Annotated in this window: 51 protein-coding genes (2 of these 51 only partly in view); 32 read left to right on the plus strand and 19 right to left on the minus strand. The window is 69.0% G+C overall.

Features of this window, described 5'->3' with window-relative positions:
- Positions 1-769, minus strand: the 5' portion of a protein-coding gene (locus ACO073_RS15455) for an NCS2 family permease (RefSeq protein ID WP_421998479.1). 524 nt of this gene lie to the left of the window's left edge; only the first 769 of its 1,293 coding nucleotides appear in the window; the start codon lies at positions 767-769; the stop codon falls past the left edge of the window.
- 166 nt (positions 770-935) lie between these two features.
- Here ACO073_RS15455 and proS point away from each other — a divergent pair, with 166 nt between their 5' ends.
- The 17 genes from proS to gloA all read left to right on the plus strand — a co-directional run bounded on the left by proS (position 936) and on the right by gloA (position 20,772).
- Positions 936-2,249, plus strand: coding sequence for a proline--tRNA ligase (gene proS, locus ACO073_RS15460; RefSeq protein ID WP_421998480.1), 1,314 nt, complete (start codon positions 936-938; stop codon positions 2,247-2,249).
- A gap of 62 nt (positions 2,250-2,311) precedes the next feature.
- Positions 2,312-3,625, plus strand: a complete 1,314-nt coding sequence (locus ACO073_RS15465) for an FtsX-like permease family protein (protein WP_421998481.1) — start codon at positions 2,312-2,314, stop codon at positions 3,623-3,625.
- Positions 3,618-4,886 carry an ABC transporter permease gene (locus ACO073_RS15470; RefSeq protein WP_421998482.1) on the plus strand — a complete coding sequence of 423 codons (1,269 nt, stop codon included), beginning with the start codon at positions 3,618-3,620 and terminating at the stop codon, positions 4,884-4,886. The genes ACO073_RS15465 and ACO073_RS15470 overlap by 8 nt, the downstream gene beginning before the upstream one ends.
- Positions 4,879-5,562, plus strand: a complete 684-nt coding sequence (locus tag ACO073_RS15475) for an ABC transporter ATP-binding protein (protein WP_421998483.1) — start codon at positions 4,879-4,881, stop codon at positions 5,560-5,562. Before ACO073_RS15470 ends, ACO073_RS15475 begins: the two co-directional genes overlap by 8 nt.
- A 70-nt stretch (positions 5,563-5,632) precedes the next feature.
- The gene (gene dnaE / locus ACO073_RS15480) at positions 5,633-9,079 is read left to right on the plus strand and encodes a DNA polymerase III subunit alpha (RefSeq protein ID WP_421998485.1); all 3,447 of its coding nucleotides are present in this window, start codon (positions 5,633-5,635) and stop codon (positions 9,077-9,079) included.
- The gene (locus ACO073_RS15485) at positions 9,076-10,086 is read left to right on the plus strand and encodes a DUF72 domain-containing protein (RefSeq protein ID WP_421998486.1); all 1,011 of its coding nucleotides are present in this window, start codon (positions 9,076-9,078) and stop codon (positions 10,084-10,086) included. Before dnaE ends, ACO073_RS15485 begins: the two co-directional genes overlap by 4 nt.
- 176 nt (positions 10,087-10,262) lie before the next feature.
- Positions 10,263-11,054: a 30S ribosomal protein S2 gene (gene rpsB / locus ACO073_RS15490; RefSeq protein WP_421998487.1), complete on the plus strand. Its 792-nt coding sequence runs from the start codon at positions 10,263-10,265 to the stop codon at positions 11,052-11,054.
- A 90-nt stretch (positions 11,055-11,144) separates the two neighbouring features.
- Complete coding sequence (gene tsf / locus ACO073_RS15495; RefSeq protein ID WP_421998488.1) at positions 11,145-12,071, plus strand: translation elongation factor Ts; 927 nt, start codon at positions 11,145-11,147, stop codon at positions 12,069-12,071.
- Positions 12,072-12,143: 72 nt separating this feature from the next.
- The gene (pyrH, locus tag ACO073_RS15500) at positions 12,144-12,869 is read left to right on the plus strand and encodes a UMP kinase (protein ID WP_421998489.1); all 726 of its coding nucleotides are present in this window, start codon (positions 12,144-12,146) and stop codon (positions 12,867-12,869) included.
- A gap of 2 nt (positions 12,870-12,871) precedes the next feature.
- Positions 12,872-13,426 (plus strand): ribosome recycling factor, encoded by a 555-nt coding sequence (frr, locus tag ACO073_RS15505; RefSeq protein ID WP_421998490.1) that lies wholly within the window; start codon positions 12,872-12,874, stop codon positions 13,424-13,426.
- Positions 13,426-14,163 (plus strand): isoprenyl transferase, encoded by a 738-nt coding sequence (locus tag ACO073_RS15510; protein ID WP_421998491.1) that lies wholly within the window; start codon positions 13,426-13,428, stop codon positions 14,161-14,163. Before frr ends, ACO073_RS15510 begins: the two co-directional genes overlap by 1 nt.
- Positions 14,147-14,839 (plus strand): phosphatidate cytidylyltransferase, encoded by a 693-nt coding sequence (locus tag ACO073_RS15515; RefSeq protein ID WP_421998492.1) that lies wholly within the window; start codon positions 14,147-14,149, stop codon positions 14,837-14,839. Before ACO073_RS15510 ends, ACO073_RS15515 begins: the two co-directional genes overlap by 17 nt.
- The gene (dxr, locus tag ACO073_RS15520) at positions 14,836-16,041 is read left to right on the plus strand and encodes a 1-deoxy-D-xylulose-5-phosphate reductoisomerase (protein WP_421998493.1); all 1,206 of its coding nucleotides are present in this window, start codon (positions 14,836-14,838) and stop codon (positions 16,039-16,041) included. Before ACO073_RS15515 ends, dxr begins: the two co-directional genes overlap by 4 nt.
- Before the next feature lie 30 nt (positions 16,042-16,071).
- Positions 16,072-17,448, plus strand: a complete 1,377-nt coding sequence (gene rseP, locus ACO073_RS15525; RefSeq protein WP_421998494.1) for an RIP metalloprotease RseP — start codon at positions 16,072-16,074, stop codon at positions 17,446-17,448.
- Between the two features lie 103 nt (positions 17,449-17,551).
- Positions 17,552-19,855, plus strand: a complete 2,304-nt coding sequence (gene bamA / locus ACO073_RS15530; protein WP_421998495.1) for an outer membrane protein assembly factor BamA — start codon at positions 17,552-17,554, stop codon at positions 19,853-19,855.
- A gap of 18 nt (positions 19,856-19,873) precedes the next feature.
- The gene (fabZ, locus tag ACO073_RS15535; protein ID WP_422002151.1) at positions 19,874-20,356 is read left to right on the plus strand and encodes a 3-hydroxyacyl-ACP dehydratase FabZ; all 483 of its coding nucleotides are present in this window, start codon (positions 19,874-19,876) and stop codon (positions 20,354-20,356) included.
- A gap of 11 nt (positions 20,357-20,367) precedes the next feature.
- Positions 20,368-20,772 carry a lactoylglutathione lyase gene (gene gloA / locus ACO073_RS15540; RefSeq protein WP_421998496.1) on the plus strand — a complete coding sequence of 135 codons (405 nt, stop codon included), beginning with the start codon at positions 20,368-20,370 and terminating at the stop codon, positions 20,770-20,772.
- 96 nt (positions 20,773-20,868) lie between these two features.
- Here the strand turns inward: gloA and ACO073_RS15545 are convergent, their stop codons facing one another.
- The 4 genes from ACO073_RS15545 to gltX all read right to left on the minus strand — a co-directional run bounded on the left by ACO073_RS15545 (position 20,869) and on the right by gltX (position 24,809).
- On the minus strand, positions 20,869-21,066 hold the full coding sequence (locus tag ACO073_RS15545) for a hypothetical protein (protein ID WP_421998497.1): 198 nt from the start codon (positions 21,064-21,066) through the stop codon (positions 20,869-20,871).
- A gap of 26 nt (positions 21,067-21,092) precedes the next feature.
- Positions 21,093-22,391, minus strand: coding sequence for a citrate synthase (gltA, locus tag ACO073_RS15550; RefSeq protein WP_421998498.1), 1,299 nt, complete (start codon positions 22,389-22,391; stop codon positions 21,093-21,095).
- Between the two features lie 82 nt (positions 22,392-22,473).
- Positions 22,474-23,370: a DMT family transporter gene (locus tag ACO073_RS15555; protein WP_421998500.1), complete on the minus strand. Its 897-nt coding sequence runs from the start codon at positions 23,368-23,370 to the stop codon at positions 22,474-22,476.
- 32 nt (positions 23,371-23,402) lie between these two features.
- Positions 23,403-24,809, minus strand: a complete 1,407-nt coding sequence (gene gltX / locus ACO073_RS15560) for a glutamate--tRNA ligase (protein WP_421998501.1) — start codon at positions 24,807-24,809, stop codon at positions 23,403-23,405.
- A gap of 106 nt (positions 24,810-24,915) precedes the next feature.
- Here gltX and ACO073_RS15565 point away from each other — a divergent pair, with 106 nt between their 5' ends.
- Positions 24,916-27,045: a ComEC/Rec2 family competence protein gene (locus ACO073_RS15565; RefSeq protein WP_421998502.1), complete on the plus strand. Its 2,130-nt coding sequence runs from the start codon at positions 24,916-24,918 to the stop codon at positions 27,043-27,045.
- A 21-nt stretch (positions 27,046-27,066) separates the two neighbouring features.
- On the opposite strand, the gene lexA is transcribed toward ACO073_RS15565, so the two are convergent.
- From lexA to trpD, 5 genes are all read right to left on the minus strand, one after another.
- The gene (lexA, locus tag ACO073_RS15570; protein WP_421998504.1) at positions 27,067-27,807 is read right to left on the minus strand and encodes a transcriptional repressor LexA; all 741 of its coding nucleotides are present in this window, start codon (positions 27,805-27,807) and stop codon (positions 27,067-27,069) included.
- Positions 27,808-27,947: 140 nt separating this feature from the next.
- A complete protein-coding gene (glp, locus tag ACO073_RS15575) occupies positions 27,948-29,174 on the minus strand; it encodes a gephyrin-like molybdotransferase Glp (RefSeq protein WP_421998505.1) in 1,227 nt (408 codons plus the stop codon).
- 87 nt (positions 29,175-29,261) lie between these two features.
- Complete coding sequence (gene moaC / locus ACO073_RS15580) at positions 29,262-29,741, minus strand: cyclic pyranopterin monophosphate synthase MoaC (RefSeq protein ID WP_421998506.1); 480 nt, start codon at positions 29,739-29,741, stop codon at positions 29,262-29,264.
- Complete coding sequence (trpC, locus tag ACO073_RS15585) at positions 29,738-30,538, minus strand: indole-3-glycerol phosphate synthase TrpC (protein ID WP_421998508.1); 801 nt, start codon at positions 30,536-30,538, stop codon at positions 29,738-29,740. Before trpC ends, moaC begins: the two co-directional genes overlap by 4 nt.
- Positions 30,535-31,548 (minus strand): anthranilate phosphoribosyltransferase, encoded by a 1,014-nt coding sequence (trpD, locus tag ACO073_RS15590; protein WP_422002153.1) that lies wholly within the window; start codon positions 31,546-31,548, stop codon positions 30,535-30,537. The genes trpC and trpD overlap by 4 nt, the downstream gene beginning before the upstream one ends.
- 66 nt (positions 31,549-31,614) lie before the next feature.
- Here trpD and ACO073_RS15595 point away from each other — a divergent pair, with 66 nt between their 5' ends.
- The 4 genes from ACO073_RS15595 to ACO073_RS15610 all read left to right on the plus strand — a co-directional run bounded on the left by ACO073_RS15595 (position 31,615) and on the right by ACO073_RS15610 (position 35,203).
- On the plus strand, positions 31,615-31,818 hold the full coding sequence (locus ACO073_RS15595) for a heavy-metal-associated domain-containing protein (protein WP_421998510.1): 204 nt from the start codon (positions 31,615-31,617) through the stop codon (positions 31,816-31,818).
- A gap of 210 nt (positions 31,819-32,028) precedes the next feature.
- Positions 32,029-32,496 (plus strand): MarR family winged helix-turn-helix transcriptional regulator, encoded by a 468-nt coding sequence (locus ACO073_RS15600; protein WP_421998511.1) that lies wholly within the window; start codon positions 32,029-32,031, stop codon positions 32,494-32,496.
- Positions 32,489-33,613 carry an HlyD family secretion protein gene (locus ACO073_RS15605; RefSeq protein WP_421998513.1) on the plus strand — a complete coding sequence of 375 codons (1,125 nt, stop codon included), beginning with the start codon at positions 32,489-32,491 and terminating at the stop codon, positions 33,611-33,613. The genes ACO073_RS15600 and ACO073_RS15605 overlap by 8 nt, the downstream gene beginning before the upstream one ends.
- Before the next feature lie 66 nt (positions 33,614-33,679).
- Entirely contained in the window at positions 33,680-35,203 is a 1,524-nt protein-coding gene (locus ACO073_RS15610; RefSeq protein WP_421998514.1) for a DHA2 family efflux MFS transporter permease subunit, read from the plus strand.
- A 45-nt stretch (positions 35,204-35,248) separates the two neighbouring features.
- Here ACO073_RS15610 and ACO073_RS15615 read toward each other — a convergent pair whose 3' ends face one another.
- Complete coding sequence (locus tag ACO073_RS15615) at positions 35,249-35,995, minus strand: Bax inhibitor-1/YccA family protein (RefSeq protein WP_421998515.1); 747 nt, start codon at positions 35,993-35,995, stop codon at positions 35,249-35,251.
- A gap of 192 nt (positions 35,996-36,187) precedes the next feature.
- Between ACO073_RS15615 and ACO073_RS15620 the strand changes: the two genes are divergently transcribed.
- A complete protein-coding gene (locus ACO073_RS15620; protein ID WP_421998516.1) occupies positions 36,188-37,246 on the plus strand; it encodes a zinc-binding metallopeptidase family protein in 1,059 nt (352 codons plus the stop codon).
- Between the two features lie 12 nt (positions 37,247-37,258).
- Positions 37,259-39,055 carry an AI-2E family transporter gene (locus tag ACO073_RS15625; protein ID WP_421998517.1) on the plus strand — a complete coding sequence of 599 codons (1,797 nt, stop codon included), beginning with the start codon at positions 37,259-37,261 and terminating at the stop codon, positions 39,053-39,055.
- A gap of 85 nt (positions 39,056-39,140) precedes the next feature.
- Here the strand turns inward: ACO073_RS15625 and ACO073_RS15630 are convergent, their stop codons facing one another.
- The 3 genes from ACO073_RS15630 to ACO073_RS15640 form a co-directional block, all read right to left on the minus strand.
- Positions 39,141-40,112 carry a tripartite tricarboxylate transporter substrate binding protein gene (locus tag ACO073_RS15630; protein WP_421998518.1) on the minus strand — a complete coding sequence of 324 codons (972 nt, stop codon included), beginning with the start codon at positions 40,110-40,112 and terminating at the stop codon, positions 39,141-39,143.
- Positions 40,113-40,132: 20 nt separating this feature from the next.
- On the minus strand, positions 40,133-40,999 hold the full coding sequence (locus ACO073_RS15635) for a 3-keto-5-aminohexanoate cleavage protein (RefSeq protein WP_421998519.1): 867 nt from the start codon (positions 40,997-40,999) through the stop codon (positions 40,133-40,135).
- Between the two features lie 67 nt (positions 41,000-41,066).
- On the minus strand, positions 41,067-41,960 hold the full coding sequence (locus ACO073_RS15640; protein WP_421998520.1) for an HpcH/HpaI aldolase/citrate lyase family protein: 894 nt from the start codon (positions 41,958-41,960) through the stop codon (positions 41,067-41,069).
- 206 nt (positions 41,961-42,166) lie between these two features.
- On the opposite strand from ACO073_RS15640, the gene ACO073_RS15645 reads away from it, so the two are divergent.
- Entirely contained in the window at positions 42,167-43,066 is a 900-nt protein-coding gene (locus ACO073_RS15645) for a 3-keto-5-aminohexanoate cleavage protein (protein WP_421998521.1), read from the plus strand.
- An 18-nt stretch (positions 43,067-43,084) separates the two neighbouring features.
- On the plus strand, positions 43,085-43,960 hold the full coding sequence (locus tag ACO073_RS15650; protein WP_421998522.1) for a GntR family transcriptional regulator: 876 nt from the start codon (positions 43,085-43,087) through the stop codon (positions 43,958-43,960).
- On the opposite strand, the gene ACO073_RS15655 is transcribed toward ACO073_RS15650, so the two are convergent.
- The 3 genes from ACO073_RS15655 to ACO073_RS15665 all read right to left on the minus strand — a co-directional run bounded on the left by ACO073_RS15655 (position 43,941) and on the right by ACO073_RS15665 (position 47,628).
- Positions 43,941-45,593, minus strand: coding sequence for a flavin-containing monooxygenase (locus ACO073_RS15655; protein ID WP_421998523.1), 1,653 nt, complete (start codon positions 45,591-45,593; stop codon positions 43,941-43,943). The genes ACO073_RS15650 and ACO073_RS15655 overlap by 20 nt on opposite strands.
- A gap of 116 nt (positions 45,594-45,709) precedes the next feature.
- On the minus strand, positions 45,710-46,183 hold the full coding sequence (locus ACO073_RS15660; RefSeq protein WP_421998524.1) for a VOC family protein: 474 nt from the start codon (positions 46,181-46,183) through the stop codon (positions 45,710-45,712).
- A gap of 155 nt (positions 46,184-46,338) precedes the next feature.
- Entirely contained in the window at positions 46,339-47,628 is a 1,290-nt protein-coding gene (locus ACO073_RS15665) for a M23 family metallopeptidase (RefSeq protein ID WP_421998525.1), read from the minus strand.
- Positions 47,629-47,862: 234 nt separating this feature from the next.
- Between ACO073_RS15665 and ACO073_RS15670 the strand changes: the two genes are divergently transcribed.
- The 4 genes from ACO073_RS15670 to ACO073_RS15685 all read left to right on the plus strand — a co-directional run bounded on the left by ACO073_RS15670 (position 47,863) and on the right by ACO073_RS15685 (position 52,941).
- Positions 47,863-49,572 carry an N-acyl-D-amino-acid deacylase family protein gene (locus tag ACO073_RS15670; RefSeq protein ID WP_421998527.1) on the plus strand — a complete coding sequence of 570 codons (1,710 nt, stop codon included), beginning with the start codon at positions 47,863-47,865 and terminating at the stop codon, positions 49,570-49,572.
- Between the two features lie 112 nt (positions 49,573-49,684).
- Complete coding sequence (locus ACO073_RS15675; RefSeq protein ID WP_421998528.1) at positions 49,685-50,914, plus strand: sensor histidine kinase; 1,230 nt, start codon at positions 49,685-49,687, stop codon at positions 50,912-50,914.
- A gap of 124 nt (positions 50,915-51,038) precedes the next feature.
- Positions 51,039-51,959 (plus strand): NADP-dependent oxidoreductase, encoded by a 921-nt coding sequence (locus ACO073_RS15680; protein ID WP_421998530.1) that lies wholly within the window; start codon positions 51,039-51,041, stop codon positions 51,957-51,959.
- A 91-nt stretch (positions 51,960-52,050) separates the two neighbouring features.
- A complete protein-coding gene (locus ACO073_RS15685) occupies positions 52,051-52,941 on the plus strand; it encodes an NAD(P)-dependent oxidoreductase (RefSeq protein ID WP_421998531.1) in 891 nt (296 codons plus the stop codon).
- Between the two features lie 13 nt (positions 52,942-52,954).
- On the opposite strand, the gene ACO073_RS15690 is transcribed toward ACO073_RS15685, so the two are convergent.
- A complete protein-coding gene (locus ACO073_RS15690; protein ID WP_421998533.1) occupies positions 52,955-54,013 on the minus strand; it encodes an enolase C-terminal domain-like protein in 1,059 nt (352 codons plus the stop codon).
- Positions 54,014-54,098: 85 nt separating this feature from the next.
- On the opposite strand from ACO073_RS15690, the gene ACO073_RS15695 reads away from it, so the two are divergent.
- Both ACO073_RS15695 and ACO073_RS15700 read left to right on the plus strand, forming a co-directional pair.
- On the plus strand, positions 54,099-54,302 hold the full coding sequence (locus tag ACO073_RS15695) for a hypothetical protein (protein WP_421998534.1): 204 nt from the start codon (positions 54,099-54,101) through the stop codon (positions 54,300-54,302).
- A complete protein-coding gene (locus tag ACO073_RS15700; protein WP_421998535.1) occupies positions 54,302-55,693 on the plus strand; it encodes an amidase in 1,392 nt (463 codons plus the stop codon). Before ACO073_RS15695 ends, ACO073_RS15700 begins: the two co-directional genes overlap by 1 nt.
- Here the strand turns inward: ACO073_RS15700 and ACO073_RS15705 are convergent.
- Positions 55,608-56,096 carry the final stretch of a LysR family transcriptional regulator gene (locus ACO073_RS15705; protein WP_421998536.1) on the minus strand. Its footprint extends 513 nt past the window's final position, so only the last 489 of its 1,002 coding nucleotides appear in the window; the start codon falls outside the window, past its right edge; the stop codon is at positions 55,608-55,610. The genes ACO073_RS15700 and ACO073_RS15705 overlap by 86 nt on opposite strands.

Below are 56,096 nucleotides of genomic sequence, written 5' to 3' on the forward strand. Positions count from 1 at the left end.
CCGTATTGTCGAACAGGTCCACGAAGAGGAAGGCGAAGACCACGGTGACCAGGCCGACGCCGAGGGCGCCGCCGAGGTCCATCTGCAGCAGCACGGGCGCGATCGAGGGCGGCATGTCGAAGATGCCGCCGAACTTCTGGTGGCCGGTGGCGATGGCGATCACCGTGACGGCCAGGATGCCGATGATGACCCCGCCCATGACGCGTCGATACTCGAGGGCCACGATGAGGAAGAAGCCCAGCGCCGCCATGACGACCGGGAAGCTGCTGAGCTTGCCATGCGACACCAGCGTGGCGGGATGGCCGACGACGATGCCGGCGTTCTTGAGCGCGATCAGCGCCAGGAAGAGGCCGATGCCGGCGGCGATGGCCATCTTGAGGGAGGTGGGGATGGCATTGACGATCCATTCCCGGATCGGCAGCACGCTGATGATGAAGAACAGGATGCCGGAGATGAACACGCAGCCCAGCGCGACCTGCCAGCTGTAGCCCATGCCGCCGACGACCCCGAAGGTGAAGTAGGCGTTGAGGCCCATCCCCGGCGCCAGGGCGATCGGGTAGTTGGCCAGGAACGCCATCAGGAAGCAGCCGATGGCGGCGGCGACGCAGGTCGCGGCGAACACCGCGCCGAACGGCATCTTGGCCTCGGCCAAGATCGCCGGGTTGACGAAGATGATGTAGGCCATGGTGAGGAAGGTCGTGAGACCCGCCACCAGCTCGGTCCGGACCGTCGTCCGGTTCTCGCTGAGCTTGAAAAGCCGCTCGAGCATGCTCGCTCTCCCCCTGTTGTCGCGGGCAGTGTGCGGGCATCCCCCTGTGCAAAGCCACCGGAGGGTCCGGCTCCGCCGGCCGGCGCGGCGGGGGCGGTTTGCCTTTGGAGGCCCCGTTCCATACAGTCCGCGGCCACTTCCGGGAGCCAGCAGGGACCGAACCAGAATGCGGATGAGCCAGTACTTTCTGCCGACGATGAAGGAGAATCCGGCAGAGGCCCAGATCGTCTCGCACCGGCTGATGCTGCGCGCCGGCCTCGTACGCCAGACCGCCGCCGGCATCTATGCCTGGCTGCCGCTGGGCTTCCGGGTACTGAAGAACATCGAACGGATCGTGCGCGAGGAGCAGGACGCGTCGGGCGCCCAGGAGGTGCTGATGCCGACCATCCAGTCGGCCGACCTGTGGCGGGAGAGCGGACGCTACGACGCCTACGGTCCCGAGATGCTCCGCTTCAAGGACCGCCACGACCGCGAGATGCTCTACGGGCCGACCAACGAGGAAGTGATCACCTTACTCTTCCGCGACGGCGTGAAGAGCTATCGCGACCTGCCGCGGAACCTCTATCACATCCAGTGGAAGTTCCGTGACGAGGTGCGGCCCCGGTTCGGCGTGATGCGCGGCCGCGAGTTCCTGATGAAGGACAACTATTCCTTCGACATCGACAAGAAGGGCGCCACCCACTCCTACAACAAGATGTTCGTGACCTACCTGCGGACCTTCGCGCGCATGGGGCTGAAGGCGATCCCGATGCGCGCCGACACCGGCCCGATCGGCGGAGACCTCAGCCACGAGTTCATCGTGCTGGCCGACACCGGCGAGAGCGCCGTGTTCTGCCACAAGGGACTGGTCGACAAGGACATCCTCAGCCGCACCATCGACTACGACAGCGACCTGCAGCCGATCGTCAACGAATGGACGTCGCTCTACGCTGCCACCGACGAGATGCACGACAAGGCCGCCTTCGAGAAGATTCCCGAGGCCGAGCGCGTGGCGGCGCGCGGGATCGAGGTCGGGCATATCTTCTACTTCGGCACCCGCTATTCGGAGCCGCTGAAGGCGGCGGTGGCCGGTCCGGGCGGCGAGCAGATCACGGTCGAGATGGGCTCCTACGGCATCGGCGTGTCGCGCCTGGTGGGCGGCATCATCGAGGCCAGCCACGACGACGCCGGGATCGTCTGGCCGGAATCGGTCGCGCCCTTCAAGGTGGCGATCGTCGACCTCAAGCCCGACGACGGTGCGGTGTCGGGCGCCTGCCGCAAGCTCTACGACGGGCTGGCGGCCAGGGGCATCCAGGTGCTGCACGACGACCGCGACCTCCGTCCGGGGGCCAAGTTCGCCGACATGGACCTGATCGGCATCCCCTGGCAGGTGATCGTCGGGCCCAAGGGCGTCGCCGCCGGCAAGGCCGAGGTGAAGAACCGCCGGACCGGCGAGCGCGAGGAAGTGCCGTTCGACCAGGTCGCGCAGCGCTTCGCCTGAGACCGGAAAGACGAATGCCCGACGCGCCCGCGATGTCGTCCGGCGTCAGACGGTCCTAGGCCATGGCCTTCGCCGCCGTCGAACGCCTCATCGCCTTCCGCTACCTGCGGGCCCGGCGGGAGGAAGGGTTCATCTCGGTCATCGCCGGCTTCTCGCTGATCGGGATCACCCTCGGCGTCGGCACGCTGATCGTGGTCATGGCGGTGATGAACGGCTTTCGCTTCGAGCTGTTGCGCCAGATGTCGAGCATCAGCGGCCAGCTCGGCGTGCAGGGAACGCGTGGCGGCCTCGATGCCACGCCCGACCTGCTCGGCCGGATGAAGGCGGTGCCCGGCGTGGTGAGCGTGTCTCCCACGGCGGAAGGCCAGGTGATGGCGGTGGCGGGCGACAAGGTGCGGGGCGTCGTGCTGCGCGGCGTGCGGCCGGACGACCTGCGGGCGCGCACGCCGCTTTCCGCCGCGATCGACGGACCGGAGGCGGTGCGCGACCGCTATCGCGCCCTCTGCCGCAGCGAGGACGGGAAGGAAATCGACTGGGGCACGCTGAAGGGGTTCGGCGACAGCTTCTCCGTGGTGATCGGCCGTCGCCTGGCCGACCTGCTGGGGCTGAAAGTGGGCGATGCGCTGCAGCTCGTGTCGCCGGTCGAGATCGCGACGCCGTTCGGCGTCATGCCGCGATCGGCCCAGGCCCGCGTCTCGGCGATCTTCTGCGCGGGCATGTACGACTACGATTCGAACTTCGTCTACGCGCCGATCGCCGACGTCCAGCGGCTGCTCGACTACCGCGGCATGGCCACCGGGATCGAGGTCTTCCTGGCCGACGATGCGCCGCCGGGCCCGACGAGGCAGGCGGTTGCCGGGGTGGTCGGCCCGCAAGGCTGGGTGTTCGACTGGCGCCAGGCGAACTACGGTTTCTTCCAGGCCATCCAGGGCCAGACCAACGTCATGTTCATCGTGCTGACGATGATCGTGCTGGTCGCCGCCTTCAACATCGTGTCGAGCCTGGTGATGCTGGTCCGGACCAAGACGGCCGACATCGCCATCCTGCGCACCATGGGCGCGACGCGGGGCGCCATCATGCGCATCTTCCTGCTCGACGGGTTGGCGATCGGCGGCGTCGGAACGCTGCTCGGCGTGGTCCTGGGCCTGGCGTTCGCGCGCAACATCGAGGCGATCCGCCAGTGGCTGCAGCACACCTTCGACATCGTGCTGTTCGACGAGACGCTCTATCTGCTGGCGGAGCTGCCGTCGCGCATCGAATGGGGCGAGATCGCCGTCATCGCCGGCCTGGCACTGGCCTTCGCGCTGCTCGCTTCCCTCTATCCGGCGGCGCGGGCGGCCCGGCTCGATCCGGTCGAGGGGCTGCACCGTGAGTAGCGCGGTGCGGACCGTCGAGCGCTGGCTCGCCTGGCGCTATCTCGCGACACGCCAGCGCGAGGGCTTCGTGTCCTTCATCGCCGTCTTCTCGCTGATCGGCGTGGCGCTGGGGGTGGCCACCCTGATCGTCGTGCTGTCGGTGATGGGCGGTTTCCGCCAGCAGCTGCTCGGGCGCATCATCGGGCTGAACGGCCACGTCGTCGTCACGGCGCGCGACGGCATGCTGCAGGCCACGCCGGACCTGCTGGCGAAGCTCCAGGCCTTTCCGGGTGTGCGGTCCGTCCATCTCACCCTCGAGCGGCAGGCGCTGGTCAGGGCGGGCGGCAACGTGACCCGGGGGGCGATCCTGCGCGGCGTGCGGCCGGACGACCTGCGGGGGCGGGAGATGATCGCCCGCAACATGGTGGGCGGCGACCTCGCGGCCTTCGGCGCGACGCCCGGCATCGTGCTGGGCGACCGGCTGCGCCAGTCGCTGAACGTGCGCGACGGCGACAAGGTCACCCTGGTCACGCACCGGCTGAACGACAATGGAACGATCGCGCCGCGCTACAGCGACTACGAGGTCCTGGGCAGCTTCATGACCCGGCGCTACGAGTTCGACAACGGGCTGGTCTTCGTGCCGCTGGCGGCTTTGCAGGACGAGCTCGAATACGGCCACGAGACGGTGAGCTCGATCGACCTCGATGTCGCCGATCCTCAAGCGGCGCCGCGCATCGCCGAAGAGCTTCGCCGCACGCTGGGGCGCGACGACCTCAGGGTGGCCGACTGGCGCGGCCTCAACGCCCGTTTCGTCGGCGCCCTGCAGGTCGAGCGGGTGATGATGTTCATCATCCTCACCCTGATCGTCGTGGTGGCCGCCATGAACGTCGTGGCGAGCTTCACCATGCTGGTGCGCGTGAAGCGCGGCAGCATCGCCATCCTGCGCACCATGGGCGCGACGCCGGGAACCATCGTGCGCGCCTTCTTCATGGCGGCGGCAGCGGTCGGCGTGGTCGGCACCGCGGTCGGCACCGGCCTCGGTCTCCTGGTCTGCGCCAACATGAAGGGCATCGCCCATCTGTTCGCCGTGATCCTGGATGCGGGCGGCACGGGCGCGGGCTGGAGCGAGATCGAGTTCATCACCTCCGCGCCGGTCAGGGTGCAGGTGGGCGAGGTGGCGGCCATCGTCGGCATCGCCATCCTGCTGTCGCTGGCGGCCGCCGCCTATCCCGCCTGGCGCAGCACGCGCGTCGAACCCGTCGAAGGGCTTCGCTATGAATGAGACGAGATTTCCCCTGGCCCTGCGCGACATAAGGCGCACCTTCGTGCAGGGCGACCGGCGGCTGGACGTGCTGCGCGGCATCACGCTCGAGCTGCGGCCCGGAGAGATCGTCGCCCTGGTCGGCCAGTCGGGCAGCGGCAAGTCCACGCTGCTGCACATCGCCGGCCTGCTCGAACGGGCCGACGGCGGCGAGGTCATGGTCGACGGAAAGCCGGCCGGCACGGCGAGCGATCGCGAGCGCACAGTCATGCGGCGCCAGTTCCTGGGCTTCGTCTACCAGTACCACCATCTCCTGCCGGAGTTCTCGGCGATCGAGAACGTGATGCTGCCGCAAATGCTCCAGGGCCGGTCGCGCGGCGATGCCCGCCGGCGGGCGGCCGAGCTCCTGGCCATGGTCCAGCTGCAGGACCGCGCCGAGCACCGGCCGGGCCGGCTGTCGGGCGGCGAACAGCAGCGCGTCGCGATCGCCCGGGCGGTCGCCAATGCGCCGCGCATGCTCCTGGCCGACGAGCCCACCGGAAACCTCGATTCGACGACCTCCGAAGCCGTCTTCCGCCAGCTCCTGGGACTGGTGCGTGACACCGGGATGGCGGCGCTGGTCGCCACCCACAATCCCGAGCTGGCGGCGCGCATGGACCGCACCGTCACGCTGAAGGACGGGGTGCTGACAGGGTAAGGGGATCCGGGGCGCCCCGGCGCCGCGATCCGCCTCGCTTTCCACAAGATCGCGGCGGCATAGTCGGTCCGTGGCGCTCGCAGATTTCATCCATCTCAAGGTCCGGTCGGCCTATTCGCTCACCGAGGGCGCGAACAAGGTCGACAAGGTCGTGGCGCTGGCCAAGGCCAACGACATGCCGGCCGTCGGCGTTACGGACCGCAATAACCTGTTCGGCGCGCTGGAATTCTCGCAGTACGCGTCCAAGGCCGGCATCCAGCCGCTCGTCGGCTGCGATCTCGGCATCCGCCGCGAGGACGGCACCGGGCCCGCGCCGACCGGCAAGATCGTGCCGGCCGACTGGCTGACCCTGCTGGTCCAGGACGAGCAGGGCTACCTCAACCTGATGCGGCTGGTCAGCCGCGTCCATCTCGACTTCAAGACCGGATCGCAGTCGGCCCTGCCAATGTCGGAGCTCGAAGGGCTCACTGACGGGCTGATCGCCCTGGTGGGCTGTCCCGCGAGCGGGCTCGGCCGGCTGCTGGCGGCCGGGCAGGGGCCCGCCGCCGCCCACCTGCTGGAGCGGTTCGAGCGCCTGTTCGACGGCCGCCTCTACATCGAGCTGCAGCGTCATGGCGAGGAGACCGAGCGGCGCATCGAGCCGGCGCTGCTCGATCTCGCCTACGAGCGCGGCCTGCCGCTGGCGGCCACCAACGACGTCCACTTCCCGAAGGAGTCGATGTACGAGGCGCACGACGTGCTTCTGTGCATCGAGCAGGGCGCCCATATCGAGGACCCCAACCGCCGCCGCCTCACGCCCGAGCACTACTTCAAGTCGGCGGCCGAGATGCGCCAGGTCTTCGCCGACCTGCCGGAGGCCTGCGACAACACCCTGACGATCGCCCGGCGCTGCGCCTACATGCCGGCGCCACGCAAGCCCATCCTGCCGCGCTACACCAAGCTCGCCGGCCGCGCCGAGACCGAGGCGCTGCAGGAGATGGCCGAGACCGGGCTGGCGGCGCTGCGCGACGGCGGCCGCCTGTCGCCCGACATCCCGTTCGACACCTATCGGGAACGACTCGCCTACGAGCTCGACATGATCGGCCGGATGGGCTTCCCGGGCTACTTCCTGATCGTCGCCGACTTCATCCAGTGGGCCAAGGACCACGGCGTCCCGGTCGGTCCCGGCCGCGGCTCCGGCGCGGGCTCGCTGGTCGCCTGGTCGCTCAAGATCACCGATCTCGATCCGCTGCGCTGGGGGCTGCTGTTCGAGCGCTTCCTCAATCCCGAGCGCGTGTCGATGCCGGACTTCGATATCGACTTCTGCCAGGACAAGCGCGACCAGGTCATCCGCTACGTGCGCGACGAGTACGGCCACGACCGCGTCGCCGCCATCATCACCTTCGGCAAGCTGCAGGCGCGGGCGGTGCTGCGCGACGTCGGGCGCGTGCTCGGCATGCCGTATGGCCAGGTCGACCGGATCTGCAAGCTGGTACCCAACAATCCGGCCAAGCCGGTGACGCTCGCCCAGGCCCTGGAGAGCGAGCAGCTCCTGAAGGAACAGTACGCGGCCGACGAGGAGATCAAGCGGCTGATCGACCTCGCCCTGCAGCTCGAGGGCCTCTATCGCAACGCCTCGACGCACGCGGCGGGCGTGGTGATCGGCGACCGGCCGCTCGACCAGCTCGTGCCGCTGTTTCGCGACAGCGACGACCAGGAATCGCTGCCGGCGACCCAGTTCAACATGAAGTGGGTCGAGCCGGCGGGGCTGGTGAAGTTCGACTTCCTCGGCCTCAAGACGCTGACCGTGATCGAGAAGGCTTGCGACCTGATCGGCCGCGACAGGATCGACATCGCCAAGTTGCCGCTCGACGACCGCCGGACCTTCGAGTTGCTTGCCCGCGGCGACAGCCTCGGTGTCTTCCAGATCGAGGGCAGCGGCATGCGCGACGTGTTGCGCAAGCTCCGGCCCGACCGCTTCGAGGACATCATCGCCCTGGTGGCGCTCTATCGCCCCGGCCCGATGGAGAACATCCCGAGCTACATCAAGCGCAAGCAGGGCGAGGAGAAGCCAGACTACCTGCATCCGATGCTGGAGGGGATCCTGAAGGAAACCTACGGCATCATGATCTACCAGGAGCAGGTCATGCAGATCGCGCAGGTCCTGTCGGGCTACACGCTCGGCGGCGCCGACCTGCTGCGCCGTGCCATGGGCAAGAAGATCCAGGCCGAGATGGACGCCCAGCGGGCCCTGTTCATCGAGGGCGCGAAGAAGAACGGAGTCGAGGAAGGGCGCGCCTCGTCGATCTTCGACCAGGTCGACAAGTTCGCCGGCTACGGCTTCAACAAGAGTCACGCCGCCGCCTATGCGCTCGTCTGCTACCAGACGGGCTACCTCAAGGCCAACCATCCGGTCGAGTTCTTCGCAGCGTCGATGACGCTCGACATGGGCAACGCCGACAAGATCGGCAATTTCCGCCGCGAGCTCGAGCGCCTGCAGATCCCGCTGCTGCCGCCCGACGTCAACCGCTCGATGGCCGAGTTCGCGGTCGAGCGAACGGCCGACGGCAAGCTCGGCGTGCGCTACGCGCTGGCCGCCATCAAGGGGGTCGGCCGCGAGGCGATGTCGCGCCTCGCCGAGGAGCGCGAGGCCAACGGCCCGTTCAAGGACATGTTCGACGTCGCCGAGCGCCTCGACCAGCGGGTGATCAACAAGCGGCTGCTCGAGAGCCTGGTGAAGGCCGGCGCCTTCGATTCGCTCAACAAGAATCGCGCCCAGACCTTCGGTGCCGTGGAGGCGCTGACGCGCCATTCCCAGGCGACGCACGAGGCTCGCGGCAGCAACCAGAACAGCCTGTTCGGCGACGACACGGCGCAGCGCCGGCCGCCGCTGCCGAAGGTGCCGGACTGGTCGCCCATGGAGCGCCTGCAGAACGAGTTCTCGGCGATCGGCTTCTACCTGTCCTCCCATCCGCTGGCGTCCTACGAGCGCAGTCTCGAGCGCCTGCGGGTGACCCGGGCCGCCGACCTCGTGGCCCTGCTGGGCCGCGGCACGCCGGGCCGCATCAAGCTCGCGGGGACGGTGATCGACCGCCAGGAGCGGACGTCGGCCAAGGGCAACCGCTTTGCCTTCGTCCAGTGCTCGGACCAGTCCGGCGCCTTCGAGCTCACGGTCTTCAGCGAGCTGCTGGGCAGCAAGCGCAACATCCTGGAGCCCGGCGAGGCGATCCTGGTCTCCGCCGATGGCCGGCTCGACGGCGAGCAGGTCAAGCTGACCGCCCAGACGGTCGAGAAGCTCGAGGACGCCGTGGCCAACGCGGCTGCCGGCCTGCGCATCGAGCTGTCCGACCTCGCCGCCATCGAGCCGCTGCGCAAGGCGCTCGACGGCAAGCGCGGCCGTGGCCGCGTCACGCTGGTCGTGCCGATGCCCGACGATACCGAGGCGGAGGTGAGCCTGCCCGGCACCTACGGGATTGCGACCGGCCTGCGCGACACGATCGGCGGACTGCCGGGTGTGGCGCAGGTGGAGGAGATTTGAGCCAGGCCGGGCTGTTCGACCCGAACAGCCGGCCCGCGGCCAGGCGGGCGGCGCCCGGCTCGGTCGCTCCCGCCTGGGATTCCCCGCTGCTCGAGGCGCCTGTGCTACCGGCCGATGTCCGGCTCGGCACCTCGTCCTGGTTCTTTCCCGGCTGGCGAGGCCTCGTCTACGACGGGGTCCACGCGCAGGTGGCGCTCAGCCGCAAGGGCCTGGCCGCCTATGCCCAGATCCCGCTGCTCAGGACCGTCAGTCTCGACCGCACCTTCTATGCTCCGCTGAGCGCGGTCCAGTACCGGCAGTATGCCAAGCAGGTGCCCGCTCATTTCTCCTTCGTCGTGAAGGCACCGGCCCTGGTCTGCGACGCGGTGATGCGGGACGAGGAGGGGCGGGGCCGGGTGGCCAACCCGCACTTTCTCGACGCCGCGGTGGCCACGCGCGAGTTCATCGTCCCGTGCCTGGAAGGGCTGGGGCCCAAGGCGGGCCCGCTGGTGTTCCAGGTGTCGCCCTTGCCGCGGGGGCTGGTCGAGGAGGCGGCGCTGCTGGTGAGCCGGCTGGAGGCCTTCTTCGAGGCCCTGCCGCGCGAGTTGGGCGCCCACCGCCCGCTTTTTGCCCTGGAGCTGCGAAATGCCGAGCTGCTGACGCCGCGTCTCATGAAGATGCTGGGGCGCACCGGAATCCGCTACTGCGTGGGCCTCCACGACCGGATGCCCGAGGTCGAGCGCCAGGAAGCCGCCCTGCAGGTGCTGGACGGCGATGCGCCGGGGCCTCTGGTGGCGCGCTGGAACCTGCACCGGGGCTTCCTCTACCAGGCGGCTCGACGGCGCTACGAGCCGTTCGACCGGCTGGTGGACGAGGATCCGGAAACCCGCCGGGTGCTGGCCCGCATGGCCGCGGCATCGGTCAGGGCCGGCCAGAAGGTCTGGATCACGGCCAACAACAAGGCCGAGGGCAGTGCCCCCTTGTCGGTGCTGGAACTGGCCCGCGAGATCGCCAAGGCCCTCGGCTAAGCGGTTGATTCCATTGGGCTTGCAATCCCGCCTCTGACCCTCTAGAACCACGCCCACTTCGCACGCGGGTTTGCGGCTTTCGGGGAGACATCCCGACGGTCGCTCCGGTGTTCCGGGGACGCTTCGCGTTCCGGGGACGACGCCCGCGGAGGCTCAACCGGAAAAGGAGAGACGGCATGACCATGCCGACGTTCACGATGCGTCAATTGCTCGAGGCTGGTGTCCATTTCGGCCACCATACCCGGCGCTGGAACCCCAAGATGAAGCCGTACCTGTTCGGGGTGCGCAACGGGGTCCACATCATCGACCTCACCAAGACCGTGCCGCTCCTGGAGCAGGCCCTGCTCGAGGTCCGTCGGGTCGTTTCCAATGGCGGCCGCGTGCTGTTCGTCGGCACCAAGGCGGCGGCCGCGGAGCGGATCGCCGATGCCGCCAAGCGCTGCGGCCAGTACTACGTGAACCACCGCTGGCTCGGCGGCATGATCACCAACTGGCAGACGATCTCGGCCTCGATCAAGCGCCTGCGCGAGCTCGACGACCGGCTGAAGGGCGACGTGGTCGGCCTGACCAAGAAGGAGCAGCTCGACCTCACCCGCGAGCGCGACAAGCTCGAGCGGTCGCTGGGCGGCATCAAGGAGATGGGCGGCACGCCGGACATGCTGTTCATCATCGACACCAACAAGGAGTCGATCGCCGTCCAGGAGGCGCGCAAGCGCGGCATCCCCATCGTGGCGGTGCTCGACAGCAACTCCGATCCCGACGGCGTCGACTATCCGATCCCCGGCAATGACGACGCGATCCGCGCCGTCTCGCTCTACTGCGAGCTCCTGTCGGGCGCCGTGCTCGACGGCATCCGCGCCGAGATCGCCGCCTCGGGCGGCGACGTCGGCGAGCTCGACGAGCCGCCGGCCGACGAGCTTCCCGTCGAGGCCCCGGAGGCGGGGGCCGAGGCCTCGCCGGCCGAGTAGCCGGCCCCAAGGCAGACGAGATCAGCGGGGCCGGTCGCAAGACCGGCCCCAACTGCGCCGCCCCCGGCGCAACGAGAAACGGAGTACGACATGGCTGAGATCACGGCCTCCCTGGTGAAGGAACTGCGCGAGAAGACCGGCGCAGGCATGATGGACTGCAAGAAGGCGCTCGGCGAGACGCAGGGCGATCTCGAGAAGGCGGTCGACTGGCTGCGCACCAAGGGCCTGTCGGCGGCCGCCAAGAAGGCCGGCCGCGTCGCGGCCGAGGGCCTGGTCGCGGTCGTCACCGGCGGCACCAGCGGCGCGGTCATCGAGGTGAACGCCGAGACCGATTTCGTCGGCCGCAACGAGATGTTCCAGAAGTTCGTCATCGAGGCGGGCAAGCTCGCGCTGGTCAACGGCGGCGATCTCGCCAAGGTCGCCGCGGCGCCCTATCCGGGCACCGGCCGCGACGTCCAGGGGGAGCTCACCCACCTGATCGCGACCATCGGCGAGAACATGTCGCTGCGCCGCGCCGGCCTCCTGTCGGTGTCGGATGGCGTCGTGGCGAGCTACATGCACAACAAGGTCGCGCCGGATCTCGGCAAGATCGGCGTACTGGTGGCCCTCGAATCGACGGGCGACAAGGCCAAGCTCGAGGCGCTGGCCAGGCAGCTCGCGATGCACGTCGCCTCGACGAACCCGCAGTCGCTCACGGTCGCCGATCTCGACCAGGCCGCGGTCGAGCGCGAGCGCGGCGTGCTGGCCGAGAAGGCCGGGCAGAGCGGCAAGAGCGCCGACATCGTCGCCAAGATGGTCGAGGGCGGCCTGCGCAAGTTCCACCAGGAAGTGGTGCTGCTCGAGCAGGCGTTCATCATGGACGGCAAGACCAAGGTCGCGAAGGTTGTCGACGACGCCGCCAAGCAGGTCGGCGCGCCGGTCCGCCTGGCGGGTTTCCTGCGCTTCGCGCTGGGCGAGGGCATCGAGAAGAAGGCCGAGGATTTTGCGGCCGAGGTGGCTGCCCAGCTCAAGAAGTAGTATGAAAACGCGCTATGGCGCGCGGGCTCGCCGGCCCGCGCCGCCCAATAACGCCATCGTCAGAGGCAACTGATGCCGTCGGGTCCCCGCTACCGCCGTGTCCTGCTCAAGCTCTCGGGCGAGGGCCTGATGGGGAATCGGGAGTACGGGCTCGATCCCGCCATGGTCACCATGGTGGCGCAGGAAGTGAAGGCCGTGCACGAGATGGGCGTGCAGGTCTGCCTCGTGATCGGTGGCGGCAACATCTTCCGGGGGGTCTCGGCCGCGGCCTCGGGCATGGACCGGGCGAGCGGCGACTACATGGGCATGCTGGCGACCGTCATCAATTCCTTGGCGATGCAGAGCGCGCTGGAGCGCCAGGGCCTGCAGACGCGCGTCCAGTCGGCGATCCCGATGACGACGGTCTGCGAGCCCTACATCCGCCGCCGCGCCGCAAGGCACATGGAGAAGGGGCGGGTCGTGATCTTCGCGGCCGGCACGGGCAATCCCTTCTTCACCACCGACACGGCGGCCGCTCTGCGGGCCGCCGAGATGAGCGTCGACGCGATGCTGAAGGGCACCCAGGTCGACGGCGTCTATTCGTCGGATCCCAAGAAGGACAAGGACGCCCGCCGCTACGACACGCTGACCTACATGGACGTGCTGTCACGCGACCTGCAGGTCATGGACGCGTCCGCCATCTCGCTGGCGCGCGAGAACCGCATCCCCATCATCGTGTTCGACATCCACAAGCCCGGCGCTTTTGCCGCGACGATGCGCGGGGAGGGGACCTTCACCATCATCAAGGACGAGGGCTGAAGATGACCGCCGATCTCAAGGAACTCGAGAAGCGCATGCACGGCGCCATCGACGCGCTGCGCAAGGAACTGGGCGGCCTGCGCACGGGCCGCGCCTCGGTCAACCTGCTCGACCCGGTGATGGTCGAGGCCTATGGCCAGCGCATGCCGCTGAACCAGGTGGGGACCGTGAGCGCGCCTGAGCCGCGCCTGCTGACGGTCAACGTCTGGGACAAGGGCCTGGTCGTCTCGACAGCGAAGGCGATTCGCGAGGCGGGGCTCGGCCTCAATCCGGCGCCGGACGGACAGACGATCCGCGTGCCGATCCCCGAGCTCACGACGGAACGCCGCAACGAGCTCGCCAAGCTCGCGCACAAGTACGCCGAGCACGGCCGCGTGGCGGTGCGCAACGTTCGCCGCGACGGGATGGAGTTCCTGAAGAAGGCCGAGAAGGATCACAAGATCTCCCAGGACGAGCATCGACAGAAGTCCGACGAGGTGCAGAAGCTCACCGACCGCTACGTGAAGCAGGTCGACGACGTCCTCGCCCAGAAGGAAAAAGAGATAAAGACGGTCTGATGCCCACTGCGCCCCTGCCTGCGTCTCCGGACCCGACAGCCGGCCCCAGCCACGTCGCCATCATCATGGACGGCAATGGGCGGTGGGCGAAGGCGCGCGGGCTGCCGCGCGTCGCCGGGCACCGCAGGGGTGCGGATGCGGTCCGGCGCGTGGTGCGCGGGGCGGGCGAGCTCAAAATTCCCATGCTGACCCTGTTCGCCTTCTCGACCGAGAACTGGACGCGGCCGGCCGACGAGGTCAGCGACCTGATGGGCCTGCTGCGTCACTACCTGCGCAGCGAGATCGAGGAGCTCCACCGCAACGGCGCCCGGCTGCGCGTCATCGGCAACCGCGGCGGGCTGGCGGACGACATCGTGCGCGACATCGCCGACGCGGAGCAGCGGACCCACGCAAACGCCCGGCTCGACGTCAACATCTGCATCAACTACGGCGCGCGCGACGAGATCCTGCAGGCGACGCGGGTCCTGGCCCGCAAGGTGGCGGCGGGAGACCTGCCGGCCGAAGCTATCGACGAGCAGCGCTTCGAGCGCGAGCTGCTGACCGCGGGCATGCCCGATCCCGACCTGGTCATCCGCACGAGCGGAGAGCAGCGGATCAGCAATTTCCTCCTCTGGCAGTGTGCGTATGCCGAGCTGGTGTTCGTCGACACGCTCTGGCCGGACTTCGGCAAGGAACACCTGGAGCAGGCGATCGCCGAGTTCAGGCGGCGAGAGCGGCGGTATGGCGGCGTCGGCTGACGGCCCGGCCGTGCGGGGCGGGCGCCACCGGGCGCTGGCGCTCCGGATCGCCTCGGCGGTCGTCCTGGGACCGCTGGTGCTGGCCGCCATCTGGGTCGGCTTCCCGTGGATCGACCTCGTCGCGGCCGTCGCGGCCCCGATCGTGATCTCCGAGTGGCTGCGCCTGACCAGGGGGCGGCCGATCGCCCGCATCCTGGCGATCGCCTACTCGCTGGCGGCGATCCTGGCGCTGCTCTGGTTGCGCCACCAGCCGACGGACGGGCGAGAGACCGTCATCTGGATCATCGCCTGCATCTGGGCGACCGACATCGGGGCCTTCGTCGTCGGCCGCCTCGCCGGCGGCGCCCGCCTCGCGCCGAGCATCAGCCCGGGCAAGACCTGGTCGGGTCTGATCGGCGGCATGGCGTGGGCCGCCGTCGCCAGCGCGGCCGCCGGCTACGTCTTCGGCCGGGGCGACACGATCATGCTGGCGGTCGTCGGGGCCGGGCTGGCCGTGGTCGGCCAGATCGGCGACCTGATCGAATCGGCCGCCAAGCGCGGCGCCGGGGTCAAGGACAGCGGCACGCTCATTCCCGGCCATGGCGGACTGCTCGATCGCATCGACGGGCTGATCGCCGTCCTGGTGGCCGTCGCCTTCATGCGCCTCGCGGTCGACGCGGGCTGGCCCTGGTCATGACCGCCTGGACACCGCCGTCGGCCGAGCGCCCGCGCGGCGTGACGATCCTGGGATCGACCGGATCGGTCGGGCAGAGCACCGTCGACCTCATCGAGCGCAATCCGGAAAGCTACCGTGTCGAGGCGCTGGTCGCCGGCGGCCGCTCGGTCGACGCGCTGGCCGACCAGGCCCGCCGGCTGAAGGCGCGCCTCGCCGTCGTGGCCGACCCCGGCCGCTATCGCGCCCTGCAGGAAGCCCTGGCCGGCACCGACATCGAGGCCGCCGCCGGGCCGGACGCGGTCTGCGAGGCCGCGGCGCGACCGGCGGAATGGGTCATGGCGGCGGTCGTCGGCTTCGCCGGGCTGGCCTCGACGCTCGCGGCGGCCCGGCGGGGGGCCATGGTGGCGCTCGCCAACAAGGAGGCGCTGGTCTGCGCCGGCCCGCTCCTGACGGGGGCGGTGCAGTCGTCCGGCGGCATGCTGTTGCCGGTCGACTCCGAGCACAACGCGATCTTCCAGGTGCTCGAACCCGCGCAGCGCCACGCCATCGACCGGCTGATCCTCACCGCCTCCGGCGGGCCGTTCCGCAGCTGGTCCCTGGCCGAGATGGCGGAAGCTACGCGCGAGCAGGCGCTCGCCCATCCCAACTGGGACATGGGGGCCAAGATCTCGATCGACTCGGCGACCATGATGAACAAGGGACTGGAACTGATCGAGGCCCACCTCCTGTTCGGCCTGCCCGCCGAGCAGGTCGAGATCGTCGTCCACCCGCAGTCCGTCATCCATTCCATGGTGGCGTACCGGGACGGCTCGGTGCTGGCCCAGCTCGGCACGCCGGACATGCGCGTGCCCATCAGTCATGCGCTCGGCTGGCCGTCGCGCATCGACGGGCCGGCGGCCCGCCTCGACTTCCATTCCCTGACGGCGCTCACCTTCGAACGACCCGATTCCGGCCGCTTTCCCTCCCTACGTCTGGCGCGCGAGGCGCTGACAACAGGCGGCGTCGCGCCCATCGTGCTGAATGCCGCGAACGAGGCGGCGGTCTCGGCCTTCCTGGAGCGACGGATCGGGTTTCTCGATATCGCCAGGGTGGTCGAGGACGTCATGTCGCGCTGGTCGGACCTGTCGGCGGCGGTGACCTCGCTGGACGAGGTCCATGCGGCCGACCAGGAGGCCCGCGCGAAGGCCGAGCAGAGCTGCGAGGGACGACGGCCGAACCGTTGAGGCAAGGCGTTTACTGTGGTGAACTGAAACATGCAGCTCTTCACGACCTATCTGCCGTACTTCGTGCTGGTTCTGACGCTGCTGGTGTTCGTGCACGAGTACGGCCACTACTGGGTCGGCCGGCGCTTCGGCATCCAGGCCGAGGTCTTCTCGATCGGGTTCGGGCCGGAACTGGTCGGCTGGACGGACCGCAACGGCACGCGGTGGAAGATCTCGGCGGTCCCCCTCGGCGGCTACGTGAAGTTCCTGGGCGACAGCGACGCCACCAGCGCCACGCCGAGCGACAGGCCGCTCAGCGACGAGCAGCAGCGCCGCGCCTTCTTCAGCCAGCCGCTCTATGCCCGGGCCGCGGTGGTCCTCGGCGGCCCGCTCGCCAACCTCCTGTTCGCCTTCATCCTCCTTACGGGCGTGTTCTTCTTCGCCGGCGAACCCTACACCCCGTCGACGATCGCGGTGCAGGCGAAGGGGCCGGCCGCCCAGGCGGGACTGCGCACCGGCGACGAGATCGTTCAGCTCGGCGACAAGGGCGTGAAGCGCTACGAGGACATCCAGGAGTTCCAGTACCTGTACTGGGGCGAGCCGGTCCCCGTCCTCTATCGGCGCGGCGACAAGGTGCTGCGGGGCGAGATCGTGCCGCGCTTCTGCGAACGGACCGACCGCTACGGCAATACGCTGCGCCACGGCGACCTCGGCGTCGACCAGCTCATCCGCCCCGTGGTGGGGGGCTTCTCGGCCGGCAGCCCGGCCCAGGCCGCGGGCCTGCAGGCGGGCGACCTGCTGCTCAAGATCGACGGCCAGCCGGTCGACTACTTTTCCCATATCCCGGAGCTCATCGGGGAGCGCGCGGGCCAGCCGCTCACCGTGACCTATGATCGCAACGGGACAATCGGCGAGACCGTGGTCACGCCGATTGCCGACAAGGCGGTGGACTGCGCCGGCAAGGAGTACACGGTCGGGCGCCTGCGGGTCCGTCCGGCGAGCGTCACGGAACTGCGCAGCCACGGGCTGATCGGCGCCATGGGCGCCGGTGTCCGTGCGGTGTGGGGCATGACGTCGATGTTCTATACGTCGCTCGGGCAGATCCTGACAGCGGCAAGACCGGTCGATGAGCTGGGTGGGCCCATCCGGATCGCCAAGGCGGCGGGTGAGGCTTCGTACGCCGGCTGGCAGGGGATCCTCAATCTTGTCATCGCCTTGTCGGTGGTGCTCGGCATCTTCAACCTGCTCCCGGTGCCGATGCTCGATGGCGGCCACCTCGCGATGTATGCCTACGAGGCGGTGCGCGGCCGTCCGCTCAGCCTGCGTGCACAGGAGCTCGGCCTCAAGGTCGGCTTTACGCTGGTGATCGGCCTGGCGCTCGTCGCCACCTTCAACGACATCAAGCACCTCCTTCGTCTTCTCACCTGAATGGCACACAGGAGGGGGGACAAAAGGGTGGCTAAGCGCGTATCTCCGGTCTATGAAATTGCGTCCTGAAACTGGCCGGCAGGGCTCAAAAAAGGTGCCGGGGGTGAGATTGATCTTTCGTTGGGCTGTCCTCGCCGTTGTTGCGATTCTGGCCTTTGGGGCGACGGCGCAGGCCCAGCAGCGGGCGCCTGCCGCGGGTGGCGGCGGAGCGATCACTGCCATTCAGATCGAGGGCAACGTCCGGGCGGAGCCCGAGACGATCCGCTCCTACCTGCAGTTGAAGCCGGGTCAGCCGTTCGACGCGGCGGCCGCTGACCGTTCGCTCAAGGCGCTGTTCGCCACCGGCCTGTTCTCCGATGTCGTGATGCAGATGCAGGGCTCGACCTTGGTCGTGAAGGTCACGGAGAACCCCATCATCAACCGGGTCGCCTTCGAGGGTAACCGCAAGATCGAGGACGACAAGCTGCGCGACGAGATCCAGTCGCAGCCGCGTCAGGTCTTCACGCGGGCCCGCGTTCAGTCCGACGTCGAGCGCATCCTCACGATCTACCGCCGCAGCGGCCGCTACAACGCGTCGGTCGAGCCGAAGGTGATCAAGCTCGAGCAGGGCCGCGTCGATCTCGTGTTCGAGATCAACGAAGGCGACGTGACCGGCGTGCAGCGCATCAGCTTCGTCGGCAACGAGCATTTCAGCGACGGCACGCTGCGCGGCAAGATCCGCACCAGCGAGAGCGCCTGGTACCGCTTCCTGTCGTCCGACGACCGCTACGATCCGGATCGCCTCAACCTCGACCGCGAGCTGCTGCGCAAGTTCTACCTGTCGGAGGGCTACGCCGATTTCCGCGTCGTCTCGGCCGTGGCAGAGCTCGCCCCCAACCGCGAAGGCTTCTTCATCACCTTCACGATCAGCGAGGGCGAGCGCTACAAGTTCGGCAAGGTCGAAGTCTCGACCCGCTTCCAGGGCCTCGATGTCGACGTCCTGCAGAGCTATCTGACGATGGCCTCGGGCGACTGGTACGATGCCAACGAGGTCGAGAAGAGCGTCTCGGCGCTTCAGGATCTCGTGGGTTCGCTGGGCTACGCCTTCGTCGAGGTCCGCCCGAACATCCGGCGCAACAAGGACAACCTCACCGTCGACGTCATCTTCGACATCCAGGAAGGTCCCCGCGTCTACGTCGAGCGCATCAACATCTCCGGCAACACCCGGACACTCGACAAGGTGATCCGGCGCGAGTTCCGGCTGGCCGAGGGCGACGCCTTCTCGACGGCCAAGGTCCGCCGCAGCCAGGAGCGCCTGCGCAACCTCGGCTTCTTCGAGAAGGTCGACATATCGGCGGCCCCCGGCTCGGCGCCGGACAAGACCAACCTCGAGGTCCAGGTCGTCGAGCAGAGCACCGGCGACATCTCGTTCGGCGCCGGCTACTCGACGACGTCGGGCGTGCTGGGCGACATCTCGATCAAGGAGCGCAACCTGCTGGGCAAGGGGCAGGAACTGCGCCTCGGCCTGTCGATCGGCACCTTGAGCACCCTGATCGACTTCAGCTTCACCGAGCCGTACTTCCTGGACCGCCCGATGGCGGCCGGCTTCGACATCTTCCGGACCTCGAACGACCGCCAGTCGGTGGCCTCGTACAGCGATCGCAGCATCGGCTTCGCGCTGCGCGCCGGCTGGGCCTATACCGAGCACACCCGGCAGAACGTCCGCTATACGCTGCGCCAGACGGACATCTACAACGTCCAGCCCTGGGCTTCCTACGTCGTGCAGCTCAACGCCGGCACCTCGGTCGTCTCGGAGGTCTCCGAGACCATCGCCTGGGACACGCGCGACACGCGCATCAACACCACCAAGGGCCTGCTGCTGCGCAACACGATGGCGGTGGCCGGCCTGATCGGAACGGAGTGGTACTACCGGACCACCGCCGACGCCGTGTACTACCAGAGCATCTTCGAGGACGTCGTGGCGTCGATCGGCGGCTCGGCCGGCCTGGTGCTGCCGTACAACAACTCCTCGCTCCGCCTGAACAACCTGTTCTTCATCGGCGGCGACACGCTGCGCGGCTTCCAGGTCGGCGGCATCGGACCGCGCGATTCGGTCAGCGCCGACGCGCTGGGCGGCACCTACTTCTATACCGGGACCACTGAGCTGAGCTTCCCGCTGGGCCTGCCCAAGGAAATCGGCATCTTCGGCAAGGCCTTCGTCGATGTCGGGTCGCTGTGGGGCCTGGGCGGTCCGGCGGCGTACAGCAACACGGTGCTGACCAGCAACCTGATGCGCATTTCGACCGGCGTCGGCATTCAATGGATTTCGCCCTTCGGCCCGATCCGGATAGACTATGCCGTACCCGTGCAGAAGGAATCCTGGGACAAGACGGAGGCTATCCGCTTCAGCTTCGGCACGCGCTTCTGATTGGGGATGGGCGCTGAGATGAACATGCAGACCGACAAGACCAGCGTGGCGGCGGGGCCCGCGACGGCAGTGGACATCCGGCGGATCCTGCAGATGATCCCGCACCGCTATCCGATGCTGATGGTCGATCGGGTGACCGAGATGAAGCTCGACCAGAGCGCGGTCGGCATCAAGAACGTCAGCATCAACGAACCCTTCTTCCAGGGGCATTTCCCGTCCGAGCCGGTGATGCCGGGCGTGCTCATCGTCGAGGCGATGGCGCAGACGGCAGCCGTGCTGGTCGTGTCGACCTTCGGGGCCGAATCGGAAGGCAAGCTGGTCTACTTCATGTCGATGGACGGGGTCCGGTTCCGTCGGCCCGTCGTGCCGGGCGACCGGCTCGAGCTCCACGTCGAGAAGGTGCAGAGCCGGGCCAACGTCTGGAAGTTCTCCGGCAAGGCGATCGTCGAAGGCAAGGTGGCCGCCGAGGCGACGTTTGCCGCCATGATCCGCGACAGATAGGGAGGGGGCCCATGCCCGACGCCGCAGCCAACTACCGCATGCTGCACACGATGATCCGCGTGCATGATCTCGACAGGTCGCTGGCCTTCTACACCGGGGCCATGGGCATGAAGCTGCTGCGCAAGCGCGACGTGCCGGAGGGCAAGTACACGCTCGCCTTCGTCGGCTACGGCGACGAGAAGGACAACAGCGTGATCGAGCTGACCCACAATTGGGGCCACGAGCCCTATGAGCTGGGGACCGGCTTCGGCCACCTGGCCGTGGGCGTGCCCGACGTCGCGGGCCTGTGCGAGCAGGTCGTGAAGTCGGGCGGCAAGGTCACGCGCGCGCCCGGGCCGGTGAAGTTCGGCACCACGGTCATCGCCTTCGTCGAGGACCCCGACGGCTACAAGATCGAGCTGATCGAGCGGAAGTAGGACGGCGAGGGCCGCGGCGTCACCGCGGCCCGAACTTGCCAGGGCACGGCTGCCGGATGGCGGCCGTCCGGTCGGGCGCACGAGCGCCCAGGGGCGTCAGAACGCCCAGAAAAACAGAGATAGGACGATAGCCGCGCCCGCCGCCACCACGAAGGCCGCCCGGGCGCTGGGCCCGAAGCGGTAGTCGTTGTCGTTGGCCGGCCGGCCGAGCCGCACGATGCGCGGCGCCGGACGTGGCGGCTGCTCGACGGTCCAGGTCGTTGCCCGGCGCGAGCCCTGCGTTGTTCCAGCCATGACGTTCGCCTCCTCCCGGATAGCGTTCAGGACCGCCTGTGCAGCGGCACGTAGGGCCGCTCCGTCTGACCATTGTAGAGCTGCCGAGGCCGGCCGATCTTCTGGTCGGGATCCTCGATCATCTCGTTCCACTGCGAAATCCAGCCGACGGTCCGGGCCACCGCGAAGAGAACGGTGAACATGGACGTCGGGATGCCGATCGCACGGAAAATGATGCCCGAGTAGAAATCGACGTTCGGGTAGAGCTTCTTGGACACGAAGTAGTCGTCCTTGAGGGCGATCTGCTCCATCTCCATGGCCAGCTCCAGCAGCGGGTCGTGGTCGATGCCCAGCGAGGTCAGCACCTCGTGGCAGGTCTGGCGCATCACCTTGGCGCGCGGGTCGTAGTTCTTGTAGACGCGGTGGCCGAAGCCCATCAGGCGGGTGTGGTCCTGCTTGTCCTTCACGCGGCTCAGGAAACCCGGGATGTTCTGCTTGCCGCCGATCTCGTTCAGCATGTTGATGACGGCCTCGTTGGCGCCGCCGTGGCTCGGGCCCCACAGCGAGGCGATGCCGGCGGCGATGCAGGCGAACGGGTTGGCGCCGGACGAGCCGGCGAGGCGAACCGTCGAGGTCGAGGCGTTCTGCTCGTGGTCGGCGTGCAGCATCAGGATGCGATCGACCGCCTTCTCGAGCACCGGGTTGATCTCGTACTCCTCGGCCGGTACCGAGAACATCATGCGCAGGAAGTTCGCGGCGTAGCTGAGATCGTTGCGCGGATACACGAACGGCTGGCCGACCGAGTACTTGTAGGCCATGGCCGCGATGGTCGGCATCTTGGCGATCAGTCGGTACGACGACACCATGCGGTGGTGCGGGTCGTTGATGTCGAGCGAGTCGTGATAGAAGGCCGACAGGGCGCCGACCACGCCGCAGCACACCGCCATCGGATGGGCGTCGCGGCGGAAGCCGCGATAGAACTGGCTGATCTGCTCGTGCACCATCGTGTGCAGGGTGATGTCGCGAGTGAACTTCTCCTTCTGCGACTTGGTCGGCAGGTCGCCCTTCATGAGCAGGTAGCAGACCTCCATGAAGTCGCTCTGCTCGGCCAGCTCCGCGATGTTGTAGCCGCGGTAGAGAAGGATGCCCTCGTCACCGTCGATGTAGGTGATCTTCGACCCGCACGAACCCGTCGAGGTGAAGCCCGGATCGTAGGTGAACATCCCGGATTCGCCGTAGAGCTTTCGGATGTCGACCAGCCGCGGTCCGACCGTGCCGTGGATGATGGGGAACTCGAAGCTCTTGCCGGTCTCATTGTCGGTCAGCGTGGCGGTCGACTTGGCCATAGGACACTCTTTCAGCTCGATTTCACGGGTCGGAGGCACCCTAACAAGCCGCCTGTAGGGGCGCAATTGTGCCGGCCGGCCGCTATTTCGCGGGGCGTGGTCGGGCACCGGCCGGTCGCCCCAGCGTGACGAGCGCCAGGCCGATCAGGGCCATTCCCGCGAACTGCCGGACCTCCAGGCGCTCGCCGAGGACGAGCGCGCCAAGCAGGATCGCCGTCACGGGAATCAGGAAGGTCACCAGCAGCAGCCGCATCGCGCCGGCGGCGGCGAGGATGCGGAAATAGAGGACATAGGCCAGCGCCGTGGACAGCAGGGCGAGGCCGGCGACGGCGCCCGCGACGGGCAGGGGCGGCACCGGCAGGGTCCAGGGTCGCTCGGCGACCAGCATGATCGGCAGAATCAACACGGTGCTCGCCACGAGCTGGCCCGCCGCCGCTTCCAGCGGCACCACGCCCAGGGCCTGGAAGCGGCGGCCCCAGACCCCGGCCAGGGCATAGGAGAGGGCGGCGCCCAGGCAGGCGACCTGACCCGCCAGCCCGGCCCCGCCGAGCAGCACGGCCGGACCGACCAGGACGGCGACGCCGGCGAGGCCGACCAGCAGCGCCACGAGCTTGCCGGCGTCGATCGTCTCGTCGTCGGTGGCGGCATGCGCGACCAGCAGGGTGAACAGCGGCGTCGTCGCGTTCAGGATCGCCGCCAGGCCGGACGGTATCTCGAGCTGCGCCCAGAAGATCAGGCTGAAGGGCACGACGTTGTTGAGCAGGCCCATGACGAGGAACGACGGCCAGGGCAGCGTGCTCCGCCACAACGGCCGGCCGGCGGCCGCGCCGACCGCCGCGAGCGCGAGTGCGGCGAGCGCCACGCGGCAGAAGACGACGGTGAGCGGCCCCAGCGCGCCCGTCGCCACCTTGGCGAAGAAGAAGGAGCCGCCCCACAGCACGGAGAGCGACAGGAGCCAGATCCAGACACGGGCCGACATCGCCGGATCGTGGCCGGCTCGACGGGAACCCTCTATCCGGCGGCGGCGAGCAATCGCGTCCGGGTCTCGGCCGGGCCGAGGATCGCCAGCACCTCGAAGATGCCGGGCGACGCGGTCGAGCCGGTGAGGGCGACGCGCAGTGGCTGCGCGACCTGGCCGAGCTTCACGCCGGCCGTCTCCGCGAAGCGGCGAACGGCCTCCTCGAGCGGCTTCTCGCTCCAGTCGGATCCGACGGCCTCCAGTGACTCCGCCAGCCGGCCCAGAAGGGCCTTGCTCTCGGGCGTGATCAGCGCGCGCGCCTTGTCGTCGGCGATCGGCGGAGCGCCGCCGCGGGCGTAGAAGACGAGGTTGTCGGCCAGCTCGACCAGCGTGCGCGAGCGCGGCTTCAGGCCGTCGAGGCCGCGCTCGATGCGCGCCATGCCGGCGGCATCGACCGGGCCGCCCAGCGCCTTCTCGAGGCGCGGCAGCACCAGCGGCAGCAGCTCGGCGGCGGGCGCCTCGCGCAGGTAGTGGGCGTTGAGGTTGGTGAGCTTCACCGTGTCGAAGCGCGACGGCGAGCGCCCGACGCCCGGCAGGTCGAACCATTCGATCGCCTGCTCGGTCGAGATGATCTCGTCGTCGCCGTGGCCCCAGCCCAGCCGCAGCAGGTAGTTGCGCAGCGCCGCCGGCAGGAAGCCCATGTCGCGATAGGCGTCGACCCCGAGCGCGCCGTGCCGCTTGCTGAGCTTGGCGCCGTCGGCGCCGTGGATCAGCGGGATGTGGGCATAGACCGGCTCGGGCCAGCCCATCGCCTTGATGATCTGGAGCTGGCGGAAGGCGTTGTTGAGATGGTCGTCGCCGCGGATGACATGGGTCACGCCCATGTCGAAGTCGTCGACCACGACGGCGAGCATGTAGGTCGGCGTGCCGTCGGCGCGCAGCAGGATCATGTCGTCGAGCTGGGCGTTCTCGACCTTCACCTCGCCCTGGACGGCGTCCTGGATGATCGTCTGGCCGTTCTGCGGCGCCTTGAGGCGGATCACCGGCGCGACGTCGGCCGGAGCGTCCTTCGGATCGCGGTCGCGCCAGCGGCCGTCGTAGCGCATCGGCACGCCGGCGCGCTTCTGGCTGTCGCGCATCTCCTGCAGCTCCTGCGGAGAGGCGTAGCAGTGATAGGCCTTGCCCTCGGCCAGCATCTGGCGGGCGACCTCGGCGTGGCGCGCGGCGCGCGGGAACTGGAAGATGGCGTCACCGTCCCAGTCGAGGCCGAGCCACGACAGACCGTCGAGGATCGCCTCGACGGCGGCGGGCGTGGAGCGCGCGCGGTCGGTGTCCTCGATGCGCAGCAGGTACTTGCCGCCGTGATGGCGGGCGTAGAGCCAGTTGAAGAGCGCGGTCCGGGCGCCGCCGATATGCAGGAAGCCGGTGGGCGAGGGAGCGAAGCGTGTGACGATCGTCATTGCCGGAAGGTCTTCGTTTCGGGGGCGTGGCTTTTGCCGCAATTCGGCCGAAAAAGCGCGCCGTAGGTAGGCGAGCGTTCCGACACTGTCAAACGAGGGAGAGGGCGTGGCGGGGGCACGGGCCTGGATCCTGGCGCTGTTCGACGCCGAGCGCGGCCGCTGGATGCTGTGGCTGCCGGTCGCGATGGGCCTGGGCATCGCCGTCTACTTCGAGCTGCCGGCCGAGCCCGCCGCGTGGATGGGCCCCGGCGCGGCGCTGGCTGCCGTCGTCCTCGCCATCCTCGCGCCGCCCGGCAGCCTCGCCCGCGCGCTGGCCATCGGCCTCGTGGCGGCGTCGGTCGGCTTCGGCCTGGTGGCCTGGCGGACTGCGCATCTCGCCGCGCCGACGCTCAGCCGGCCGCTGTTCAGCATCAACGTCGAGGGCCGCATTGCCGACATCCAGCGCCTGCCGGAGGGACGACGCGTCGTGCTCGAGGCGGTGCGGCTCAAGGGGCGCGGCGCGCCGCCGCCGGAGATGACGCCGCTGCGCCTGCGCGTGTCGCTGACGCGCGGCGCGCCGCCGCTGCAAGTCGGCGACCGGCTGCTGGTGCTGGCGAACCTGACGCCGCCGGGCGGGCCGGCCGCGCCCGGCGCCTTCGATTTCCAGCGCCTGGCCTGGTACCAGCAGCTCGGCGCCGTGGGCTATGCGCTGGCTCCGGCGGCGGTGATCGAGCCGGGCCGGCCCGCGGGCTTCGTGCGGGCGCTCGATGCGCTGCGGGCGGAGGTCACCGACCGCATCCTCACGGCCCTGCCAGGCCCGGAAGGCGGCGTGGTGGCGGCGCTGCTCACGGGCGAGCAGAGCGCGGTCGACAAGGACATCGTCCAGGCCATGCGCGATTCCGGTCTCGCGCATATCCTGTCGATCTCGGGCCTGCACATCGTGTTCGTGGTCGGGCTGGTGATGGGCCTCGTGCGCTACGGCATCGCCCTCGTCCCGCCGCTGGCGCTGCGCGTCGACGCCAAAAAGGTGGCGGCCGTGCTGGCGCTGGCCGCCGCTCTCTTCTACACCGCGCTCGCCGGTGCGCCGGTGCCGGCCCAGCGCGCCTGCGCCATGGCGGGCTTCGCGCTGCTCGCGGTGCTGCTCGACCGCACGGCGCTGTCGCTGCGCCTCGTCGCCTGGTCGGCGGTCATCGTGCTGGCGGCGGCGCCCGAATCGCTGACCGGCGCCTCGTTCCAGATGTCGTTCGCGGCGGTGGTCGCGCTGATCGCCGCCTGGGAGGCCGCGTCCGGCTGGCGGCGGCGCCTGCACGAGCGCGCCGAGCACGTCCGCCATCGCTGGCTGTGGCGGCTCGGCGCCGGGCTGGCCGCCAGCCTGGCCACGACGCTGGTCGCCTCGATCGCGACCGGCGCCTTCGCCGCCTACCATTTCAACCGCCTGTCGCTGCTCGGCGTCGTCGCCAACCTGCTGGGCGTGCCGCTGACCGGCTTCTGGATCATGCCGTGGGGCCTGCTCGCGATGCTGCTGATGCCGTTCGGGCTCGAGCGGCTGGCGCTGGTGCCCATGGGCTGGGGCGTCGAGGGCCTCGATGCCATCGCCAAGACGGTGGGCGGCTGGCCGCAGGCCGCGACGCTCGTGCCCTCGCTGCCCGGCGCCAGCCTGTGGCTCATCACGATCGGCGGCCTCTGGCTCTGCCTGTGGCGGCGACGCTGGCGGCTGGCCGGGCTGCCGCTGGTCGCGGCCGGCCTGCTGCTGCCGCCGGCGGCGGCGCCCGATCTGCTGATGAGCGACGACGGTCGCGTCCTCGGCCTGCGCGACGAGCGCGGCATCGTCCACGTCGCGTCGAACCGGACCGACAGGTTCGTCACCGAGACCTGGGCCCGCCGCAGCGGCCAGGAGGGCGCCCGGCGCTGGACCGTGAACGCCGATCAGGAGGCGGCGGGGCTGGGCTGCCACACCGGGCTCTGTCGCTGGACGAAGGGACCCTGGCGGGTGGCCCTGGTGAGCGACGAGCGCCGCCTCGAAGCGGCCTGCGCCTCGGCCGACATCGTGCTCGCCACCGTCGATGCCCATGCCCGCTGCCGTGGGCCGAGGCTGGTCATCGACCGGCGCGATGCGTGGCGGCAGGGCGCTCAGGCGCTGTGGCTGGACGACGAGGGCCTGCGCCGCGAGACGTCGAATGCGCGCCGCGGCGACCGGCCCTGGGTGCCAGGCAGCCCCAGCCGTCAGGCGACGGCGATCAAGCCGCCCGGGACCTGACGGTCGGCTGGAGCGGATGGATCAGTGATAGCGGCGGTAGAGGCCGGCCAGCTTGCCCTGGATCTTGACCCGGTCGGGTCCGAAGATGCGGGTCTCGTAATGCGCGTTGGCGGGCTCGAGCGCCACCGAGGCGCCCTTGCGGCGCAGGCGCTTCAGGGTGGCTTCGGTATCGTCGATCAGCGCCACCACGATCTCGCCGTTGTCGGCCGTGTCGGAGCTCTTGATGATGGCGATGTCGCCGTCGTGAATGCCGGCCTCGACCATCGAATCGCCCTGCACCTCGAGGCAGTAGTGCGCCCCGGCGCTGAGCAGCATGACCGGCACGTCCACCGTCGTGGAGTTGTCGCGCAGCGCCTCGATCGGCGTGCCGGCGGCGATGCGGCCGTAGAGCGGCAGGCTGAGTGCCTGCGCCTCGTTGGCGACCTGGATGGCGCCGGCCAGCGGCACCTTCTCGCCGCGGACGACCTGGGGCACGAAGGTCTCGCGGTTCTCGGCCAGGCCGGGACGGGGCAGGAGGGGGGTGACGTTGGCGGCCGGCAGGGCGGCCGCATCGGGCAGCTTCAGGACCTGCAGGGCGCGCGCGCGATGGGGCAGCCGGCGCAGAAAGCCACGCTCCTCCAGCCCGGTGATCAGGCGGTGGATGCCGGACTTGGATTTCAGCCGCAGCGCTTCCTTCATCTCGTCAAAGGAGGGCGACACGCCGTCGTCGTTGAGGCGCTTGTTGATGAACAGCAGTAGCTCGTTTTGCTTGCGGGTTAGCACCGTCTTCTCCCCAGGCTGCCTACAAGATCTCGGAACAAATCCTGAAACTGGCTACATGTTCTAGTTTAGTTCCTCCTCGAAGTCAAACTTATCCCGAGGATCGCGAGGATGGATCGAACGGACGGGGCGTCGGCCCGGGCTCAGTAGCCGCCGGGCAGGCTCGCGAGATCGATCACGGCGACGGTGTCGCCTGCCTTGCGCGCCGGGTCGTGCGCCGGCCGCACCATCAGCGCCGAGGCCTCGGCCAGCACCGACAGCATGGAACTGTCCTGCACCGGATGCGGTGTCACCGAGAGCATGCCGTCGGCGGCGCGGGCGAGCGAGGAGCGGACATAGTCCTCGCGTGTGTCGTTCGCCTTCACGTCGACCGCGAGGCGGGCCGGCACCGTTTCGACCGGGTCGCCGGCCTGGCCGAGCAGGCGTTCCATGGCCGGGCGCAGGAACAGCAGCGCACAGACCATGGTCGAGACCGGGTTGCCCGGCAGGCCGAGCACGCGCGCCCGGTCGCGGGCGGCGAACATCAGGGGCTTCCCCGGGCGCATGGCGATGCGCCAGAAGTCGAGCGCGAAGCCGCGGGCCTTCAGCGCATCCTGGACGAGGTCGTGGTCGCCCACCGACGCGCCGCCCAGGGTGACGAGCACGTCGTGCTGAGCGCCGGCGGCGATGCTCGCCTCGATCGCTTGGGCGTCGTCGCGCACGATGTCGAACAGGGTGGGATCGCCGCCCCACGCCCGCACCAGCGCGGCGACGGCGATGCCGGAGGAGGAGACGATCTGGTTGCGGCCCACCGGCTCGCCCGGCAGGACGAGCTCGTTGCCGGTCGACAGGATCGCGACCCTCGGTCGCCGCCGTACCGAGAGCCAGGGCAGGTTCATCGCCGCGGCCAGCGCCACGTCGCGCGCCGTGAGTCGCCGGCCGGCGGCCAGCGGCGTGTCGCCGGCGGCGAAGTCGAGGCCCGCCTTGCGGATGTGCCGGCCCCGGGTCGGCGCCTCGAGGATGGTGATCGCGGACCCGTCGGCCTTCGTGTCCTCCTGGATCACGATGGAATCGGCGCCCATGGGCAGCGGTCCGCCGGTGAAGATGCGCACCGTCTCGCCGGGCTTCAGCGCTTGGTCGTAGGAGCCACCGGCCGGCGCCGCGCCGACGAGGGTGAGCGTGGCGGGCGCGGCCGGCACGTCCTCGGCGCGCACGGCGTAGCCGTCCATGGCCGACAGGTCGGCCGGCGGCTGCGTGAGGCGCGCCGCCGGCGCGTGGGCCAGCACGCGGCCGGCCGCCTCGGACACCGGAACGGTCTCGGAGGGCAGCGCCTCGAAGGCGGCGATCACGCGCGCATGGGCGTCGCGGACGGAGAGAAGCGGAGCACTCATGGCCGGGGGCGCGCGACTCCGATCGCGCGTCGTCGTTGAAGCGAGCAATGATCGCGCCACGGGAGTGGCGCGCCCCCAGCCGATGACCTACGCATTGAACGTCCCCGACTTGCCGCCCGACTTGTGGACCAGCCGGACGTCGCCGATCGTCATGCCGCGATCGACCGCCTTGCACATGTCATAGACGGTGAGGGCAGCGACCGAGGCGGCGGTCAGCGCCTCCATCTCGACGCCGGTACGGCCCTTGAGCTTGCAGGTCGCCTCGATGTCGACGGCGTTGCCTTCCGTGTCGAGGGAGAGCCGCACGTCGACCGAGCTCAGCGCGAGCGGATGGCAGAGCGGGATGAGATCGGGCGTCTTCTTGGCTCCCATGATCCCGGCGAGCTGGGCCACCGCCAGCACGTCGCCCTTCTTCGCCTTGCCGCCGGCGATCAGCGCCACGGTCTCGGGCCGCATGGTGACGCGGGCGCGGGCCACGGCGACGCGCTCGGTGACGTCCTTGTCGCCGACATCGACCATGCGGGCATTGCCGCCGTCGTCGAAGTGGGTGAGCTTGCCGCCGCTCATGCCGCCTGCCGCACCAGGATGTCGCGCACGGCGCGCTCGACGTCGGCCTGCCGCATGAAGCTCTCGCCGATCAGGAACGCCGAGGCGCCGACCTTCGCCATGCGCGCGAGGTCGGCCGGCGAGCCGAGCCCGCTCTCCGCCACAAGCACCCGGTCCTTCGGCACGCGCGGCGCCAGCGTCTCTGTGGTGGCGAGGTCGACGGCGAGGGTCTTGAGGTTGCGGTTGTTCACGCCGATCAGGTCGCCTTCGATCGCCAGCGCGCGGTCGAGCTCGGCCTCATCGTGGACCTCGACCAGCACGTCCATGCCCCAGCGATGGGCGAGACCGGCCAGCTCGGCCGCCAGTGCGTCGTCGAGGCAGGCCATGATCAGGAGCACGCAGTCGGCGCCCAGCGCCCGCGATTCGGCGATCTGGTAGGGATCGACCATGAAGTCCTTGCGCAGGACCGGCAGGCTGCAGGCGGCGCGCGCCTGGACCAGGAACTCGTCGCGCCCCTGGAAGTAGGGCTCGTCGGTCAGCACCGACAGGCAGGAGGCGCCGCCGCGCGCATAGGCGCGGGCGAGGGACGGTGGGTCGAAGTCGGGCCGGATCAGCCCCTTGCTGGGCGATGCCTTCTTGATCTCGGCGATCAGCCCGTAGCGGCCGGCGGCGATCGCGGCCCCGAGCGCGCGGGCGAAGCCGCGCGGCGCGTCGGCGGCCTTCGCCGCCGCCTCGACCTCCGAGAGCGGACGCCGCGCCTTGGCGGCGGCGACGTGGCGGCGCGTGTCGGCGGTGATGCGGGCGAGCGTGTCGCTCATGCGCAGATCCTCTGCAGCGTCGCCAAGGCGGCGGCGGCCTTGCCCGAATCGATCGACTGGACGGCGAGCGCCGCGCCTTCGCCGAGGTCGGCGGCGCGTCCGGCGACCATCAGGGCGGCGGCGCTGTTCAGGACGACGATGTCGCGGAAGGCGTTCTTCTCGCCGGCCAGCACGCGATGGATGGCCCGCGCGTTGTGGTTGGCATCGCCGCCCTTCAGCGACGCCATCTCGGCCCGCGCCACGCCGGCCTGCTCGGGCGCGATCTCGAGCTCGCGCACCGTGCCGCCATCGAGGAAGGCGGCCCGGGACGTGGTCGTGGTCGTGAGCTCGTCCATGCCGTCCTCGCCGTGCACGACAAGGACGCGCTCCAGCCCGATCTGGCCCAGCGCCTCGGCCACCGGCTTCAGCCAGCGGCGGTCGAAGACGCCGACCAGTTGACGGCGGACCATGGCCGGGTTCGACATCGGGCCGAGGAGGTTGAAGATCGTGCGGGTGGGGGCGAGCTCGACGCGCGGGCCGGCGACGTTGCGCATGGCACCGTGATGGCGCGGGGCCATCAGGAAGCAGACCCCGGCCTCGGCCAGCGCCTTTTCCAGCGTCTCGATCGGCAGCTCGAGGCCGACGCCCAGAGCCGAAAGCACGTCGGCCGCGCCCGACCTGGAGGTGAAGGCGCGGTTGCCGTGCTTGGCCACCGGGACGCCGGCGCCGGCGACCACGAAGGCCGAGCAGGAGGAGACATTGTAGGTGCCGTGGTGATCGCCGCCCGTGCCGACGATGTCGATGGCGCCGTCGGGCGCCTTGACCACCTGCATCTTGGCGCGCAGCGCGCGGGCGCCGCCTGCCAGCTCGTCGGCGGTCTCGCCGCGCACCCGCAGGCCCATCAGGAAGGCGCCCATCTGGGCCGGCGTGGCGTTGCCCGAGGTCATGATGTCGAACGCCCGCTCGGCTTCGCCGACGGAAAGCCTTTCGCCATTGCCGACCTTGGCCAGAAGGCCGCGGAATTCGTCGATATCGCCGCTCACCGGATCCCCATTTGCCGCTTGCCGGTTGGGCCGGCGGGCGCGTAGCTATATCACATGGCTCAGGAACTCATCCTCAAGGTTACCGGCATGGACTGCGACGGCTGCGTGAAGGCCGTGACACGTGCCGCGACCGGCGCGGGCACCGCGCCGCTGTCCGTCGATCTCAAGAGCGGCGAGATGCGCCTGCCGGCCGATGCTGACGTGGCGGCCATCACCAAGGCCGTGCAGCGGGCCGGCTTCGGCATCGCCGGCAGCTGATTTTATAACTGTAGTATAGGCTCTTTCTCCGTCCGGGGCCAGCGCTCGGGCGGGGAGTTTTTTCGCACCGGCGGCGGTCGTGGGAGCGCGCGACGCCCTGCAGCCGCTTGTCGGATAATATGACGGAAAATCAACGACTTGGAGAGGATGTCGACGCAATCTTGCAAAAGTAATAAGCATGCTTATATTAGGCTAGCTTAAGGAATTTGCATGGACCGACCCGAACGCAATCTCGGCTTCCTGCTGCACGAAGTGGCGCGCCTGATGCGCAAGCGCTTCGAGCAGAACGTGAAGCATCTCGGCGTGACCCGCTCGCAGTGCCAGGTGCTGGCCCATCTGTCGCGCAACGACGGCATCCAGCAGGGGATGCTGGCCGACCTGCTGGAGGTCGAGCCGATCACGCTGACCCGCATCCTCGACCGGCTGGAGGAGGCGGGCCTGGTCGAGCGCCACCCGCATCCGACGGATCGTCGGGTGCGCCTTCTGCGTTTGACCGAGGCGGCCTACCCGCTGCTCGACGAGATCTTCGCCATCGGTGCCCTGACGCAGGGGGAATCGATGGAGGGCCTGCCCGACGAGGAGCGCGAGCGGCTGTTCGCCACCCTCTCGGCGATGAAGGTGAACTTGCTCGACCGCTGCGCGACGCCGGCGGTCGAAAGGAGACGGAGTCATGGCTAATCGCGATTTCTTCCGGCGGCTCGGGCTGGCCGACGAGGTCGCCGCTCCCACGGGCGAGAAGAAGCGGCGGTTCAATCGCCGCCGCCTGCTGCTCGTGGCGGGGCCCCTGGTCGTCGTGGCGGCGGCCCTGTTCGCGTACCTGTCGGGCGGCCGCTACGTGTCGACCGACAACGCCTACGTGCAGGCCGGCAAGGTGACGGTGGCGACCGACGTCTCGGGCATCGTGGCCAGCGTCGCGGTCAAGGACAACCAGACGGTCGAGAAGGGGCAGGTCCTGTTCACGCTCGATACCGAGCCGTTCCGGATCGCCCTGGCGGGGGCCGAGGCCAACCTCGGCACGGTGAAGAACCAGCTCGCGACGCTGAAGGCGACCTATCGCCAGAAGGAGGCGCAGGTCGCCCAGGCGAACACCGATGCCGCCTTCTACGAGACGGCCTTCAAGCGCCAGCAGGACCTGCTGAAGCGCGGCGTCGCCTCGCAGGCGGCCTACGATCAGGCGAAGCGCGATCTGGACGCGGCACGCGAGCGCGTGTTGGTGACGCAGCACGACGCGGAAGCGACGCTGGCCCAGCTCGGCGGCGACGCCAATGCGCCGATCGAGCAGGACGCCGCCTATCTCGGCGCCCAGGCCCAGGTCGACAAGGCCAAGCGCGACCTGTCGCACACGACCGTGACGGCGTCGGTGCCGGGCGTCGTCACCAATGTCGATGCGCTGCAGGTCGGCGAGTACCTGCCGGCGGCGCAGCCGGCCTTCAGCCTCGTCGCTTCGTCCGATGTCTGGATCGAGGCCAATCCGAAGGAGTCCGACCTGAACCATCTCAAGGTCGGCGAGCCGGCCGTCGTCAGGGTCGATGCCTATCCCGGCCGGGAGTGGCAGGGAACCGTGACGAGCCTGTCGCCGGCCACGGGCACGGAGTTCTCGGTCCTGCCGGCGCAGAACGCGACGGGCAACTGGGTGAAGGTCGTCCAGCGCGTCCCGGTACGGCTGGCCGTGCAGATGCCGGCCGACGCGCCGCCGCTGCGCACCGGCATGAGCGCCAATGTCGAGATCGACACCGGCCATCGCCGCTCGCTGGGCGGCCTGGTGACCGAGGCTCGCCAGTTCGTCGGCCTCTAGGGCCGGCCGTCCTCTCCTCGGGAGAGGGCGCTGGCGAAGCGTAACGAGTAGTCCCCCGCGTTAACCATGACCCCCACTTCCTCGCGACCCCGTCCCGTGGCGCTGCTCACGGTCTGCATCATGCTCGCCACGATCATGCAGGCGCTGGACACGACCATCGCCAACGTGGCGCTGCCCTACATGCAGGGCTCGCTGTCGGCCACGACCGACCAGATCAACTGGGTGCTGACCTCCTACATCGTGGCGGCGGCCATCGCGACGCCGGTCACCGGCTTCCTCGAGGCGCGCTTCGGTCGCAAGCGGCTCTTCCTGTCGGCGGTCGCGGGCTTCACCGCCGCCTCGGTCCTGTGCGGCATCGCCGTCAGCCTGCCGGAGATGGTGCTGTTCCGCCTGATCCAGGGCCTGTTCGGCGCCTCGCTGGTGCCGCTGTCGCAGGCTGTGCTGCTCGATTCCTATCCCAAGGAGCGGCACGGCTCGGCCATGGCGATGTGGGGCATGGGCGTGATGGTGGGGCCGATCCTGGGCCCCACGCTGGGCGGCTGGCTGACCGAGGTCTACAACTGGCGCTGGGTGTTCTACATCAACGTGCCGATCGGCCTCGTCACGTTCCTCGGCCTGTCCGCCTATCTCGAGGAATCGAAGACCACGCGCGCCAGCTTCGACTGGTTCGGCTTCGCCATGCTGTCGATCGCCATCGGCTCGTTCCAGATGATGCTCGACCGCGGCGAGCAGATCGACTGGTTCTCGGCGACCGAGATCTGGATCGAAGCCATCCTGGCGGCGCTCGCCTTCTATCTCTTCCTGGTCCAGACCTTCACGGCCCGCCAGCCCTTCATCGACCCGGCGATCTTCAAGGACCGCAACTTCGTGGTCGGGCTCGCCTTCATCTTCGTCGTCGGAATCATCCTGCTGGCGTCGCTGGCTCTGATCACCCCCTACCTGCAGAACCTGATGGGTTATCCGGTGGTCACGGCGGGCCTGGTGCTGGCGCCGCGCGGCATGGGCACGATGGTGGCCATGATGATCGTCGGCCGCCTGATCAACCGGGTCGATCCGCGCCTCCTGCTGGGCGGCGGGCTGCTGCTGACGGCCGCCGTCCTTTGGGAGATGACGGGTTTCACGCCCGATGTCTCGGAATGGACGCTGATCCGCACCGGCGTCCTGCAGGGGATGGGGCTCGGCTTCATGTTCGTGCCGCTCAGCACCATCACCTTCGCCACGCTGCCGGGGCATTTCCGCACCCAGGGAACGGCGCTCTACAGCCTGATCCGCAACATCGGCTCGAGCATCGGCATCTCGCTGGTGATCTTCCTGCTGACGCGCAACACCCAGCTGGTCCACGCCGAACTGGCGGGCCACGTGACGCCGTTCAACGACGCGTTGGCCGCCCTGGCGCCCGGGCGCATCTGGGACATGGCAACGACGGCGGGACTGGCCGCGATCAACGCCGAGGTCACCAAGCAGGCGGCCATCGTGGCCTATGCCAACGACTTCAAGCTGATGATGCTGGTGTCGCTGCTGGCGCTGCCCCTGATCTTCCTGCTGCGCAAGGCCAAGGCGAAGGCCGGCGAGGCCGCGATCCTCGAATAGCGGATCTCCTCCCCATCGCGACGGCGACGGGGAGGAGGGACCGGGTCAGCGCCGCTGACCGAGGAACATCATCAGGAACTGGAACAGGTTCACGAAGTCGAGGTAGAGGCTCAGCGCGCCGAAGATGGCCACCTTCTGGGCCGTGTCGGTGCCCCAGGCCTCGGCATACTGCTCCTTGATCTTCTGGGTGTCGTAGGCGATCAGGCCCGAGAAGATCAGCACCCCGGCGACCGAGATGATGAAGGTCATCGTGCCCGACGGGAAGAACAGGTTCACCAGGCTGGCCAGGATGATGCCGACCAGGCCCATGAACAGGAACTTGCCGAAGGCCGACAGATCGCGCTTGGTCGTGTAGCCGTAGAGGCTGAGCGCGCCGAAGGCAGCGGCGGTCACGAAGAAGGTGCGCGCCACCGAGGCGCCGGTGTAGCGGAACAGCACCAGCGACAGGCTGACGCCCATCAGACCCGTCACCGCCCAGTACAGCGCCTGTATGCCGCCCACGCTCATCTGCGCGGCGCGGAAGCCCATCAGCAGCAGCAGGCCGAGCGGGGCGAAGATCGCGATCCAGCCCAGGCCGTTCAGGCCGACGACATAGCCGCCCTGCAGCTGGAAGAACAGCGCGGCCAGTTCCTGGTACTGGAACAGCGCGAAGGCGACGATGCCCGACAGGGCAAGTCCGGACGCCATGTAGTTGTAGACGCGCACCATGTGGTTGCGCAGGCCGACATCGAACGCTGCCTGGTCGGCAACGCTGCCGGCGCGGTCGAATCCGCCGAAGTTTGGGTTGGCCATTAGAGCTCCGATCCTCCTGGAAGCTGTCGGCCCCGATCATCGCGGTCCCGAGGCCCGTTGTAAACGAGCAGGCCCGGGGAACTTGACCGTGGCCTGCGGGGAAGGGACACCCCGTCGCAGCGGCGCGACACGGCAACGAATCCCCTTCTGTCGCGTTTCTACGCCCGCCGGTAGCCTGGGAGAGCGTTGGCGATGCGACTGTATACCTGCCAAAGCTGTCAGCAGGTCGTCCACTTCGAGAACACGGTGTGCGGGACTTGCGGCCATCGGCTGGGCTTTCTGCCGCAGCGTGCGACCGTCTCGGCCGTCGAACCCGATGCCGAGGTCTGGCGGGCGCTGGCTGCCAAGGAGCCTGACGCCCGCTTCCTGTTCTGCGCCAATGCCGCGCAGGACGCCTGCAACTGGCTGGTCGAGTCCGGCACGGACCGGACGCTCTGTCTCTGCTGCCGCCACAACAGGACCATTCCAGACCTGTCGGATCCGGCCAATCTCGTCGCCTGGCAGCGCATCGAGATGGCCAAGCACCGGCTTTTCTATTCGCTGCTGCGCCTCGGCCTGCCGCTGGTCACCATGGCGGAGGATCCCGAGCGGGGCCTAGCCTTCGACGTGCTGGCCGACCCGCCGGACGCGTCGGGGCCGCGCGTCCTGACCGGACACGACAACGGCCTCATCACGCTGGCGCTGGCCGAGGCCGACGATGCCTATCGGGAGAAGAGCCGGGTGGCGATGCACGAGCCCTACCGCACGCTGCTGGGCCACTTCCGGCACGAAATCGGCCACTACTACTGGGACCGGCTGGTTCGCGACGGCGGCCGCCTCGAGGCCTGCCGGGCCCTGTTCGGCGACGATTCCCAGGACTACGCTCAGGCGCTGCAGTCCCACTATGCCAACGGGGCGCCGCCCGAGTGGCAGGCGCGTTTCGTCAGCGCCTATGCCACGTCCCATCCGTGGGAGGACTTCGCCGAGACATGGGCCCACTACCTGCACATCGTCGACACGCTGGAGACGGCGCGGGCCTTCGGCCTGTCGACGCAGCCGGTCAGGCATGCCGACACGCTGAGCGCGACCGTGGATTTCGATCCGTATCGGGCAACGAACATCGCCCAGCTGATCGATGCCTGGATTCCGCTGACGCTGGCCATGAACAGCCTCAACCGCGCGATGGGGCAGCCAGACCTCTATCCCTTCGTGCTGTCGCCGCCCGCGATCGAGAAGCTGGGCTTCGTGCACGATCTCGTCCATCCGTCCTGAGCGGGCCCGGCCGTGAAGTTCCCTGACCTGTCGTCGACCTCGCCGGCCGAGGTGAGGCCGGTCCGGGTAGCCGCCGTCGCGCTGATCGTCGCCATCGTGATCGCCGCGCTGCATTTCGGGCAGGATGTGCTCGTGCCCGCGGCGGTGGCGATCTTCCTGTCCTTCGTCCTGGGTCCGGCCGTCACCTGGCTGCGCCGCTTCCTGCCACTGCCGCTCACCGTCGTCACGGTCGTTGTGAGCGCGGTCATCGTCGTCGGCGCGCTCACGGTCCTGTTCACGTCCCAACTCGCCGACGTGGCGGGCAGCCTCACCGCCTACCAGACCAACCTGCAGCAGAAGATCAAGGACGTCCGCAGCCTGACCGAGGGAGGGGGCACTTTCAGCCGCCTCGTTGCCATGATCGCCTCGCTGGCCAAGGAACTGACGCCGGTCGCTGGCACGTCGGAGCCGCTGCGCGTGGAAACCGGCACCTCGAACTTCGCCGCCTTGGCGGCCTTCGTGGCGCCCCTGGTGCATCCGCTGCTGACCATCGGCATCGTCGTCGTTCTCGTGGTCTTCATCCTCCTCGATCGCGACCACATCAGCGACCAGTTCGTGCGGCTGTTCGGCGCCAGCGACGTCCATGCGACCTCGGAGGCGCTGAACGACGCCGGCAACAGGGTGGCGCGCCTTCTGTCACTGCAGCTCATGACCAATGCCGGCTTCGCCGTGCTGGTCGGTAGCGGCCTGTTCGTGCTCGGCCTGCCCAATGCCCCCCTGTGGGGCCTCATGGCGGGCGGGCTGCGCTTCATCCCCTACGTGGGCGCGATTCTGGGGGCCGTGCTGCCGACGCTGATCGCCTTCGCCGTGATGCCGGGCTGGATCATGCCCCTGGTCGTTCTGGGCTGGATCATCGCCGTCGACATCGCCGTCGGCCAGATCGTCGAGCCGCTGCTGTTCGGCGAGCATACCGGCGTGACGCCGCTTGCCCTCATCATGTCGGCGATCTTCTGGGGCACGATCTGGGGGCCCATCGGCCTCCTTCTGTCGACGCCCATCACTATCTGCCTGCTGGTGCTGGGCAGGCACGTGCCCCCCTTGGGATTCCTGGAGGTCCTGCTGGGCGACCAGCCGGCGCTCGCGCCCTTCCAGCAGATCTACCGCCGCCTGATCCGCAAGGCGGTGGCCGACGCCTCGACGGTGGCGCTGGCCGAGATCGAGGCAAAGGGCCTCGAGCCGGGGCTCGACGATTCGCTGGGGCGCATGATCGTGCTGGCCGAAGCGGACCGCGCCCGGGACAGGCTCGATGGCGGCCAGGTCGAAGCGATCGTCGAAGGCACGGACGAGGTGCTCGACTTTCTCGCCGGCGAACTCGACGCGGAGGCGGCTCCTTCGCAGCCGGCTGTGCCGGCCTCGCCGGAAGATGTCTTCTTCCGCTGCGTCGGGGGCCGCGGGCAGATCGACGATGCCGCTGCAGCGCTTGTCGGGTTCGCGCTGCGGCGCGCCGGGCTGCCGGCCATCCGGCGGCGGCGCGGCGACATCGTCTCCGCCGCGGCCGAGGGGAAGGGCCTGGCCCTCGACCTGGTCTGCTACGCCTCGCATCCGTCGGATACCGTGCGACGCTACACGGCGCGAAAGCTTCTGCTGGCCGCGACCGGCGGCGCCGCGCGACACCTCGTCCTCGACTACGACGTGGCGCCGACAACCCTCGCGTCCGTCCCCGGCGCGGCGGGCCCGGCCGATCTCTTCGTCGGGGACATCGGCACGCTCCGCCGCCTCGCGGCCCAGCACGCCGCAAACTTCGGACGCCAGCGGCAGTCGGTGGGCTGACGGTGCCTCGCGGCAACCGGGGACGATCGCGGGCGGTCGTCGCGCGCTTCGGCCGGCCGAGGGTGCGGCCGGCCGCGCCCTTCCTTCACTCGATCTTCACGCCGACGGTCTTGATGAGGTTGGACCATTTCGGAATCTCGGTCCGGACGACGGCGTCGAGTTGCTGCGGCGTCGAGGCGACGATCTCGACCCCCTGAGCCTGCTGGCGTTGCCTGACCGTTGGCTGATCGAGGATCCGACGCACCTCCTCGCTGACCTTCGAGATGATGTCCGGCGGCGTGCCTGCCGGTGCGAACATTGCCAGCCATGACGCGGTTTCATAGCCGGGAAGGCCCGATCCAGAGATGGTCGGAAGGTCGGGCAGGACCGGCGAGGCCTTCGGACCGGTCCAGGCGATCGGCTTGATCGTTCCCGCCTTGATGTTCGGAAGCGACGTCGAGATCGCGTCGAACATGAGCTGGACGTTGCCGGCCATCAGGTCCTGCATGGCCGGCGCCGTCCCCTTGTAGGGGATGTGCGTCAGGTGGGTGCCGGCCATGTGGTTGAACAGTTCGCCGCTCAGGTGATTGACGCCGCCGGCGCCCGAGGAGCCGAAGTTCAGCTTGCCGGGGTGGGCCTTGTCGTAGGCGATCAGTTCCTTGACCGTCTTCGCCGGCACGGCGGGGTTGGCGACGAGGATCACCGGAATGTTCACGAGAAGCGCCACGCCCGCCAGATCCTTCAGCGGATCGTAACCGAGATGCGGGTAGAGCGACGGCACGATCGAGTAGTGGCTGCTGGTGACCAGAAACGTGTAGCCGTCCGGTGGGGCCTTCGCGACGGAAGCCGTTCCCAGGGTGCTGCCGGCGCCCGGCTTGTTCTCGACCAGGAACTGCTGCCCGAATTTGGCGGTCAGCCCCTGCGCAAGCTCGCGCGCGACGATGTCGGTCGAACCGCCGGCGGGGAAGGGCACGACGATCTTCACCGGCCGGTCGGGCCAGGGGGCCTCGGCCCGGGCTGACGACAGGCCGAGCAGCGGCGCCAGGCATGCCATCAAGAGTCCGATCAGCGCTCTCATTCCTTCCTCCCTCGTGTGCTTCAGGATTGCGACGTGATAAGCCCGAGGACCTCGTCGGGGCGCGCTGGCCGCCGACCGTGTTCCAGGGCGATGGCCGCTGTCGCGGCAACCAACTCGTCGTTTCTCGGCGGGGCCGGGCCGCAATAGTCCTCGATGCCGACGCGCACATGGCCGCCGCGGGCGATCGCGAGACCGGCAAGCAGATCGTTAACGTCACCGTCGCGCATCGAGACCATCCAGGGGACTTGCTCGCTGTCGAACAGGTCGAGCCATGCCTCCAGGCCGCGCAGTCCGGGCTTCATGCCGAACAGCAGGGAGTCCGAGCCGAACTCGAGCTTCAGCATCGATGCCCTGGGCAGCGTACCGGCGCGCCGGTGCGCTTCGACGAGCCTGACAAAGCCGGGTTCGAAGGCCGAGAGCGTGCAGGGCAGGCCGTGTCGGGCGCAAAACCGGAACGCCCAGTCGGTGTCCGCGAACGTCGTCTGGTAGACATGGGCGTTGGCCGGCGGTCGACCGCTGCGGGCGATGCGACCGAGGTTCATGGTCCCGGGATCGACCGGGACCATGCCGGCCAGTCCCAGTTCGGCGAGCTCGTGGACATGGGCCAGTCGGTCTTCCATCGTCGTCCCCGGTCCACCGCCCGGAAGCGTCGGATAGATCAGCAGGCCGGGATGACGGTCCAGCGACCGGGCGAAGACGTCGCGGTACATCCGGCTGTCGTGATGCCCGCCGGACCCGACGATCGGCTGACCCGCATGCATGTGGATTATCGAGGCACCCGCCTCGACGCACGCGATGACGCAATCGACGATCTCGTCGGGTGCGAGAGGCACGTGAGGATTTTCGGCCCGTGTCCGCGCGCCGTTGATCGCCGCCTCGATGATCACGGGGACGACGGCAGGGGGCCGCAACGTCGCCGGTTCCGCTTGCCGGGGCACGGGATGCTCGACCCGGCTAGGCGGCGGGAGAACGACGGAGGTCGTCCGCCAGGGCGATGATGCGCTGCGCGCTGCGCACGATCGGCAGGTCGACCAGCCGGCCGTCGATGCGAATCGCGGCGACGTTGCTGGCCATGGCGGTCTCGAATGCGTCGACGATCCTGCGCGCCTGGGCAACCTCTTCCGCAGACGGTGAGAAGGCCGCATTGGCCTGGCTGACCTGCCTGGGATGAATGCATAGCTTGCCGAAGAAGCCCATCCGGCGGCTGCGCTGCAGGGCGGCGTCCATGCCCGACGGGTCGGCGAGATTCAGGAAGACCGTGTCGATCGGGGATTCGCGTCCCGCGGCCCGTGACGCATGGACGAGACGGCCCCGGATGTAGGCAAGCTCGTGCTCCTCGTCCGAAACCTGGAGGTGCGTGTCCTGGCAGTAGTCGGCGACGCCGAACGTCGCCTGTCTCACTCGCGACGACGCTGCCAGCAGCTCGCGCGCACCCTCGACGCCGCGGGCCGATTCGACAAGCGGCAGGATCTCGATGGGAGGCCGCGTCCGTCCATGCTTGTGCTCCAGGCGCGCCAGGATCCAGTCGAGCGCGAGGATCTGGCGCGGGTCCTCGGCCTGCGGCAACACGACGCCGCGCAGGTTCGGACCCGCGCCGTCGCTGCCGGCGATCCCCACGAGGTCATCGAGGACGTGCGGGCCGTCGATGTCGTTGATGCGTACGAAAATGTCCGGCCGTTGCGGACGGGACAGGACATCGACCGCGGCGACGCGAGCGGACGCCTTCTCCGCCTCTGCGATGGAGGTCTCGAGGTCGAGCATCACCGCGTCCGCGCCGCTTGCCAGCGCGCTTTGGACATGGCGATCAATCGTCGTTGTGCAGATGAGCAGCGACCGGATCGGGCGCATCGTCGTTCCTCCATGTCCCGGCATCGCACTGCGCCATCGTTCTGGCGGATGAACTGCGGTTCGATGCAGCCGCCCTTTTGACAAGCCGTCGCGGCGGACTTAACTCTAATGAACCAACATTAGAACAATTAGGAACAAAGTCCAAGCGTGGACCCCGAGAGAAGGCCGCGATGCGGTTGGGGCGACGACCGATCGAGAGAGGCCGGATGGAAAAGCTGATCATCGAGGCGCGGGTCAACGAGTACGCCACCCGGACCAGGAACAGGAACGTCCCGTGGCTGTCCGCCGAGATTGCCGCGGACGCAATCGAATGCCGCCAGGCCGGCGCCAGCATCGTGCACTTCCACGGGCGGGACGCCACGGGCGCGCCGGACAACCGGTTCGAGACATGCCGTGACACCATCCTCGCGATCCGCGCTTCGTCGGACATCCTGATCCATCCGAGCCTCGGCTACGTGACGGTCGCCTCGTCCTTCGAGGAGAGGTTCGGCACCGTGCGGCGGCTATCCCTCGAGGGCGCCACACGACCGGAGATCGCGCCGATGGACATGGGTTCGGTCAATGTCGATCTCTGCGACCGGGCGAGCCGCTTCCTGCGGCTCCCAGGCAGCACTTACGTCAATCCGACGGGGATGCTGGTCGACCTCGCGAAGAATTTCCGGGCGGCGGGTATCAAGCCGTCGCTGGTAGCCTGGAACGTCTCGTTTCTCCGCTTGATCGAGGCTTTCAGGGACGGGGCGCTCCTCGAGGGCCGGCTGCTCGTTAGCCTCGTGCTCACGGACAGGATAATGATCGCCGGGCATCCCGGTACGGAGCAGGGCCTGGATGCCTACCTGATGTTCCTGCCGCGGGATGGTTCGGTGCTATGGGCGGTGACGTATATCGGGGGTCGGCTCGATGCGCTCCTCGACAAGATCATCCTGGCCGGCGGGCACGTCCAGATAGGCCTCGGCGACTACCCCTACGTCGAGGACGGCTGTCCGAGGAATGCACAGCTCGTCGAGTGGGTGGCAGAGCGGGCGCGGGCGCTGGGCCGCGACATTGCCAGCCCGGACGAGGTGCGCGCGATGCTGGGGTTGCGCCCTCGTCAGCCGGCGGCAGCCTGACAGCGGTCGGGACGTGACATGGCACGGAAGTCCAACGGAAGCACGACGGCGGGGCGGTCCGGGCGACGGGCGGCGTCAGGTCGGACCGGCTACACCGACGGCGTGTCGGCTGTTGCCGGTGCCGGGCCGTCGGAGATTGCCCCGATCCGCGCGGAAGCCGGCGGCTTCGAGTTCCTGCCGCGCTATGCCCGCGTCGCCCAGTCGCTCATCGAGGACATCGCCGCCGGCAAGCACCCGGTCGGAACACTGATCGATACCGAGGCGGAACTGTGCGACCGGTTCGGCATCTCGAGGAATACGGCACGATCCGCGCTGGCGGTGCTGAACGACATGGGACTGGTCAGCCGCCATGCCGGAATCGGCACGGTGGTGCGCAGCCTGCATGCCAGTCCCCGCTATGTTCAGGAAGCCGAATCGGTCTCGGCGCTGTTCCCGAATCTGGAGAACAGCGAGCAGCAGACGCTGTCGGAGACGATGGTCAAGGCGGACGGCAGCCTCGCCCGGCTCCTGGACTGCCGCCGCGGCGAGTCGTGGAAGCGGGTGGAATCGCTGCGCTCGATCCGCAAGCATCGGATCGCCGTTGCCTATTCGAACCTCTACCTGCCGCAGGATCTGGCGCCGCTCAGCCGGCATCTCGACCGGCTGCGGGCACCGGCCTACACGATCATCAACCAGCATTCGGCCTTTCGGATCGCAAGGCTGGTCCAGGAGACGAGCGCCTGTCCCGTCCCCGCGGCGGCGGCGCGGCGCCTGGGCGTTGCCGACGACTCGCCGGGCCTGCAGGTGATTCGCCGCTACGTTGCCGAGGACGCCCGCACGCTCCTGGTGTCCGAGACGATCTACCCAGCCGGCCGCTACAGCTTCTCTTTCGCGATCAGTCTGCCGCGCTCCTGAGCTGGCGGTCCGGCGCAGGATGCGAAGCGCCGAACACCACGCCGTCGTAGCCGGTCTGCGCCACCTTGTTGATGGTGGCGACGAACTTCGGGGTGCCGCCGTTGTAGACGAAGTAGCGGATGCGGCCGGCCTCGTGACCCGGGACGTTCGAGTTGTAGCCGGTGAACCACGACTTGGCCTTGCGCATCAGCATCATGCCGTACATCTCGGTGACGTGCCGGGTCCAGCGTTCCTCGGCCGCGTCGGTCGCCTCGACGCGGTCGTGGCCATGGGCGCGCATGTATTCCAGCAGGCCGGTGCACCAGTCGACGCCGATCTCGATGGCGCGCGGGTAGTTGGTCGAGGCCGAGCCGCTCTGGGGGCCGGAGGGCAGCAGCAGGTTGGGAAAGCCGGCCACCAGCATGCCGAGGAAGGTCGACGGACCGTCCTTCCACTTGTCGCCCAGCTTCTCGCCGCCGACACCCTGGATCTCGATGTGATCGTAGGCGCCGGTGATGGCGTCGAAGCCCGTGGCATAGACGATGACGTCGAAGTCGTAATCGCGGGCGCTGGTGCGCAGGCCGCTCTCGGTGACGCAGACGAGCGGGGTCTCGGCGATGTCGACCAGGTGGACGTTGTCGCGGTTGTAGGCCTCGTAGTAGCGCGTCTCGAGCGGCACGCGCTGCACGCCGAAGCCGTGGTCGCGCGGGATCAGCTTCTCGGCCACCGCGGGATCCTTGACGCGGCCGCGGATGCGGCCGGCGATGTATTCGGAGAACTCGGCGTTGGCCGCCTCGTCGGTGAAGATCTCGCGGAAGTTGGCCAGCCAGATGCCGAAGCCCGGCTCGTCGTACAGACGGTCCCAGAGCTCGATCCGCTCCTCGCGCGAGACTTCCCAGAAGCCGCGACGGTCGGGCTCATGCTCGAAGGCGCCCGGCGTGCGGGCGCAGGCCGCGAAGATCTCGTCGTAGCGCTTGCGGATGGCCGCCATCTCGCCGTCGGAGATCGGGCTGTTGTTGAGCGGCGCCGACCAGTTCGGACGCCGCTGGAAGACGGTGAGATCGCCCACCTTGTCGGCGATCTCGGCAATCACCTGGATGGCGGTTGCGCCGGTGCCGATCACGGCCACCTTCTTGCCGGCGAGGTCGACGCCCTCGTGCGGCCAGTAGAAGGTATGGAAGGAGGGGCCCTTGAAGCGGTCCATGCCCTCCAGCCGCGGCAGGGTGGGGACCGACAGGAGCCCGGTCGCCAGGATGACCCAGCGGGCGGTGAGCGTGCGGCCGTCCGACAGAGAGAGCCGCCAGAGGTTGGCGGCCTCGTCGTAGCGGGCCGCCTCGACGCGGACGTCGAACTGCATGTGGCGGCGCAGGTCGAACTTGTCGGCGACGAAGTTCAGGTACTTGAGGTTCTCGGGCTGGCTGGAGAAGCGCTCCTTCCAGTGCCATTCGTCCAGCACCTCGCGCGAGAAGGAGTAGCCATAGGTGTAGCTCTCCGAGTCGAAGCGGCAGCCGGGATAGCGGTTGTTGTACCAGGTGCCGCCGAGATCGGGTGCGGCCTCGAGCACGGTCGCGCGGATGCCGAGGTCGACCAGCTTCTTGATCTGGTAGATCCCGCACACGCCAGCGCCGATCACGATGGCTTCATAGTCGATCATGGGCCGCTCCCTGGCTTCTTGTCCCGACAGGCTAGCGCTCTCGGCGAGACAATGCAGCAGGGCCGGGCCGCCCTTTTCGGTTGCCGAAAGCGGGTCGCCGGAGCGGGTGGCCGGCCTTAGCCGCGCCGGGCCTTCTCGATCGCGGCGACGTCGATCTTCTTCATGTCCATCATGGCCTCGAAGGCGCGCCTGGCCTCGTCGCCGCCGACCGCCAGGGCCTCCGTCAGCACGCGCGGCGTGATCTGCCAGGAGATGCCCCATCTGTCCTTGCACCAGCCGCAGGCGCTTTCCTGGCCGCCATTGCCGACGATGGCGTCCCAGTAGCGATCGGTCTCCGCCTGGTCGTCGGTGGCGATCTGGAAGGAGAAGGCCTCGTTGTGCGTGAACGCAGGACCGCCGTTGAGGCCGAGGCAGGGAATGCCGGCGACGGTGAACTCGACCGTCAGCACGTCGCCCTTCTTGCCGGACGGATAGTCGCTGGGCGCGCGGTGAACGGCGTTGACGGCGCTGTCGGGGAAGACCGTGGCATAGAACCGGGCCGCCGCCTCGGCATCCTTGTCGTACCAGAGGCAGATCGTGTTCTTCGCCATGACGCTTCCTTTCCGCGTTGTTTGAGACAAGCATGATCCCACGGCCCGATCTGCCGCGGGCGATGTCCTCACGTGGGGATGTCCGCCCGGCGCTGCAAGCGGACATCGTCGGGGACGGAAGAGCCGGGACCGACGCGACTCCGCCCGATCGAGTCTCAGTCGGCGGTGACCGTCTGCCCGCCCGTCGGCACGGTGCAGTCGCCGAACGAGATCGGCACCGACTGGCCCCAGTCGGTCGAATCGGCCTGGACCTGGAAGTGCAGGTGGGGGCCGGAGGTGCGGCCCGTATTGTCCGACGTCGCGATCGCCTGGCCGCGTTTCACCGTGTCTCCGACCTTGACGCTGACGCCGTTGGTCTTGAGGTGGAAGTACCAGCTCGTGAATCCGCCGGCATGGCGAAGCCGCACGGCATTGCCCCAGTTCTGCAGGCTGCCGTTGGGGAACGGCGTGTTCGACGGCGTCGTGGCCTTCGTCGGATCGTAGCTCGTCGTCTGGCTCTCCTGCAGCCACTCGACCGTGCCGGCCCGGGCCGCCCGCACCTGCGTGTCGCTCGGCAGGCCGAAGTCGAAGGCATAGGCCTGGCTGCCATTGTGCGAGCCCGAGGCGTTGTTGTTGCCCTGGCTGACCTTGTGCGAATCGCCGCTCTTCCACGGATAGCGGTAGGCGCCGCTCGCATGGTCCTGCCGCTCGATGAACTGCAGACGCAGGCCGCGCCCGAAGTAGGCTGTATCCTCGGTCTTGAAGTCGACGGAGCAGCGGCGATGGCTGAACCACTGCGTCCCCGATCCCGGTCGCCACACCGCGGCGTAGCGGTCGCCGTCGACGGCCAGGGCGGTGAGGCGCAGACCCTGTCCGAAGTAGATCTGGTCCTGCGATTCCAGGTCGGCGCCGGTCATGCCCGATCGCCACCACTGGGTGCCGGTGCCGGGACGCCACACGGCCGCGAACCTGCCGCCCTCGATCTCGAGCACGGCGATGCGCAGCCCCTGGTCGAAGTAGGTCTTGTCCTGAGCCTTGAACTCGTCCGCCGTCATGCCCGACCGCCACCATTGGGCGCCCGTGCCGGGACGCCAGACCGCAGCGAACTTGCCGCCGTCGATCTCGAGCGCCGCGAGCCGCAGGCCTTGGTCGAAGTAGGTCTTGTCCTGGGCCTTGAGCTGGTCGACGGTCATGCCGGAGCGCCACCACTGCGCGCCCGACCCCGGCCGCCAAACCACGGTGAAGCGGCCGCCCTTGAGCGACATGGACTGGATCCGCAGGCCCTGGTCGAAGTAGGTCTTGTCCTGCGCCTTGAACTCGTCGGCCGTCATGCCCGACCGCCACCACTGGGCGCCGCTGCCGGGACGCCAGACGGCGGCGTAGCCGGTTTCCGCCCGGACCTCGATCGAGGGGAGCGCAAGGACGGACAGGGCGATGACGGCGCCCAGGATCGCATGTGCACGCATCGTTGTTCCTCGCTTCGTGCCGCGCATCGGGGCACGGACGGATGATGATCCTCGCCGACATCTGGTAGCGTGGGCAAAGTCACACTCTGTGCATGGTCACAGCCGGAACACGCCAAGCTGGCCCGCGAGGGCCCGTTCGCGACGCTACGGAACTGCAACCCGGTCCTGCGGCACCGCCGATTGCCAGCGCGTTTGTCGAGCCGATACGATCGGTTCATCAATCGGAGCCGAAGCATGCCCACGCCCAGCCTTGTCGTTCGCCACGGCACCATCGTCGATGGCTCGGGTGGCGAGCCCTACGAGGCCGATCTCGCGGTCACCGACGGCCGCATCACGGCCATCGGCCGCAACCTCCCGAAGGGCGCCGAGGAGATCGATGCGCGCGGCCGGCTGGTCACGCCGGGCTTCGTCGACGTCCATACCCATTACGACGCGCAGGTGACGTGGAGCGAACGCCTGTCGCCATCGTCGTGGAATGGCGCCACGACCGTGCTGCTGGGCAATTGCGGCGTCGGCTTCGCTCCCTGCCATGCCGAGCAGCGCGATTTGCTGGTCAACCTGATGGAGGGCGTCGAGGACATTCCCGAGGTGGTGATGACCGCGGGCCTGCCGTGGAACTGGCACAGCTTTCCCGACTATCTCGATTCCCTCGCCGCCCGGCGGTACGACGCCGACGTGGCGACCCAGGTCCCGCATGCCGCGCTGCGCGTCTACGTGATGGGCGAGCGCGGAGCCAACCGCGAGCCGGCCACCGCCGACGATCGGCGGCGCATGGCCGAGCTCACCGCCGAGGGGCTGCGGGCCGGCGCGCTGGGCTTCGCCACCTCGCGCACGCTCAACCATCGCGCCGCCGACGGGCGCAGCATCCCGACCCTGCGGGCCGAGGAAGCCGAGCTGACCGAGATCGCCCACGCGCTGCGCGCGGCCGGCACGGGCTGGCTGCAGGTCGTGTCGGACTTCGAGGATCAGGCGGCGGAGATCGGCCTGTTTCGCCGGCTGGCGCGCGAGTCGACGCGGCCGCTCACCCTGACGCTGACCCAGTCGGATGCCCGGCCCGAGGCCTGGCGCACGCTGATGGCCGAGATCGACGAGGCCAACGCCGAGGGGCTGCGCATCACTGCCCAGGTGCGCTCGCGGCCGACCAGCGTGCTGCTGGGTTTCGAGCTGTCGCAGAACCCGTTCATGGGCCGGCCGGCCTACAAGGCGATCGCCCACCTGCCGATGGCCGAGCGCCTCGTTTATCTGCGCGATCCCGCTTTCCGGAAAAAGCTGATGGTCGAGGTTGCCGAGGGAAGAGGCCATGCCCGGCGTGTCGAGCGCTGGGAGCGCATGTTCCCGCTGGGCGATCCGCCCGACTACGAGCCCGCGCCGGAGAGCAGCGTGGCGGCCCGTGCGGCCCGCGAGGGGCGGCGGCCGGAAGAGGTCGCCTATGATGCCTTGATGGTGCGCGACGGCCGCGGGTTGCTCTACCTGCCAGTCACCAACTTCGCGGCGGGCAACCTCGATGCGGTGCGCGACATGATCGCCTCGCCCAACAGCCTGATCGGCCTCGGCGACGGTGGCGCCCATGTCGGCATCATGTGCGACGCCACCGCGACCAGCTACACGCTCACCCACTGGACGCGCGACCGCCGCCGCGGCGCACTGTTCCCGGTCAGCTGGGCGATCAAGCGGCTCGCCGCCGACAATGCGCAGGCCGTGGGCCTCAACGACCGCGGCCTGCTCGGCGTCGGCAAGAAGGCCGACATCAACGTCCTCGATTACGATCGTCTGCGGCTGCGGTCACCCGAGGTCGTCTACGACCTGCCAGCCGGCGGCAAGCGCCTGGTGCAGCGGACGGACGGTTTCGACGCGACGATCGTCTCGGGAGCCGTCGTCTACCGCGACGGCCAGGCGACCGGGGCACTCCCCGGACGTCTGATCCGGGGGTCGCGCCGGGCCTGAAGCATGATGTGATCGGCCGAGAACGGCCAATCTCATCCGCTGCGGCGCCCGGACGGTCGCAAGGGCCGAATCCGCCGTTGCGCGGCGACCCCGTTTCCCGGAGACTCGTGCGATGACGGCGGCCCCCTTGGCGGCCGATCGGCCGGTTCCCCTGGACGAGATCATCGTCACACGGGAGCTGGCGGGTCGCCCGCCTTCGAACACCGACCAGGCACGCCTCAAGCAGGCCCTGCTGGACCTCGGGAGTTGCATGGCCGAAGGGCCGGGCGAGGTCCTCCCACGGTTCGTGGACTTCGCCATGGAAATGGCCGGTGGCGTCGCCGCCGGCATCAGCGTCCTCGAGCCGGCTGACGGCACGGCGGCGGTCTTCCGCTGGCACTTCCTGCGGGGATCGCTGGCCGCTTTCGAAGGCGCCACGACGCCGCGCAACGACAGCCCGTGCGGCGTCACGCTGGATGCCGGGGCGGCCGTGCTCGCCCGTCATGCCGAGCGCTACTATGCATGGATCGCCGACGCCGAGATCGTCGTGCCGGAGGTGCTGCTGGTTCCATTGCGGCGCGGTGCCGATGGCATCGGTACCTTGTGGATCGTCTCGGACCGCGTCGGACACTTCAACGCCGGCCATGTCACGGCGGTGAGCGAACTGTCGGGATTCGTCAGCGCGGCCCTGCAGATGTTCAAGACGGAGCAGCAACTCAAGGCGTCGCTGGCCGTACAGGCCGGCCTGGCCCAGGAAATGAGTCACCGCGTCAAGAACGTCTTCAGCATCGTCGACGGCATGATCCAGCTCAGCGCCCGCAACGCCCGCTCTCCCGCCGATCTGGCGGAGGTCCTGTCCGGCCGGGTTCGTGCGCTGGCGCGGGCGCACGGTCTGGTGCGGCGGAGCTTCACCGAGGGCGGCGGCAAGGATCAGCCGGCGGGCCTCGAGGCGCTGCTGCGGGCCATCCTGCTGCCCCACGATCGGGCGGCAGGCAGCCGTGCCGGCGCTGCAGCGTCGCCGTTCACCCTGTCGGGGCCAGGCATCGGGCTGGGCGATCACGCGATCAACAACATGGCCCTGATCTTCCACGAGCTCGTCACGAACGCTGCCAAGTACGGTGCGCTCACCACTGCCGGGGGAACCGTCGAGATCGCATGGTCTTTCGCGGGCGACGACATCTTGGTGCGATGGACCGAGCGCGGCGGCCCGTCCGTCGAAGGGCCGCCGACGTCGACGGGATTCGGCACCCAGCTCGTGGCCCGCACGGTCGAAACTTCCTTCCTCGGGACATTGAGTTACGAGTGGAATCCGTCGGGCCTGGGGTTGACGCTGCGCCTGCCGCGCAAGGCCTTGACCGACTGATCGGAAAACCCGTCGGGACCGCCCGCATTTCGCGACCGGGCGCGGGTCCGGCGGACCCGGTTTCCCCGGCCGGCGAACCGCTCTAGGGTCCGGGCCGACATTCAACCGCAAAGGCCAGACCCCCATGAAAGCGGCATTCATCGAGAATTTCGGCGGACCCGAGGTCCTGACCTACGGCGACCTGCCGGATCCGACGGCGGGCGAAGGGCAGGTCGTGGTCGACGTCGTCGCCGCAAGCGTCAACGGCGCCGATCCCAAGGTGGCGGCGGGCGAGTACAAGCAGGCGAACTTTCCGCTGGTCCTGGGACGCGACTTCTCGGGCAGGGTCAGCGCCGTCGGCGCCGGCGTGACCGACCTCAAGGTCGGCGACGAGGTGTTCGGCGTGCTGGAGACCGGCCGCGACGGGACCTACTGCGAGAAGGTCGCCGTCGGTGCGGCGGTGGTCGGGAAGAAGCCGGCGGGCCTCAGCCACGTCGATGCCGTGGCGGTGGCACTCACCGGGCTCACGGCGATCTGCTCGGTCGAGGATACGCTGAAGCTCAAGGCCGGCGAGACGATCCTGATCCAGGGCGGCGCCGGAGGCGTCGCGAGCTTCGCCATCCAGCTGGCCAAGAAGATCGGCGCGCGGGTCATCAGCACGGCGAGCACCGGCAACGTCGACTATGTGAAGAGCCTGGGTGCCGACGAGGTCATCGACTACACGAAGACCGACTTCACCCAGGCGGTGAAGGGCGTCGATGCGGTCTTCGAGACCGTGGGGGGAGATGTCGCCACGCACTCCTTCGCCGTCCTGAAGCCCGGCGGCCGTGCCGCCTTCATCGCCTCGGGACCGCAGGCGCCCAAGCCCGAACGCAGCGATGTCGCGGCGCTCCGCCCGGCGGTGCCGCGCACCCGCGCGCACATGGAACGCATCGCAGCGCTCGTCACGTCGGGCGCGGTGAAGCCGCAGCATGTGACGACCTTTGCGCTGAAGGATGCGCAGAAGGCGCTCAAGGTCAGCGCCGACCGCCATTTCAAGGGCAAGCTGGTGTTGATGGTCGGCTGATCCGGACGACGTCGACAGAAGAAAGGTCCCTCGACTGCGCCGCCCTCCGGGCGGCTTCGCTCGGGATGACAAATAGGGGAGAGAGGAAACAATGAAAGTCGGGTTCATCGGTGTGGGCAACATGGGCGGGCCCATGTGCCGCAACATCGTCAAGCGCAGCAATCACGCGGTCTCGGTGTTCGACCTCAACGCGGCTGCCGTGAAGGCCTGCACCGATGTCGGAGCCTCGGCCGCCGGGTCGATCGCCGAGGTGACGAAGGGTGCCGACCTGGTGCTGACCTCGCTGCCGATGCCACGGGATGTCGAGAAGGTCGCGCTGGGCGAGGGCGGTGTTCTCGCCAGCCTGAAGCCTGGACAGACCTACATCGACCTCAGCACCAACGCGCCGTCGATGGTGAAGAAGATCGGCGCGGCGATGGCGGCCAAGGGCATCGCCATGCTCGATGCGCCGGTCAGCGGCGGCACGACCGGCGCGGAGGCCGCGACCATCGCCATCATGGTCGGCGGCGACAAGAAGGTGTTCGACGATGCGCTGCCGGTGCTGCAGTCGTTCAGTGCGAACGTGATCCACATGGGCGAGCTCGGCAGTGGCACCGTGGCCAAGCTGGTCAACAACATGCTTTCGTTCTGCAACCTCGCCGCGCTGGTCGAAGGCATGATGCTGGGCACCAGCGCCGGCCTCGATCCGGACAAGCTGCTGCAGGTGATCTCGAGCTCGAGCGGCAACTCGAACGCCATCCGGAACTTCACGCTGCGCGCCCTGCCGGGCAAGTACTCGCCGCCGTCGTTCGCGCTCGACCTTGCCTACAAGGACCTGCACCTGGCGCTGGAACTGGGCGACGAGCTCGGCGTGCCGCTGCAGCAGGGCGCCTCGACGCACAACCTGCAACGCCTGGCCAAGGGCATGGGCTTCGGCGGCGACGACAGCACCTCGGTGCTGCGCGTCTACGAGACCATGCTGGGCCGCAAGGTGAAGGGCTGAACCGGCCTCGCCACTACAGGCTGTGACGCTCCAGCCAGGCCGGATCGGGGTCCGCGCCCAGCCCGGGCCCGGTGGGGACAGCGAGGCTGGGCTGCCATCGCGTGAAGGCCTCGTCGGCGTAGAGCGCCATCGACGGCTCGGCCTCGATGACGGCGAACCAGGCCTCCTGCTTCATCGCGGCAAGCAGATGCAGCGTGGCGAGCGCCGCCGGGCCGATGAAGGGCGTGTGCGGCGCGATGGATACGCCGAGCGGCTCGAGCATCGCGATGGCGCGGCGCGTCTCCGACACGCCGCCGATCATGCAGACGTCGGGCTGCAGGACGCCGATCGGCGGCCGGGCGTAGACGGCGAGTTGCTCGGCCGAGCCGAGGTCGGCGCCCTGGCCGACCACGATGCCGGGCAGTTCGGGTGCGCCGAGCATGGCTTCCGGCGGCCACACCGGGTCTTCCAGCCACAGGAGGTCGAGCGCCCGCCAGCGGGCGATGTCCCGGCCTATGTCGGCCAGGCTGTGGACGCTGTTGCAATCGGCGACGAAGGGCAGGCCAGGACCGACCTGCCGGCGGGCCGCCTCGATGACGGCAAGGTCGAACTCGTGGACCTTGACGGCGGCCACGCCGGCGCCGAGCGCCTTCGCGATGCGCGGGGCGACCCTGGTCGCATCGTTGTAGCGGTCGAGGCTTGCCATCACGGGCACGCGGCCGCGCCGCGCGCCACCCAGCAGGTCGGAAAGCGACCTCCCGGCCGCCTTGCCGGCGATGTCCCACAGGGCGATGTCCACCGCCGCCAGCGCATTCAGGTTCGTGCCGGCACGGCCGAACGAGGCCATGCGGATGCGGGCCTCGCGGTTCAGGCTCTCGCGCTCCTCGACCGAACGGCCGACGTGGAGAGGCGCGATGGCATCGGCGATCGCCGCGACCAGGCTGCGCTGCGAGGCGGGGCGCAGGCACAGGCATTCGCCGTAACCGACCAGGCCGGACCGCGTCGTCACGCGGCACAGGACGAGATGGAGCGCGCCGTCGCCCGTCGATTTCGGGAGCCGCAGGGCGATGGGGTCGATGCGTTCGATGATCATGGACGGCGAGTAGACGCCGGCGCCGGGTCCTTGGCCAGCATCTTGCAGGCGCCTATCGTCCCTGCCGAACAGGAAAGGAATGCCCGTGAGTCCCCCAGCCATCGACCAGGCCGAACTCGATGCCATCCTGAAACGGGCCGGGGTCGAGCTGACCCAGGAGCAGGTGAAGGGCCTGCTGCCGGGCGCGGCGATCTTCCAGACCCTGATCGCACGGGTGAACGCGCCGCTGCCGCGCGAAGCGGAGCCGGCGCTGACGTTCGACGTGCTGCAGGGCCGGGAGAAGGGCTGATGTCCGCCATCCCGACCATCGCCGAAGCCGGCCGACTCATCGCCGCGAAAAAGCTGTCGCCGGTCGAACTCGCCAAGGCGCAGCTCGACCGCATCCGCCGCCTCGACCCGCAGCTCGACGCCTTCCTGATGGTGACGGAGGAGCGGGCGCTCGCCGACGCGAAAGCTGCCGAGGCGCGGCAGGCGTCCGGCGCGCTCCGCGGGCCGCTCGACGGCATCCCGATCGCCCACAAGGACATCTACAACACGGCGGGCATCCGCACGACGGCCCATTCGAAGCTGCTCGAGACCAACGTGCCCGCGAAGGACGCGCGCACGGTCGCCAAGTGGGCCGAGGCCGGCACCGTGATGCTGGGCAAGCTGTCGACGCACGAGTTCGCCTTCGGCGGTCCGTCCTTCGACCTGCCCTGGCCGCCGGCGCGCAATCCCTGGAACCGCGAGCATTTCACGGCGGGCTCGTCCTCGGGCACCGGCGCGGCGGTCGCGGCCGGCATGATCCTGGGCGGCACCGGCTCGGACACCGGCGGCTCGATTCGCGGCCCGGCGGCGTTCTGCGGCATCGCCGGCATCAAGCCGACCTACGGCCTGTGCAGCCGCGTCGGCATCCTGCCGCTCGCCTGGTCGCTCGACCATGCCGGACCGATGGCCTGGACGGCCGAGGATTGCGCGTTGCTGTTGCAGGCCATGGCCGGCCACGATCCCGAGGACCCGGCCAGCGTCGACCGGCCGGTGCCCGACTTCACCGCCGAGCTCGGCAAGGGCGTCAAGGGACTGCGCATCGGCGTCGTGCGCCATTTCTTCGAGACCGACAATCCGGCCTCGGACACGACGCGGGCCGGCATCGACGCAGCCGTCGATTTCTTCCGCAAGGAAGGAGCGGAGGTCCGTGAGGTCACCCTGTCGCCGATGCTCGACTACTTCGCCGTGGGCTGGCTGATCATGGTCACCGAGGCTTTCGCGGTGCACGGTCCGTGGCTGCGCGAGCGCTTCAACGACTACAGCGAGATGCTGCGCGACCGGGTCATCCTGTCGGCGATGGTGACGGGCCCGGACATCATCCAGGCGACGCGCCGCCGCCGGGTACTCTGCCACGAGATGGCCGACGCCATGGCCGATCTCGACATCCTGGTGAGCGCCGCCGCGCCGGCCGAGGCGCCGCGCATCGACAACGTGCCGAAATGGTCGGGTATCGAGAAGCCGTCCTTCACCATGCCGTTCAACGTCACGGGCTTTCCGGCCATCACGGTCTGCACCGGCTTCGGGGCCGGCGGACTGCCGGTCGCCATGCAGCTCGCCGGCAAGCCGTTCAGCGAGCAGACGGTGTTCCGCGCGGCCCACGCCTACGAGACGGCGATGCCGTGGCGGGCGAAGCGGCCGGCGATGGCGAGCTGACAGAAGCGAGCCGTTTCGGCTTCAGCGGCCTGCCGGTCAGCAACGCGAGCAGGGCCTTGGCCGCCGGGCTGAGATAGGCGTTGCGGCGATGGATGGCGGTGATCGGGTTCACCGCGCGCAGCGCCGGCACGTCGAGCGCGACCAGCAGGCCCTGGCGCAGTTCGTCGCGCACGCTGCTCTCGGGCACGAGCGCGAGGCCGAAGCCCGCCTGGGCGAGCCGCTTCTGGGCCGTCAGGCTGTCGATCAGGGTGACGTCGGCATCGTCCAGGCCGGCGCGCAGGAGCAGGCGGGCGAGCAGGTGGCCGGACGAATCCCGCTCGTTGCGCACCGGCGGGAAGCCGATCCAGCGCTCGCCGGATAGCGTGCCGACCTTCCGCACGCGCCGTCCGGCCGACGGATGGCC

Origin of the sequence: Reyranella sp. (assembly GCF_965229815.1) — a bacterium.
Taxonomy (GTDB): Bacteria; Pseudomonadota; Alphaproteobacteria; order Reyranellales; family Reyranellaceae; genus Reyranella.

Excerpts from the sequence above, each read along its gene's own strand:
- proS (WP_421998480.1), top strand. The coding sequence starts at position 936 with ATGCGGATGAGCCAGTACTTTCTGCCGACGATGAAGGAGAATCCGGCA.
- ACO073_RS15465 (WP_421998481.1), top strand. The coding sequence starts at position 2,312 with ATGGCCTTCGCCGCCGTCGAACGCCTCATCGCCTTCCGCTACCTGCGG.
- ACO073_RS15475 (WP_421998483.1), top strand. The coding sequence starts at position 4,879 with ATGAATGAGACGAGATTTCCCCTGGCCCTGCGCGACATAAGGCGCACC.
- rpsB (WP_421998487.1), top strand. The coding sequence starts at position 10,263 with ATGACCATGCCGACGTTCACGATGCGTCAATTGCTCGAGGCTGGTGTC.
- tsf (WP_421998488.1), top strand. The coding sequence starts at position 11,145 with ATGGCTGAGATCACGGCCTCCCTGGTGAAGGAACTGCGCGAGAAGACC.
- pyrH (WP_421998489.1), top strand. The coding sequence starts at position 12,144 with ATGCCGTCGGGTCCCCGCTACCGCCGTGTCCTGCTCAAGCTCTCGGGC.
- frr (WP_421998490.1), top strand. The coding sequence starts at position 12,872 with ATGACCGCCGATCTCAAGGAACTCGAGAAGCGCATGCACGGCGCCATC.
- ACO073_RS15510 (WP_421998491.1), top strand. The coding sequence starts at position 13,426 with ATGCCCACTGCGCCCCTGCCTGCGTCTCCGGACCCGACAGCCGGCCCC.
- ACO073_RS15515 (WP_421998492.1), top strand. The coding sequence starts at position 14,147 with ATGGCGGCGTCGGCTGACGGCCCGGCCGTGCGGGGCGGGCGCCACCGG.
- dxr (WP_421998493.1), top strand. The coding sequence starts at position 14,836 with ATGACCGCCTGGACACCGCCGTCGGCCGAGCGCCCGCGCGGCGTGACG.
- rseP (WP_421998494.1), top strand. The coding sequence starts at position 16,072 with ATGCAGCTCTTCACGACCTATCTGCCGTACTTCGTGCTGGTTCTGACG.
- fabZ (WP_422002151.1), top strand. The coding sequence starts at position 19,874 with ATGAACATGCAGACCGACAAGACCAGCGTGGCGGCGGGGCCCGCGACG.
- gloA (WP_421998496.1), top strand. The coding sequence starts at position 20,368 with ATGCCCGACGCCGCAGCCAACTACCGCATGCTGCACACGATGATCCGC.
- ACO073_RS15545 (WP_421998497.1), bottom strand. The coding sequence starts at position 21,066 with ATGGCTGGAACAACGCAGGGCTCGCGCCGGGCAACGACCTGGACCGTC.
- gltA (WP_421998498.1), bottom strand. The coding sequence starts at position 22,391 with ATGGCCAAGTCGACCGCCACGCTGACCGACAATGAGACCGGCAAGAGC.
- ACO073_RS15555 (WP_421998500.1), bottom strand. The coding sequence starts at position 23,370 with ATGTCGGCCCGTGTCTGGATCTGGCTCCTGTCGCTCTCCGTGCTGTGG.
- gltX (WP_421998501.1), bottom strand. The coding sequence starts at position 24,809 with ATGACGATCGTCACACGCTTCGCTCCCTCGCCCACCGGCTTCCTGCAT.
- glp (WP_421998505.1), bottom strand. The coding sequence starts at position 29,174 with ATGAGTGCTCCGCTTCTCTCCGTCCGCGACGCCCATGCGCGCGTGATC.
- moaC (WP_421998506.1), bottom strand. The coding sequence starts at position 29,741 with ATGAGCGGCGGCAAGCTCACCCACTTCGACGACGGCGGCAATGCCCGC.
- trpC (WP_421998508.1), bottom strand. The coding sequence starts at position 30,538 with ATGAGCGACACGCTCGCCCGCATCACCGCCGACACGCGCCGCCACGTC.
- ACO073_RS15595 (WP_421998510.1), top strand. The coding sequence starts at position 31,615 with ATGGCTCAGGAACTCATCCTCAAGGTTACCGGCATGGACTGCGACGGC.
- ACO073_RS15600 (WP_421998511.1), top strand. The coding sequence starts at position 32,029 with ATGGACCGACCCGAACGCAATCTCGGCTTCCTGCTGCACGAAGTGGCG.
- ACO073_RS15605 (WP_421998513.1), top strand. The coding sequence starts at position 32,489 with ATGGCTAATCGCGATTTCTTCCGGCGGCTCGGGCTGGCCGACGAGGTC.
- ACO073_RS15610 (WP_421998514.1), top strand. The coding sequence starts at position 33,680 with ATGACCCCCACTTCCTCGCGACCCCGTCCCGTGGCGCTGCTCACGGTC.
- ACO073_RS15615 (WP_421998515.1), bottom strand. The coding sequence starts at position 35,995 with ATGGCCAACCCAAACTTCGGCGGATTCGACCGCGCCGGCAGCGTTGCC.
- ACO073_RS15620 (WP_421998516.1), top strand. The coding sequence starts at position 36,188 with ATGCGACTGTATACCTGCCAAAGCTGTCAGCAGGTCGTCCACTTCGAG.
- ACO073_RS15630 (WP_421998518.1), bottom strand. The coding sequence starts at position 40,112 with ATGAGAGCGCTGATCGGACTCTTGATGGCATGCCTGGCGCCGCTGCTC.
- ACO073_RS15640 (WP_421998520.1), bottom strand. The coding sequence starts at position 41,960 with ATGCGCCCGATCCGGTCGCTGCTCATCTGCACAACGACGATTGATCGC.
- ACO073_RS15645 (WP_421998521.1), top strand. The coding sequence starts at position 42,167 with ATGGAAAAGCTGATCATCGAGGCGCGGGTCAACGAGTACGCCACCCGG.
- ACO073_RS15650 (WP_421998522.1), top strand. The coding sequence starts at position 43,085 with ATGGCACGGAAGTCCAACGGAAGCACGACGGCGGGGCGGTCCGGGCGA.
- ACO073_RS15655 (WP_421998523.1), bottom strand. The coding sequence starts at position 45,593 with ATGATCGACTATGAAGCCATCGTGATCGGCGCTGGCGTGTGCGGGATC.
- ACO073_RS15660 (WP_421998524.1), bottom strand. The coding sequence starts at position 46,183 with ATGGCGAAGAACACGATCTGCCTCTGGTACGACAAGGATGCCGAGGCG.
- ACO073_RS15665 (WP_421998525.1), bottom strand. The coding sequence starts at position 47,628 with ATGCGTGCACATGCGATCCTGGGCGCCGTCATCGCCCTGTCCGTCCTT.
- ACO073_RS15670 (WP_421998527.1), top strand. The coding sequence starts at position 47,863 with ATGCCCACGCCCAGCCTTGTCGTTCGCCACGGCACCATCGTCGATGGC.
- ACO073_RS15675 (WP_421998528.1), top strand. The coding sequence starts at position 49,685 with ATGACGGCGGCCCCCTTGGCGGCCGATCGGCCGGTTCCCCTGGACGAG.
- ACO073_RS15680 (WP_421998530.1), top strand. The coding sequence starts at position 51,039 with ATGAAAGCGGCATTCATCGAGAATTTCGGCGGACCCGAGGTCCTGACC.
- ACO073_RS15685 (WP_421998531.1), top strand. The coding sequence starts at position 52,051 with ATGAAAGTCGGGTTCATCGGTGTGGGCAACATGGGCGGGCCCATGTGC.
- ACO073_RS15690 (WP_421998533.1), bottom strand. The coding sequence starts at position 54,013 with ATGATCATCGAACGCATCGACCCCATCGCCCTGCGGCTCCCGAAATCG.
- ACO073_RS15700 (WP_421998535.1), top strand. The coding sequence starts at position 54,302 with ATGTCCGCCATCCCGACCATCGCCGAAGCCGGCCGACTCATCGCCGCG.